The sequence below is a fragment of the Thalassospira lucentensis MCCC 1A00383 = DSM 14000 genome (genome assembly GCF_000421265.1).
Taxonomy (GTDB): domain Bacteria; phylum Pseudomonadota; class Alphaproteobacteria; order Rhodospirillales; family Thalassospiraceae; genus Thalassospira; species Thalassospira lucentensis.
This window is the reverse complement of sequence record NZ_ATWN01000011.1, coordinates 1-57,527: the sequence shown is the minus strand read 5'-3', so window position 1 is coordinate 57,527 and position 57,527 is coordinate 1. Positions and strand designations below refer to the sequence as shown.

The following is a 57,527-nucleotide window of genomic DNA, read 5'->3' as shown; positions in this document are numbered from 1 at the left end:
TAAAAGAACATTCCGACCGTCCCGTTCAAACAGTTTGTTATCGACCAGTTCTTCAAGCCGTTTCATCTGCATGGAAAAGGCCGATGGCGTGCGGCCAATCCGGTCAGCCGCCCGGTTAAAGCTGCCTGATTCGGCAAAGGCGACAAAGCTGCGCAGCAGGTCAGAATCCATAATGGCCTCTATGATCAGAATGATTGATCAATGAAATTGAACAGTTGCGTCAAAACTATTCGATTGTTTGCCAATCATCCAGCCGCAAATATCAAACCCGGCCGGCCAATGCTTTTCACGCATGTGCCACAAGGACATTTACAATGATTTTGAACGATTATTTGCTTTCGGGAAACGGCTACAAGGTTCGTTTGCTGCTGTCGATGATGGGAACGGCGTTTGACTATGTCGAACGCGACATCATGAAAGGGGAAACCCGGACACCAGAATACCTGGAAAAGATCAATCCAAACGGCAAGATCCCGGCGCTTGTTCTGGATGACGGTCGGGTTTTGGCTGAAAGCAACGCGATCCTCACCTATCTGGCCGAGGGAACGAACTTCGTGCCAGATGACCGTTTTGAGCGTGCGGAAATGATGGGATGGTTGTTCTTTGAACAGTACGACCATGAACCCAATATCGCGGTGCTGATTTCCTGGTATGAGATCAAGGGATTACCCGAAAATGCCGATATTCTGGCGCCAATGAAGCAGGCCGGGGCCAAACGTGCGCTTGATCTGATGGAAAAACGTCTTTCAAGCCATAACTGGCTGGTGGGAGATGCTCTGAGCATCGCTGATATCTCGCTCTATGCCTATACCCATCGCGCAGAGCTCGGAAAAGTCAGTCTTTCGGGGTGTCCGGGCATTCGGGCTTGGCTTGACCGCATAGAAGCTTTGCCGGGGTACGTCCCCATCACCTGGACGCCATAGGTCGCCGATAAAAAGCAGCCGCCACAGACCGCAGGGGCCAACATGCTTGGAGGATGTGTGTCTGCGGCGGCTGAAAAGCCCTTGTGCGATTAAGGGAGACACAAGGGCGGCGGTGAAAAAGGTTAGGCGGATTTCAAAATCTGATCGGGCAACAACGGGTCGGTTTGGGCGGCGGAGCTTCGGGCCTTGAAACGCGTAAAAGCGGCTTTCACATTCGGAGCGTTCGCAATCATCTCTGGTCCGCCGGGCATGGCATTGAGGTAATGGAGCATCGGCATGATCATCATGTCGGGGATGGTAAAGCGGTCGCCAAAAAGCCAGCCATCGACGTAAGCATCATCCAGAACCCCAAGGTCGTGGGCAATAAGATCGCCCATCTGGTTCATGCGCACGGCGAAGCCCGGATCGTGGCGCTGTTTGGTGTTGGCAAAAACCATTGGGATAACAAAATTCCGAATAATGTTTTGATCCAGCCGGGTCATGGCAAGGCTGATCCACTGGTTCATCAGGGCGATTTTTTCTGTATGAACCGGGCGTAAAAGTGGGCCTGAAAATGTGTCGTCTATATACCGGCAGATGGCCGCTGTTTCATACAAAACCAACTTTCCATGAACCAGAACAGGTACTTTGCCAAACGGATTACGATTGGAAACCTCCGGCGTTGCGCGCTGCCCGGGGAGCTGCACATTCCGAGTACTGAACTCAAACGGGATTTCTTTTTCGATACAGGCGATGCGGACCGTACGCGTCAAGCTGCTGCGGGGCATTCCGATGATCATCAATTCAGACATGCGGTCTTCCTTTGCTGCGAGGGTTCCCATTGCCGTTCGTGCAATGTCGGGTGAAGGGAACTTGCAGACAGGATTAACGAGGATATAATATGTTCAAGAACATATTATCAGGATGTGTCATTGTTTTTGGATCGGCCGCAAAACCACCTTCAAACGGATCTGACAAATGCCCTACAGTCCCGCCCACAAACCCAAAACCCGTATTCGCATCCTGAATGCGGCAACGGCCCTGTTTAAAAAGAACGGGTTTGAGAACGTGACAATTGATCAGGTCATGGCCGAGGCGGGGCTGACGCGCGGTGGGTTTTATGCGCATTTCAAAAACAAGGAAGACCTGTTTGTTGCCTGCGTTGAAAACGGCATGTCGCTTTTATCCTCTCCAATACTGGCAAAGCTGCGCAAAGCGGAACGGACCGGTGGGGATTGGGTGACATCCTTTGCCAAGTTGTATTTGTCGCGGGTACATATTGAAAATCCGGAACTGGGCTGTGCATTGCCAACCCTGTCAGCCGAAGTTTCCCGATCCGGGGTTCGTGCACAGGAAGCCTTTTCAAAACTGATCAATCAGGCGTCTGAAAAACTGGCATGGAAGTTGGCAAAAGAGGACGACGTGCCGGGCATTGATCGCCACATCAACCTCGAATCAGATCAGAAATTGCGCAATGTGCCAGTTCAATACGAACAGGATGCCATCGCGATGCTGGCGATGATGGTTGGGGCTGTTGTTCTCAGCCGTGCGGTCGATGATGAAACCGCTGACAAGGTTCTGGCCTCAGCACGCCATAGCGTCGCGCATTTTCATGCAAATCAATCGATCAGCGGAAAGAAAAAGCTCTCCAAAACTATTTGATCCTCGAGATTATCAAGACTTCATTGAGAATGGGGTGAGTTGCTTATTACGCTCGGCCATCATCTTTCTTTCTGCCAATGCGCCAGCCTCATCTGTCAGAAAGGTGAAAATTGCGAACCGCTTGCCCTTGGTCACCGGCACTGCCTCGTGCAGGAGTGAGCAGGAGAAAACAAGTGCGCCTCCCGGAGGCGGCGCATACAAAGTGCGACCATATTCCGGGAACCTCACCTGTCCGCCTTCGTAATCTATGGCATTGAGGTTAAGAGAGACTGCGAACCGCCGGTGGGCGGTAAACGTCGTGCGGTTATCACGATGACGTGCGAAATGCCCTTCTTCGGCGGCGTCATAGCAGCCTATCCGCAGCGCTTCCATACTGGCGGTTCTAAAGTGAAATGCCTTTATAAGCTCTGGCGCAAGCCGCGAAACGATGCGTGCTTTGACGCGGTTGAAGAGTGGTTCATCAAGCAAGACAACGTCGTTGCGTTTCTTTATCTCTTTCTTTGCTGTGCTGTTGCTTGATGATCCCAAAGAAACCCCATCAGCACGTTTTTCACCATCATCCCAATAACGAAGTAATTCTGCGCATAATTCAGGTTCAAGAACATCCTTCATGACCATCACGGGGGCTTGATGGTTTGCCGCCAGGGCTTCACTATCGTTGTGAATGGACTTACACGTATTGATGATTTGATTGACGTTGGACGAGGTATCTATTCCAGCAAGCCGATTGTTCGGGTCAATCACAATGATGGATGGTCCTGCAATGCCAAGCAGCTTGCGGACTGCATTTTCCTCATCATAAAGCTCAGTGACTTTCTTGTTTGAACTTCCAGCTTTCTTTGGGCTTTTCCTGCCGCAGACAATCAGAAATGTCAAAACTTCTGCAGATTGGGTTTCTTCAAGAAATGGGTCAATTTTCTGCCAATCGGTCTTGCCGGGCTTTTCATCGAGGAACCAAAGAACCAGAGTGTTGCCGGCAATCAGTTGGTCTGTCAGTTCGACAGATTTTCCTGTCTTGTCGGGCAAGGTGATTTTTGGAACAAAATCCCCAATTACGATTTCTGGAATGCGATTTCCTGAATTCTTTGTTCCGGTCATCCTGCAGATATCCTGTACGTACCCAGTGCGAGTTCAATGCGTATCTTCAACTGTGGTTAAAGTATCCCGACAAAACTTCGCTGTAAATCTTACTCAGGTTTTCAATATCCTCGACCATCGCATGCTCATCAACTTTGTGCATGCTTTGACCCACAAGGCCAAACTCCGCGACCTCGCAATACTTCTGAATGAAACGGGCGTCGGATGTACCGCCAGTGGTGCTCATCTCCGGGCGCTTGCCTGTTACTTTTTGCGCGGCATCGGCAATCAGGTTGGCGAGCTTGCCGGGGGTGGATAGGAATGCGTCGCCAGAGATTTTGACCCTTAGCTCATGCGCGCCAGCATGCTCGGCGCAGACATCCTTGATCCATTTTTCAAGATCGACACCGGTGTGCAGATCGTTGAAACGGATGTTAAAGGCTGCAGAAACTTTGGCCGGGACAACGTTGGTGGCACTGTTCCCGGCATCAACGGTGGTGACTTCAAGGTTGCTGGGCTGGAAATGGTCGGTGCCCTGATCAAGTTTACGTGAATTAAGAACATCAAGAACCTTGATCATGCGCGGTACGGGGTTGTCCGCCAGATGCGGATAAGCCACGTGACCCTGTGCGCCATAAATTGTCAGCCAGCCGGTAATCGATCCGCGACGGCCAATTTTCATCATTTCGCCGAGATATTTCGGGTTGGTCGGTTCCCCCACCAGACAGGTATCGAACTTTTCGCCCTGCTGGTCACACCATTCAATCAGCCTGACCGTTCCATTGAAAGCATCAGCTTCTTCGTCGCCGGTGATCAGGAAACTGATGGATTCGTCGAAATCCGGATGTGCGGCCAAAAACGCATCCACCCCGCCAACAAAACAGGCAATGCCGGTTTTCATGTCAACCGCACCACGCCCAAACAGACGGCCGTCTTGGACCTCGCCGCCAAACGGATCGACAGTCCATGCGTCACGATCGCCTGCTGGCACAACATCGGTGTGCCCGGCAAAACAGAAATTGCGGCCCTTGGTGCCCAGACGGGCATAGAGATTGTCAATCGCATCACTGCCATTGCCGTCAAACACCTTGCGTTTACAGTCAAACCCACGGGCTTCGAGCGCCTGTTGCAGAACGTCTAGCGCACCCGCATCAGCCGGGGTGACAGACGGGCAACGGATCAGGGACTGGGCAAGTTCAAGGGCGACGGACATATGGAATTCTCTTGGTTTTCGGTGAAACAGCTGGGGCTTCACAAGGAGCATTGGCGAACAAAAAGAGGCAGAACACAATGATTGTTCTGCCTCTTATAAATCATACGTTCTTACGGTGACAGAAATCAGTCACGCAGCAGTTCGTTGATCGAGGTTTTCGAACGGGTTTTTTCATCAACACGTTTGATGATCACCGCGCAATACAGGCTTGGACCCGGCGTGCCATCAGGAAGCGGTTTTCCGGCAATGCTGCCCGGAACCACAACTGAATAGGCAGGGACGCGACCGACAAAGGTTTCGCCAGTGGTGCGGTCGATGATTTTGGTCGAGGCGCCAATGAAGACACCCATCGAAATGACAGCACCTTCTTCGACGATAACACCTTCGACGATTTCCGAACGTGCGCCGATAAAGGCGTTGTCTTCGATGATGACCGGACCGGCCTGGAGCGGTTCAAGAACACCGCCGATGCCTGCACCACCCGAAAGGTGAACGTTTTTACCGATCTGTGCGCACGAACCAACGGTGGCCCAAGTATCAACCATAACACCGGTATCAACATAGGCACCAAGGTTCACAAAGCTTGGCATCAGAACGGTTCCCGGTGCGACATAGGCCGATCGGCGCACGATGCTGCCTGGAACGGCGCGGAACCCGGCTTCTTTAAATTCGGCTTCGCCCCAACCGTCAAATTTCGACGGGACTTTGTCCCACCAGTTGGTGTTTTCGCCCGGACCACCTGCGATGGTGGTCATGTCATTGAGACGGAAAGACAGCAGAACCGCCTTTTTCGCCCACTGATTGACGACCCATTTTCCGTCAACCTTTTCGGCAACACGCAGTTCACCGCGATCCATAGCACCCAGCGTCTGGTCAACGGCTTTGCGGATTTCGCCCTGTGTGGCGGAGCTGATTTCGTCGCGGTTTTCCCAAGCGACGTTAATCACGCCTTCAAGTTCAGTTCTTTTCATTTTTCGAAGGTCCTTGCGGTCAGCCTTAAATCTGTCGGGCGGAGAATGGTCAAAGCAGGCCTTGAAGTCAACTCCGCCAGTTTACGTAGAAGGGCCTGTTTCGGGCCGCGTTCCGATCCTGATCCGTATGGCAGAAAGCAATAAACGAAGACGGGGCGAATCTCAACGTTGTAACGGTTACAAATCATGCACTTTGTCGCACTTGTACTGTGTGCTGGAAAATGATGGGCGATTACGGTGGCGAAACGGGGGTTAGGACCCGTTGGCGAGGGTCCGCAAGAAACCAACAATGTCGTCGGTTTGGTGATCAATTCTTGGATCGTCACGGCCTGCCTGCGCCCATTCAAGGTCGGTATGAACCCAAACGGTTGTCATGCCCATTTCCTTGGCAGGCAGCAGATTTTTCGCCATGTCTTCAAAATAGACAGCCTTGCCCGGATCAATGCCATCGCGTGTGAGAAGCAGGTCATAGGGGGCCTGTTCCGGTTTGGGAATGTATTGCGCATCGACAATGTCAAAGATCGTTTCAAACCGGTCGGCAATGCCAAGGCGTTCCATCACCCGCTCGGCATGACCGCGCGATGCATTGGTGAAAATAAGTTTGCGTCCGGGTAAATCATCAAGTGCGGCCGCCAAATCAGGTGCGGGTGCGACCACCGAGACATCGATGTCATGAACTTTGCTTAGGTAATCCGCCGGATCAATTTCATGCTCCGTCATAAGTCCGCGCAATGTCGTGCCATAGCGATGGAAATAGTCTTTCTGTACCCGGTATGCTTCATCAGGTTCGAGTGACAGCGTGTCGCGGACATAATTCCCGATCAAGTTGGAAACCTGTGCAAACAGGTTGCAGGCCGCCGGATAAAGTGTGTTGTCGAGATCAAAGATCAAAACCGATCCCGCATCCATGCGTGGCAGGTCCGAGCGGGATTTAAGGGGCGACGTCATTATCAGAGGGCCTCATATCATATGGTGTGAGTGCAAATAGCGTATGGTTCCTTGTAAGCGATCAGCCCGATCTTGCAAACCTTCACACCATCGAATGCAATCAAGCATTGTGGGTATGCCAAATACGCAACCATTTATGGCTCGAATTAAAGGGCTTAGGGGTTTAAAACCCGCCACGAGAACAAAGATATATGGAATGTTTATCGCAAAGGTGCCGATGCGTTAACGGGCCTTTGTTTCTTGCTTGTGGGAAAATTCTACACTTATCCTCGTTAGAATGGGAAATCTCGCCGATGTAAAACCCTTGTTAACACCAATGGGAAGATCATCAGTGAAAGCCGTTTTGACGCGGGCGACGTTTTCGAATTCGGGGGATGGGAAATGTCGGTATTTCTGAGCAGCGTAAGAGGACGCTTTGGATAAGCTTATAAAGGCTCGTACCGCCGAACTTCGAAACGAACGCAATCGCTTTGCAGCACTTGCGTTCGTCTGGGGTGACATCCTTCTGGAACTGGATGGCGACTTTCGGATCGTTTTTGCATCCGGTGCTTCTGACGGCATTCTGGGGCGTCGGCCGCAACAATTGTCGGGCCATCTTTTCCACAGCCTGCTGGCCAAACAGTTTCAGCCGCTGGTGACTGAAATGCTTCAGGTTGCGCGCAGACGTGGGCGCATGGACAATATTCAGGTCCGGTTTGTGCATCCTGACGAACAACTCAGCCCCCCGGTTTCCATGAGTGGCTATTTCCTGCCCGATCTTGGGGATCATTTCTTTGTCGCACTTCGGGTTGCGATCAATGCATTGCCGGCCGATGTCGCCCGATCGATCAAACGTGACCATGCGACGGGCCTTTTGGACGAAGAAAGCTTGTCAAAAGTGGTGACCGAGCGCCTTGTCGCGCAACGCGAAACCGGGACCGAACATAAATTTACCCTGATGACCCTGAATGCGTTTGATCCGTTGTGCAAACGCATGGAACAGATTGAACGCGATGAACTTCTGGCAAGTGTAGGTGCGTTTTTGCGGGCTCATTCTGTCGCTGGTGATACCGCAGGCCGACTTGCCAGCAACCAGTTTGGCATGCTTCATCGTCCGGACGTGCGTATTGGCGAACTTGAGCAACGCATTGCCGACTGTGCGCGGGACGCCGACCCCAAAGGTGTCGGGATTGAAGTCAGCTCATCGGTGACAGATTTCACGGCTGAACTGATCCCGCCGGGCGATTTGGCGCGCGGCGTTTTGTATTCGATCCGACGGTTTTGTGACCGTCAGGAACACGGGTTTACGTTTTCGCGGCTCATGGGGCAGGCCAACAATCTGGTCAATGACACCTTTGCTGCGATGCATGACTTTGGCGCGCGCGTCGACCGATTGAAATTTGACGCGGCCTATCAGCCTATTGTGCGCTTGCCCTCGGCCGAAATTCATCATTTCGAAGTTCTGGTCCGGTTCTATGACGACGATGGGAAATTGATCCCGACCCAGCAACTGATTACGTTCGCCGAACAGGTTAATATGGTCCATCGTCTTGACTTGGCGATGATGCGTCGAACCATAAAATGGATCAGAACGCAGCTTGATCTCGGGTTAACCGTGCGGGTTGCGGTGAATGTTTCCGGCCATTCGTTGGAAAACCCGGATTTTTGCCGGTCGGCCATTGCGCTTTTTGAACGCAATCGCGATGCGCTTGGCCAGCTGATGATCGAGATTACCGAAACATCGGAAATCACCGACATTGATGGTGCTGCCAAATGGATCAGCCGATTCCGCGAATTCGGGATTGAAATTTGTCTGGATGATTTTGGGACCGGGGCGTCCAACTTCCGGTATCTCAGCGCGCTTGAGGTCGATTATGTCAAGATTGACGGTGAGTCTATTCGCCAATCGATGAAGTCGGGCAAGGGGCAGGCCTTTATGCGCTCATTGGTCAATTTGTGTCACTCAATCGATGTCGAAGTCGTGGGTGAGATGATTGAAACCGATGAGATGCGTGAATTGATCACCAAGGCTGGTTTTGATTTTGCACAAGGTTATTTGTTTGGCAAACCCGAAGCCGACATCAGCCTGTATTGGCGCGATGCCAAAACACCGCGGCAATAATATGGGACAGGCATGGTTTTCGCCCCTGAGATTGTCATGCCAGCGCTTCATCTTTGATGGCTATACAGGGCAATTGTTCGTCTGACAGCAAGTAACTTGCGGGCGGTCTGGTCGAAGGGTCAAATCACGCTTTACCGGTTAAATGTTGGCACATCCGGCTTCGCACCGGATGAAATCCCGTATTTCCCCAATATTTTATCATAAGTGCCGTTTTCTTGAATGATTTTCAGGCCAATGTTGAGCTGTTCAAGAAGCTCGTCGGCATTTTGGGTGTGGCGTGTGATGCAGGAATAGTACGGGCTTGTTGAAATGACTTTCGATTTGATGTCGACGGTTTCCGGGCGCCTTTTCTGCAACTCATGCATGGCGTATTCAACGGGTGGTTTGAAGGACAAGACCGCATCCAGTCGGCGCGAAAGCATCAGATTTAGCAGGGTTTCTTCGTCGTGGGCGGTAATAACATCCAAGTTTGCGTTGCGTGCAGTGACTTCCGTGCTGTACCCGCTGACCACGCCGATGGTCATGTTCCGGGCATCTTCAAGCGTTGTGATGGTGTCGAGAATTTCCGACCGGGTTGTAAAAAGCGCGATCTCTTCGTGGCCGAGTGGGTCGGAAAACAAAAAGTCGGTTTCGCGCTCTTTGAGGTAGCTACACGAACATAAACCATCGGCCAAACCAGCCTCAGCAAGGAAATAAGCCCGTTTCCAAGGATAAAACGGCGTTATCAGCGTCAAATTCCGGGTTGCGAATGCAGAACGCAGGATTTCAACGTCATAGCCGGGTCTGGCGGTGTCGTCGGCGATCTTCGCGGGAGGGAAATGGTTGCACGCCAGTGTGACCGTCGTTTGATCACCGGGGGGCGAGATGAGCGAGTTTTGCGCCGTTGCCGGTGTCAGGTGATGCAAGACAAGCAAACAGCCCAGAACACCAGTGCGAAAAGCCAAGCGCAAAATATGTGCAGGTAAATGAGCGGTCACAATATGCTCTGATCCTGATTTCGAGGGGCATTAAGTGTTGAGTGGAGATGCGATGGTAGCATGCCAATTGCCAAGACGAAGTGCTCCTATGGTCTAGGGGCAGAAGTTCTTCGTTAAACGTTTTCTGCTGCAGCCAGTTTATGCGGGAAATTGTTTGCGCGATCCTAAAAGTCGTTTGATTTTGGCTGTAACGTAGAATTTGTCAGAACGCCGTAACGTTCAAGAATGCTGTTGTAATGCCCTGTCGTTTTGATTTTTTCCAATCCGGAATTTAAAAGGTCCGCAATCATTGCTGCATTTCCAGCCTTTTTGGATAGACACGAGAAATACGGATATGCAGCTGTTTCGCGATAAAATGTTGTCAGGTTTTCGTTGGTTTCACGGTTATGGTTTTTGACCATTGTCGTCATCGTTTCATGGAACGCATATATTGCATCAATCCTGCCACCGCGGAGCAGGGCAAACAGTCCTTTTTCAGAGTTTGCGCTGATCGTATCAAGACCTGCTTCCCGGGCAAATTTTTCAAGATTGTAACCAGCAACGACACCGATGGTCAGCCCTAGAGCCTGATCAAGTGTTTCAATCCCTGAAATCACATGCGGGTCTAGGACAAAAAACCCGACATGCTGAAGTCCGATTGGCGCTGAAAATTCAAAAGTGGCTTCGCGTTCAGGAAGGTAGCTACACGAACAAAGTCCGTCGACTAATCCCTGTTCGGCCAAAAGGTGCGCACGTTTCCAAGGGTAAAAGGGGGTGTTCAGACGAACGCCACTGGCCGCGAAAGCAGCGCGCAGGATTTCGACGTCAAAACCGGGTTCACTTTTGCGGTTTGCGATTTTCGATGGTGGAAAAACATTGCAGGCAAGGGTGACTTCGCGGTCGAATTTATCCGTAACGTTGTCTGTGGCTAATGCCGGCACAGCAGCTGTCGCCAAGCCTGCGACGGATACCGCTATAAAGAGGCGGAACATACGACGGGCTGCGGTGTGTTGTGCTGTCTTCTGGTCCCTGACCACGGCAAGCTCATTCCAGAAATTGATTGGTACAAGCAGATGACCATTACATATCAGGTTCGCTTAGATGACAATCAATAGCCCAGCTTGATTGTTAGCGCGGGCAGAGCAAAAAAAAACCGGCACAAAATGTGCCGGTTTTTCTGTGTTGGTTCAAATCGTCTTATTCAGCGGCTTTGACTTCTGCGCTGTTGCGGATCGAAGCTTCGCGAACATCGTTGGTGACATGTTCTTCGAACTTGGTGAAGTTCTTTTCAAACAGGCTGGTTAGATTTGAAGCTGCCTTGTCATAGGCTGCCTTGTCTTTCCAGCTGTCACGCGGGTTAAGCACTTCTGCCGGGATATCACCGCAAGTGGTCGGATATGCCAGACCGAAATAGGGATCGGTTGCAAACTCGGCATTTTCCAGATCACCGTTGAGCGCCGCATTCAAAAGGCCACGGGTATAACCAATCTTCATGCGTGAACCAACGCCATAGGCGCCACCCGACCAACCGGTATTGACCAGCCAGCAGTTTGCACCATGTTTTTCCATCAGTTCACCAAGAAGCTTGGCATAGACCGACGGATGACGCGGCATGAACGGCGCACCAAAGCATGCAGAGAATGCAGCAGTCGGTTCCTTGACACCTTTTTCGGTGCCGGCAACCTTTGCAGTGTAGCCCGACAGGAAGTGATACATCGCCTGTGCGGAAGACAGTTTTGCAATCGGTGGCAGAACACCAAATGCATCACAGGTCAGCATGATGATGTTTTTGGGGTGACCACCACGACCATTTTCCGATGCATTCGGAATGAAGTCGATCGGATAGGAAGACCGGGTGTTTTCGGTGTGACGGGCGTCGTCGAGATCAAGCACGCGCGATTGCTTGTTCATCACAACGTTCTCAAGAACGGTCCCGAAACGCTCGGTGGTGGCATGGATTTCCGGTTCGGCTTCTTTGGAAAGCTTGATCACCTTGGCATAGCAGCCGCCTTCAAAGTTAAAGACGCCGTCATCGCCCCAGCCATGTTCATCGTCCCCGATCAGGGTGCGTGATGCATCGGCCGACAGGGTGGTTTTGCCGGTACCTGACAGGCCAAAGAAGATGGCGGTGTCGCCGTCCTTGCCCATGTTGGCCGAGCAATGCATCGGCAGGACGCCCTTGGCCGGAAGGATATGGTTGAGAACAGAGAAGATCGATTTCTTCATTTCGCCAGCATACCAAGTGCCGCCGATGATCACCATTTTGCGTTCAAAGCTGACCATGACGAAGACGTCGGAACGGGTTCCGTCGACTTCGGGGTCTGCTTGAAGGCCCGGTGCATGCAGAATGGTGAATTCGGGGGAGAAATCACGCAGTTCTTCTTTTTGCGGCTGGATAAACATGTTGCGTGCAAAAAGGTTGTGCCATGCATTTTCGTTGATCACACGTACCGGCAGGCGGAAACGTGGGTCTGATCCGGCAAAGCAGTCTTGTACGAAAAGTTCGGTGCCCTGGAAGTAGGCGCGCACTTTTTGATACAGGCGCTCGAATACTTCGGGGCTGACCGGGCGATTTACATCGCCCCAGTCAATGTCACTTTTGGTGCTTTCTTCTTCAACGACAAAGCGATCCAGCGGGGAACGGCCGGTATGTTCGCCGGTAAGTGCGACAAACGCGCCACCTTTGGCGATTTTGCCTTCGTTGCGACGGATCGCATGTTCGTAAAGGCCAGCAGCGTCAAGGTTCCAGTGAACGGCGCCAAGGTTCTTGAGGCCATGGGTTTCAAGGCCTACACGGCTGACAACGGGTCCTGATTGCAGCACGAATCTCTCCTGGTGGGAAATTGAATTTGGGGGTTAAATTTCAATTCTACACAAAGAATTGTGGGTAACTCTTTGCATCGAGACATATTGTTACAAAGGTGTCTTAAAAGCAACCGGTCCTTTTGCCCAATACCAAGGAAAACGTAGGTGTTTTTGCGTTTGTGAAAATTCTTTGTTCAGACCTGATAATTAAATCTTCACAAACCAAATCATGCCTTGAAGTCGCGCGATTTCTTGCACATTTCGACCAAAATCTCGCGCGCGTCACCGGGGTTTCGGATGGTTTTCGGGAACTCGATTCTGATATTAGAAGACTCGGGGTGTTCGACCGCTAAATTCATGCCGTCGCAGTCAATTGCAATCATCTTCCAGCCGAGGTCTTTGGGGTGATCGGTGTAATGGCCGACAATATCGCCAATGGCATCAAGGTGGTCGGCATTCATATGGTCGATAATGCTGTTATGACCGGTTAAGAGTGCAGGGCAGTCATCAACGATGAATTGCGCACCAGACAACCGACGCTGTTTGCCAAACCCACCCACCCAGTAGGCTGCTTCCACCGCGATCCGATAAAATCCGAAATCGCCAAAGTCGGCGTATTGCGCCGCATCCGGGTTGGCAAGAAGGTATCTTGCGCGCGTTGTCTCAGCGCTGTCTTGTACAGCGCGGCCAAACAAGGTCAGGCGGGGATTATCGGTTTCAGTCGCGATTGGACGGTCATCGGTGGCGGCAGAGCCCGTGAAAAGCAATGACAGTCTGTCATCTGTCTTCAAATGGCGGGTGTGATCAGCAAGATCTGAAATCAGCAAGATCGGGGTGCCATCAACATCAATTGCGGGCACCACCATCGATGCCACTGGCCAGCCATCACCTACTTGCTTATGGCCAGCGGCGGTGGTGGCAAGGACAGCCAGCCGGGAATATCGGCACATTCGGCGCAGGTCAGATGCCGATGCGATTATTTTATCGTGCTTATCAGCCATTTGTGGACCCTTGTTTTCGCCGCTGCGCAAGCGAGTTTTCCAAATTGAATGCACCGAGCAACGATATTGCAACATATTCGGTTGTGCGCCGTCATCTCGGTAAATTGATATGGCAAAAACTAATGTGCGAGTCGCTGATATCGAAGCCTTGAATTTCAATCATCGGATGAAAACATAACTTTATTACATTCGTTATCGTAGAGTACACTGTTTCAATCTTTGATTGAAAAAGTTACAGAATAAGACTCATCACACTCAAGTGCTGACCTTGGCAATATTACCAAATGATTGGTCCAAGAATGTAGTTTTACCAATCCAGATGCATAGTAAGTAACCTTAGAATATTGCAATAAATTCAAAGTTTTGTGGCTTTTAGCATCTTGTCTTTGCCAAAGCCCGAAACGACGAGGTCAAGAACTGACGAGAAGATCGGTCGAAACTTGACAGCCGATTGGGGAGTTGACTTGTAATGCAACAAAATGTCGAGAATGGTCGGCCATCAGATCGTGTAAGCGGTGTGGGTGCAACCAAGGCACCTGCTTCAACCGGTCGCCAGAGTGGTTCATCACCCGATACAGCTTGGAAAGTTCTGATTGTTGATGACGATATTGACGTTCATGAGGCCACCGAATTTAGTCTTTCGACGATCAGAATTCTTGGCCGTCCGTTGCAATTATTACATGCGACAAATGCTAAGGATGCGCTTGGATATCTAAAAACCATCCAGAACATTGCAGTGATTATGCTTGATGTTGTGATGGAAGAACCTGACACCGGTCTTCGTTTGGTGGGAAAGCTTCGTCAGCTCGGCTATACTGAGCCGCGCATCATTCTTCGTACCGGTTACCCGGGGCAGGCCCCCGAAGATCAGGTCATCAGCAATTACGATATCAATGATTATCGCACCAAGGACGAGATGACCCGGACGCGGCTGATTACGTCGCTGACGACGGCAATTCGATCATATGATTACATTCGCAGCCTGAGCGCGACGCGTGCCGGTCTTGAAATGGTGATCGAAGGCACGCAACGTCTTTATAGCAACAAGAACATTGATCTTTTTGCAGAAGGTGTCCTGACCCAGATTGCCGCAATTTTGCGCCTGCGCTCCGAAGGTGCCGTATGTGCGGTTGGAACGCCGACGGGGGATGATTCCAGCAGTATGATCGTCATGGCCGGGTTGGGGCGGTTTTCGGGAAAAGTGGGGTCTGAATTAGGTGATGTACCCGATGTTGATCTGAGCATGGTGCAGGATGTGGCGCCGGACAATGCCACACCTGAATTACGGGATAACAAAATTGCATTGCGGTTTCGCACGGAAACCGGTCGTGAACTGATCCTGTATTTTGAACATAACGGTGCACTACCAAGTTCCGATGTTGTTCTGTTGCAGGTTTTCGCCAGCAATCTTGCGATCTGTTTTGAAAACCTAGATTTGATAAATCATTTGGGGGAGCTTGCTTTTGTCGACCAGCGGTTGGGATTGCCCAATCACAATGCGTTTAGCCGCGAACTTGGCGGATTGGTTTCCGGCAAAACCGACAAAGCGACCGTTGCGCTCGTGGCGTTGGAAGATGCGCCGCAACTTGCTGTGGCATTCGGTTTGGCCTTTGCCGAAAATGTGATGTCTGTGGTTTATGATCGAATGCGCGATGCCCTTGGTGAGACGATCCTGATTGCCCGGCTTGGGGAATATATGTTGGGTGTCGTCGATAGCACAGGCACACTTGAGCAGTCGGCGCTTGAAGGCGTTTTTCACGAAACATTTTTGATGATGGGCAATCGCATTTCGGTTTCGGCATCAATCGGGATTGTTTCTGGTGATCCGACCAATCAGAAGGCATCGGATATTGACCGGGCCGCGCGTAGCACATTGTTGCGTGTGATACAGGATCGTCCAGGTACGACAATGCTGTTTACCCCGGAAATCGGTGACGAAGTTCAAAACACCATCCGGATGAAATCCGCCTTGCAGGAAGCCGTGCTGTCCAAGCAGTTCAGGTTCGTTTTCCAGCCTAAAATTAACACCAAGACAGGAGAGGTTGTCGGGGCTGAAATTCTGTGTCGCTGGATGATGGACGGCGAAAACATATCACCGTCGGTGTTTATCCCGATTGCGGAGCGCGCCGGGTTTAGTTCGGATATTGCGTTACAGAGTCTGGAGGCTGTTTCCGACTTTTGGCGTGACTTGCAAAACGCAGGATTGCTCAGGTTACCGGTTGCCATCAATCTAGCGGTGCCAGATATCTGCAATCCTGATTTTGTTGATGTATTGACCCGCCAATGCGAAGACAGTGACCTTTTGGCTGAACTGGTATCGTTTGAGATCACCGAAACACAGGCGATTTCGGTTGACGACGATGCAACCCGCGGGGTTAAGGCGCTAAAAGATCGGGGCTATAATCTTTGGCTTGATGACTTTGGGACGGGCTATTCGTCCTTGAGCCATCTTAATTCACTGCCGGTTGACGGGATCAAAATCGACAAGTCGTTCATTTCCGGCCTGACGTTTGAAAAGGCGCGGGGCAGTGTGGCGGCCACGGCAAAGGCGATGGCAGACAATCTTGGACTGCGTTCGATTGCAGAAGGTGTTGAAACCCGCGAACAGCATCAGATTGCCCGGCTTTTGGGCATTGAATGCGTACAGGGGTTTTATTATGCCCGACCGATGGCACCGGATGCGTTCATTGAATGGCTGAAAAACTGGGATCTTGACGCGCATGCCGGATCGTAAGGCATCGGCTAAACTGGCGGCGGCCAAGAGCCGTTCGCGGGCCTTTGAATTGATGTCACCTGCGGGACGTGTTTGGTACCAAAGCACCATGTTTTGGCGCACTGCAGTGATTGTTTTTATTGTTGGCGCCGCCGGTATGCTTGGCAGTTGGGGGATCTGGCAATTTTTCGAAGGAAAACGGCAGAACGACCTTACCGCCCGGCAGTTGCTCCTTGATACGGTGACGCACGACAATACGTTACACCGATGGTTTGAAGCGGCATCACAGATTTTGCGAATTGTCGCACAGAACAAATCCATTCGTGACTTTGATCAGCAACCAGATGCGGCGATTGAACAGTTGCGCGTGATCGCCAAAGAGGCAGGTCGGTTTAGCCAGTTGCGCATTCTGGCAAATGACGGGACTGAGCAGCTTCGCCTCGACAGTAAGTTCAATAACCTTGAAGTCGCCCCGGACGAGAGTTTGCAGGACAAGTCAGAGCGGTACTATTTCACCGCCACGACAAAACTTTCTTCTGGTAGCGTTTACATTAGCCCGATTGATCTGAATGTTGAACGCGGCGAGATCGAAACGCCATGGCGTCCAACGGCCCGGTTGGGGACGCCAATCACTGCGGTGGATGGACGTCGCCAGGGGTACCTTGTGTTCAACCTTGATATGGGGGTTCCGCTTTCGGAATTTGGGTTGGATGACAATCAGGTTACCCGAACCGAACTTTTGAATGCAGATGGCTATTGGTTGGCTGGGGTCACAGAAGATCGGCTTTGGGGGTTTATGACCGGCACGTCGGTGAATATGGCGCGCGAACAAAATGAACTGTGGCAAACAATAGTCGGTAGTACGGCCCAAGGACCAACCACATTTGTCCATAATCATCGTTTGTATCACGTAACCCCCCTGACCCGGTTTGAGCTTTCGGGATTAGGTGATCGCGAAAGTGCACAGGACGGGGGCGACAGGCTGTATATTCTTGCCAGTGCGCCGCAATATAACAGGATCGTATCGCCCCATCTGTCTGATATCGTCACTCTGTCTGTTGGTGGTGCGGTGATTGCGATTTTGTCGTTAATCATTGGGATGTTTAATCTGCATCGCCAACAGTCGCATTTGGCGCAACAACGGATTGCCGCCCAGCTTGTGTCGGAACGTCGGATGGCATCCCTTGGCCGGATTGTGGCCGGGGTGGCCCATGAAATGCGCACGCCGATTGGCAATGCGGTGACGGTTATTTCAACCTTGGGCGCGCATCTTGATGACCTTTCGGCAAAGCTTGGTCACAAAGAAATCGACCGGCAGGCCGTCGTTGATGATGTCGGTTACCTGCAAAAAGGGGTCAAGATCGTTCAGAAGAACCTTGACCGCACTGTCACGCTGGTCGGGCATTTTCACCAGACGGCTACCAATCAGTCAAACCACAACCGGCGCCGTTTCGATCTTGGCTCATTGCTTGATGACTTGGTTCAAACGATGCGTGAACAATACGCCAAAGCAGGAATTACGATCCGTTTTGAGGGACCTCAGACCGCGCCAGTTGAAAACTATTCAGATGCCATTGATCAGGTTGTTCTTAGTCTGGTGTCGAATGCAAAAAGCCATGCCTTTGCCAACAGAACCGATGCCCAGATCATCGTGCGTCTGATCGACCTTGACGAACAATTTTATCAGATCGAGGTCGAAGATAACGGAGTTGGTATTGATCCCGCACTCCACGAGCGGGTTTTTGAGCCGTTCTGGACAGAAAGTTCGACAAACCCCGGCAGCGGCCTTGGCATGGCGGTTGTCGGTAATGTTGTTGAAACCGTGATCGGTGGGAATGTGTATATGCGTTCTGTCGTCGATGAGGGGACGACATTTTCGCTGCTTATCCCCAAGCTGGCACCGAAGGGGGCCAGTGGCCAGAAAAGCGGCTTTAGCATCTAGGGCGCGGCGAAAGAGATGCCAAATTGGTTTACTGTGGTTGGGTAGTAACCGGGGGCTGTTTTTCGGACTGTTTTTGCTGGGCGCGGCGTTTATTGATTTGGGCAAGGATGCGTTTTTTGCCGCCGTCGCTTAATCCCATCCAGGATCCGATTTCGTCACCGGTGCGAAAACAGCCCGCACAATAACCGGTTTTGGTATCAAGCACACAGACACCGGTGCAGGGGGATTTGACGGGCATGGATTTCCTGATTGCTGCGGTCGATACTTAACGGACCGGCAATAAAAAACAGTTTCGCCCCCATCGATCAAGCATGAAGCGATCAATGGGGACGTTTTGGTCGGGTGGGGTTTCTGTCAGGACAGATATCACAGACGCGAGAACCAGTTGCTGACTTGGCGTTCTGCTTCTTCGCGTTCAACGCCGTATCTTTCCTGCACACGGCCGATCAATTTGTCCTGCTGACCATCGACCTGGTCAACATCGTCGTCGGTGAGGCGGCCCCATTCGCTTTTGACGTTGCCTTTGACTTGTTTCCAGCGTCCGGCGATTTGATCCCAATTCATTTGGTATCTCCTGCGTTGTTCGTGAGTTTGCCAGTGTTTAAGGCCTTCAAGTGCCTTTGGTGTTTTCACCTTCTACAAACTAAAACGGCTGGGCGGAGGACATGTTCCAGAAACCTTTGGGTATGACGCCCTGACAGATTGTCGTTTCCGGGCGGTTTACTTGCCTTATCGGGCACATAGGGGTATAGCCCGTTCCAATGTTTTCATTGGAGTTGTTCTCGCACAGGACCAATGTGCGGCACGGAGGAAGAAATGCGCGGCTATTTCGGGATTGGAATTGAAGGGGCAAGCAAGCCTTTGAATGTGGGCACCCTGTTTCGTTCCGCCCATGCCTTTGGTGCGAGCTTTGCCTTTACGGTGGATGCGGACTTTCGCAAGGAACGTTCAAATATTACCGATACGTCGAAGTCCGGCGAACAGATGCCGTATTATCATTTCCCCAATCACGATAACTTCTTCCTGCCGACCGGATGCCGGATGGTCGGGATCGAACTCACCCCTGATGCGATTGAACTGCCAAGTTTCAAGCATCCATCGCAGGCGGCCTATATCCTTGGTCCGGAACGCGGCAACCTGTCGCAGGGCATGCAGGATAGATGTGATTTCATCATCAAAATCCCGATGAGCTTTTGTGTGAATGTCGCGATTGCCGCCAACATCGTGATGTATGACCGTTTGATCAGCCTTGGCCGTTTTGCCCCGCGTCCGGTGCGTGCCGGTGCGCCGACTGAACCCAAGCCCGAAGGTCAATATGGTGGCTGGATTTCGCGCACGCGCGAAAAACGCAAAGGCAATCCTGAACAATTCCGCAAAGCCCCGCCGCCCGATTACAGTGTGATCGACGGGGAACTTGACGACGAAGACGACGCATAAGCCGGCCATTTCGGTTTTGACAAAAAAGCAACGGCCGTGAGGGAGGGGCACGGCCGTTGCTGTATCTGACCTGTGGTTTGATGCGTCATTTAGCAGGGGGGGCTTTGACGCCGCACAGGTCAGGTGCGTGGGTGTTGATGCATTTAGTATATTAGGCGGCCTTTACGTCTGATGTTTTCGGTGTGCTGTTGTCGTCGGCTTCGTCAATATTCTCGTCATCCTCGTTGGGCAAATGGCCCTGCGGATTGCGCAGAAGGTTGGCAATCATGCGCATCCCGACATCACCCTGCAGGGTCAGCAGGCTTTCGGGATGAAATTGCACTGCACTGATCGGCAGAACTTTATGGCGCACCCCCATGATGACGCCGTCGTCGCTTTGGGCGGTTACCCGAAGATCGCCGGGCAGTTCATCTGCATTGGCAAATAACGAGTGATATCGCCCGACCACGATGTCATCGGGAAGGCCTTCAAACAGCGGATCGGTTGTATCGAGTTTCACCTTTGACGGTTTGCCATGCATCGGTGTGACAAGTTGACCCAATGATCCGCCGAAAAATTCAACAATCCCCTGCAGACCAAGACAAACACCAAAAACGGGAAGCCCGGCGGCCAAAGCACGTTCAATGCTGTCACGCAGGTGATAATCATCGGGGCGGCCCGGGCCGGGCGACAGGAACACCAGATCAGGTTTGAAATCATCAAATGCTTCGTCTGGGAAGCCGGGGCGTAGGGTCAACGTCTCCGCCCCGGTGGCGCGGATATAGCTTGCAAGGTTTTGGACAAAGCTGTCTTCGTGATCAATCAAAAGCACACGTTTGCCAATGCCCGATACCGCCGGATCAATGGTGATCTCATCCTTGGCATCGCGGGTGACGGCATCAATCATCGCCGATGCCTTGAGCACGGTTTCGTCTTCTTCGGCTTCGGACACGCTGTCATAGAGTAATGTCGCGCCTGCACGGACTTCGGCGATGCCCTGCTTGAGGCGCACGGTGCGCAACGTCAGTCCGGTATTGAGGTCGCCATTACACAGAACCGCACCAATCGCCCCGCCATACCAAGCACGTGAACTGCGCTCGACGGCTTCGATATGTTTCATGGCGGCACGTTTGGGCGCCCCGGTCACAGTGACCGCCCAGCAATGGGTCAGAAACGCATCAAGGGCATCAAACCCGTCGCGCAGACGGCCTTCGACATGATCAACCGTGTGGATCAGGCGCGAATACATTTCGATTTGACGGCGGCCCAGAATGCGGATGCTGCCCGGTTTGCAGACACGGGCCTTATCATTGCGATCAACATCGGTGCACATGGTCAGTTCCGACTCATCCTTGGTCGAATTGAGCAAGGTGCGGATGTTTTCGGCATCCTCAATCGCATCACGACCGCGCGCGATCGTGCCCGATATCGGACAGGTTTCAATGCGTTGACCATTGACCCGGACATACATTTCAGGCGACGCACCAATCAGATGTTCGCCGTCGCCCAGATTGATCAAAAAACCATACGGCGCGGGATTGCGGCGTTTCAGACGGCGGAAGATTTCAGAGGGTGCGGTGGCACAAGAGGTTCTGAAAACGCGGCTTGGGACAACTTCAAACAGTTCACCGCGGGCAAAGCGTGGTTTTGTTTCATCAACAATGGCGGCGTATTCGCCGGGTTTCATGTCGTTTTCAACAACGGCATTGTTGCCGCGTGACGGCGGGTGAGCCTGTGAAGCGCGTTCCAGCCCAACCGTGCTGTGACCATCCGGAGTGATGAATTCATATTCGATTTTGGTGGCCACGCGCGATGCATGATCGACCGTAATCAGGCGATCGGGCAGGAACAGATGTATGTCCTTATGATCGGCGGGGCGGTCCTGGGCCAGATTGATCTGTTCGAAATGAAGCGCGATGTCATAACCAAATGCGCCGTATAGGCCAAGGCGTTCGTCCCCCTTATGGGCAAACAGATCACGCAGGGCACGTACCACGGAAAACAGACTTGGTTGTTGGCTGCGCTGTTCTTCGGGGAACCAGGATGCCGGGGTTTTGACGTAGCCATAAAGCCCGTCGTCACCGTCGGTCACACCTTCAATGTGCGGGTGATTGCCCAAGGTGTTGGAAATGATATCAAGGAGAATCCGGCCACGGTCATTGAGGGCCCGGATGGCAAAGCCGCGTTCGCGCCCGGTAATTTCAAGCGGCGGGGTATCAAACCCCATGTCCCAACGTGAATAGCGCCCCGGAAACTCATAGCTTGAAGACAGCAAAACGCCTTTGGTCTGATCAAGTGCGTCAATCAGGCCTTCGGTGGCGTTTTCATAGGTAATGGTGGTCATCCGACGAATGACAGAGATGCCGCCATCGGTGGTGTAGCGGTATTCGCTGCTGTTTTCTGTTTTCGGGGTCGGGGTGGTCACGTTGTTTACTCCTGTGTTGGCCTTCGCCGCAGGAGGATCGTGATCATCAGAAAAAGAAAAGAAGTCTGAAAACACAAAGCCGCCTGCAAGAATGAGGCGGCCGATTGTTTTAGGGCATGTTTTTTGGCCACCCGCTTATGCGAGCCACCACCAACGATTTGCAATAAGGATCGGGTTCATGCCGTGTGTCTTCATGCCACAAAACATGAGCGTAAAAAATTCCGGCGTCAAGCCTTTTACGCCGGAGGGTTTGTTTCCGCGTCTTTTAGTTCAAGTTGCAGGGGATGATGACAATGTGGACAGGTCAGAATTTCGTCGCTTTCGGTACGATGGACATCGCGAATGTCTTCGACAATTGATTGGGCCTGCTCATCGCTGATGCCAAGGTCTTCTTGATGGGATTTTAGCTTGTTGCGTACCCGGTCGGTCAGGCGTTTTCCCAGCAATTGACGGGTGGCCTGATGGCGATATGCGGTTTCACGGCGGCGCAATTCACTGTTAAAGGCCGATGCCAATATACCGGCCGGAACAGCAACAATACCGATCCCGGTCAGCGAAATGATACTGGCAAGGAATTTACCAAACGGCGTGATCGGAACGACGTCGCCATACCCGACAGTGGCAAGGGTAATCACGCTCCAGTACAGTGCATCAATCAGATTGCCGAACGCATCGGGCTGGGCCTGATGTTCGGCAATATAAATCGCCCCGGCACTGAACACCAGCATACAGGCAAGGGCGGCACTGGCGGCACCAAAGATACCAGCCTGCTGGCGAAATACCAGCAACATCAATTCCAGCCCGGTGGAATAACGGGTGAATTTCAACAGCCGCAACAATCGCACGATACGAACGAAGCGCAGATCAATCGATGTAAACACCCACAGGATAATCGGCAGAATGGCAATCAGGTCGATCAGCGCCATCGGTGTCAGCATGTATCGTAAACGCGCCCAAGCGCCTGAAAAGCGCGGGTCGTCGGGGGCAGACCAAACGCGCAAGGCGTATTCGATGGTAAAGATCAGGGTGCAGCCACACTCGATGATGGCAAACGCGATGAAATAGCGATCAGCAAACTCGTCGACCGAGTCAAAAATCACCGACACAACGTTGATGATGATCGCACTGGCCAGAACCAGATGGACAATCAAGGATAGACGGGACTTCCGGTCTACACCGTGAAGCAATGTCTGTACCTTTGATCGGAATGTCTTTTTCATCGGCGCGTATCCAACTGGCAACTCTTGATGATCGTGCCCGGTGATCTTCGCGCCAATCGTTTCAGAAAAGGTTAAGCATAGACCCCAAGGGGTTAGTAGCCCTTGGCCGCATGGATGAAGTCAGCAATCTTACGTGCATCCTTCACACCCTTTGTCTTTTCGACACCCGATGAAACATCCGCCCATGGTGCGCCGGAAATTTTGATGGCCTCGGCAACATTATCGGGGTTAAGGCCACCGGCCAGCATCCAGTCGCTTTTGAAATGGCGTCCGGTTAACAACGTCCAGTCAAAGGACACTGCATTTCCACCCGGAAGGACGCTGTCCTTGGGTGGTTTGGCATCAAACAACAGGAAATCGGCAATGCCGTCATAGTCAGACTGGGCTTTGTCGATGTCGTCTGCGGTGCTGACCGAGATTGCCTTCATGACTTTCAGGCCAAAGCGTAGCTTGACCTCGGTCACACGTTCGGGGCTTTCTTTGCCGTGCAGTTGAATGACGTCAAGGTTACCTGCCTCAATCGCGGTTTGCAGGGCTTCGTCGCCGGCTTCAACAAACAGGCCTACCTTGAGGATGCTGTTGGGGACCTGCTTGGTCAGGGTGGTGGCCCCTTTGAGCGATATATGTCGCGGGCTTGGTGGGAAAAAGACATAACCCAAGGCATCTGCCCCGGCACTCATGGCCGCAATCAGGGCGTCTTCACTGTTGATCCCGCAGATTTTTACCATGCAACTCATTGGGGCATCCTGTCTTGTCGTCACGCAATTCATAAGGGGGCATCTTAGCACCCATGCTTTCCATTAGCAGAAAGCACCGTAGTCCAACAGGATATTTACAATTTTACGTGGCTTTGCACTGGCAGGAATGCCTTTGCTGCGCTATTTTCCGCCCATGAGCAAGAATACAGACCCTGCCGCGGGCGAAAACGGCGAAAACACAACCCACTTTGGTTTCCGGGATGTCCCTGAAAACCAGAAGGCATCTATGGTGCGCGAGGTTTTCGACACTGTCGCGTCCAAATATGACTTGATGAACGATCTGATGAGCGGCGGCGTTCACCGGCTGTGGAAAGACTCGTTCATTAACGAGCTAAAGCCGCGCCCGGGCATGAAATTGCTCGACGTTGCCGGTGGGACGGGTGATATCGCGTTTCGGTTCCTCAAAAACGGCGGCGGGGCGGTTACGGTCTGTGATATCAACTATGAAATGTTGCATGTCGGGCGCGACCGTGCGGCGGATCACGGCATCTTGCAAAACATCAACTGGACCGTTGGTGACGCGCAGAAATTGCCGATCCCCGATCAGTCGGTTGATGCCTATACAATTGCCTTTGGCATTCGCAATGTGACCCGTATTACCGAAGCCCTTTCAGAAGCCTACCGGGTGTTACGTCCGGGTGGGAAGTTTCAGTGTCTTGAGTTTTCCAAGGTCGTCGTGCCGGGGTTTGATAAGCTTTATGATACCTATTCGTTCAAGCTTCTGCCGGAAATTGGTCGGATGATTGCGGGCAACCGCGAGGCGTATCAGTATCTTGCCGAAAGCATTCGCCAATTCCCCGATCAAGAAACTTTTGCGTCGATGATCCGTGATGCCGGGTTTGAACGGGTGAAATATCGCAATCTGTCGGGTGGAATTGCTGCAATCCATTCCGGCTGGCGGGTTTGAGGAACAGTAACGAATGATCCGGTTTGTTCGGAACAGTTTTCGCCTGCTTGGCATGGCACGGACCTTGGCGCGCCATGATGCGCTGTTTCCGTTGGCCCTTGTCCCGGGTGGCAAACTACTTGCCTTTTTTGCCCGCCTGACAGCACCCTTTTCACGCCGATCAGATTTGCCGCCGGGACGCCGTCTTGCGCGTGCACTTGAAGAACTTGGTCCGGCCTTTATCAAGCTTGGTCAAACACTTGCCACCAGATCCGATCTGATCGGGGATGATGTGGCTGCTGATTTGTCTTCCTTGCAGGACCGTCTGCCGCCATTTTCAGTAAAAATTGCCAAGCGCATCATCACCGAACAACTGGCCGAACCGTTCGATGTTTTGTTTGATCAGTTTGATGATGAGCCGGTTGCAGCGGCGTCAATTGCGCAGGTGCATTTTGCCACCACGCCCGATGGGCGCGAAGTGGCGGTTAAGGTTCTGCGCCCGGATATCAAGGTGCGCTTTGCCCGTGATCTTGATCTGTTTTACTGGGTTGCAGAGATTGTCGAGCTTACCCAGCCGCGTTTGCGTCGTCTCAAACCGATTGAAACAGTCAAGGCGCTGGAAGACAGCGTCCATCTTGAAATGGATCTGCGTTTTGAAGCGGCGGCTGCCTCGGAATTTCGTGATAATTTCGACAGTGATCCGACCTATTACATTCCCCAGATTGATTGGGAACGGACCGCCGAACATGTCATGACCATGGAGCGGGTCAAAGGGGTTCGGATCGATAATGTCGAAGCCCTTGACCGTATGGGTGTTGATCGTTCGGCCTTGTTGGCAAAGGCTGCAGGTGCCTTTTTCCAGCAAGTATTCCGTGACGGTTTTTTCCATGCCGACATGCATCCGGGCAATTTGTTTGTTGATGAAACCGGACAGGTTAGCGTCGTTGATTTCGGCATTATGGGCCGTGTTGATAAACAAACACGCCTGTATCTGGCCGAGATGCTTTTGGGCTTTTTGACCCGCGATTATCATCGTGTGGCAGAAGTGCATTTTGAAGCTGGCTACGTTCCGCGTAATCAGTCGCTTGAAAACTTCCAGCAGGCCTGCCGTTCGATTGGTGAGCCGATTTTGGGCAAGGAACTGGCCGATATTTCGGTTGGGCGTTTGCTGGGGCAACTGTTTCAGGTCACCGAACAATTTGGCATGGAAACCCAGCCACAGTTGTTGATGTTGCAGAAAACCATGATCGTTGCCGAGGGGCTTTCGCGCATTCTCAGCCCGAATGAGAATATGTGGGAATTGTCCCGGCCATTGATCGAGGAATGGATGCGCGAGAACCTTGGTCCGGAAGCCAAGATCAAGGAAGCGACCCTGCAGGCCGGTTCGATGTTGCGTCGGTTGCCGCGTGTGCTTGAGGCCGCTGAACAGGCGTCTTCGGTCTTTACCGATCAGGGACTTCGCCTGCATCCTGATACGATTGCCGCCATGCGTGGAAAAGCGTCAAATGGTCAGGGCAAAAGCAATGGGTTTTCGCGCCATACCTTAATTCTTTGGGTGGCGATTGCCGCATTGGGTGCGGCAGTTTTCCTAAAATAATATTTAAAACAGGACGTATCTGATGGCTGAGCAAGACAGCATGGTGGAAATCAGCACGGACCGTGTGCGTATTGACCATGCTTATTGCTATCACGTGATCGCCAATTCCTATTGGGGAGGTGGACGCACACGCGGCGAGTTTGATAAATCCGTTGAGATGTCGGTGCCGGTTGGGGCTTATTGCGACGGTAAACAGGTCGGGTTCGCCCGGGTGGTCAGTGATTTGATCGCGATTGCCTATGTCGCGGATGTTTTTGTTGATCCCGATTACCGTCGGCGGGGTATTGCGGCAAAGATGATCGATGCCTTGCATGCGCATTCCGATTTGGCGCGGGTAAAACGCTGGCTTCTGGCGACCCATGATATGCAGCCGTTGTATCGACAGCATGGGTATGAAGACCTTGATGACCTTATGATGATGCGGGTTGATGAGGGGGCTAAAGCCCGAAAACCCCTGCGATAGCAGCGGGGTTCAAGAACGGCTTGGCTGGAATGTCATCAGCCCCAAGAATACGCAGGACACAAAAGAAAACGCCACCACGGACAAGCCGGGCGGCGGTTTCTTTTTAATGCAGATATTTGGTTAGCTTTCGCGAACCTCGGCAAGGAAGTTGCCAACTTCGTCGCGCAGCGTACCCGATTGGGTGTTGAGCTTATCAGAGGCGCCAAGCACCTGATGTGCTGCCTCCCCGGTTTGACGGGCGGCAGCTTGCATCTCGTGGATATGGTTGGTGACTTCCTGCGTGCTTTGAACAGCCTGCTGAACCGAGTTTGAAATCTCGGTGGTTGCCTGACCTTGTTCTTGCACAGCCGCCGCAACTTCGGTTGCGATTTCATTTAAGTTGGAAATGATGCTGGTGATGCCATCAATGGCACCGACAGCGTCCTGTGTTGATCCCTGAATGCCGGAAATCTGTGCCGAGATATCCTCGGTCGCGCGCGCAGTCTGGTTGGCAAGGTTTTTGACCTCGTTCGCGACCACGGCAAAGCCCTTGCCAGCATCACCGGCACGCGCGGCTTCGATCGTCGCATTCAGGGCCAGAAGGTTGGTTTGTTCGGCGATGGCCTGAATGATTTGGACGACTTCACCGACTTTCTGTGCCGAAACATCAAGCCCCTGCACCATTTGGTTCACGCGGTTGGCTTCGGTACTGGCGTTTGCCGTGATGTTGGATGTTTCATTTACCCGTGCGCTGATGTCGCGAATGGACATCGCAAGTTGTTCGGCCGCACTGGCGACAGTTTCAACGCTGTGATTGGCTTGCTCAACCGCAGCAACAACGGCCTGTGATCCGGCTTCGTTTTGTTGAACGGCCGCGACCATGGTTTGGGCAACTTGTTGCATTTCACCCGAAGCACCCGAAACACCGTCAACAACCCCCATGACGGTTTGTTCGAACCGTCCGGCAAGGCCTGCCATGGCGTCCCGACGGTTGGCTTCTGATTTTGCACGTTCTTCTTCGCGCTCATGATCAAGCTGGGCAACGCGTTTGGCATTTTCCTTAAAGATTTCGACCGATGACGCCATCTGACCGATTTCATCGTTGCGGCGACTACCCGGAACATTGATATCAAGGTTGCCGTCGGCAAGGGCCGCCATCGCGCCATTGATCTTCACCATCGGGATCAAAATCTGTTGGCGCAAAACGAACCATGTGACGCCCAGAAGGACAATCAGGATGGCGGTGGCAAGGGCCAGTTGGACAATGACGGCCTGTTTGACCTCGGCATTAACGCGATCAAGGTTCCAGGCCGTGACCAGCATGCCACGATACATGTCAGCGTCGCGACGTTTGGAATATTTTGTGATCGGGGATGCGACGATAACAGCATCGTCAGAAATAAAGCTGATGACTTCCTTATTCTCGATTTTCTCAAGATAAGGTTCGATCAACACAGTCAAGTCATGTTTGGGAAGGGTTTCGGACTGGTAGCTACCGATTGCATCGCCATTGGGATTGATCGCAGACAGTGTTGCCAGCTGTGAACCTTCCTTATCGGTGATCTTGCGAAATTCTTTTTCGACGGATGCCCCATCCATCGCGATAAATCCGGGCTGAACGGCGGTCGACAGCATTTCGGTTTTTTCGACCGATTCATTGTACATGATCTCAATCATAGCATTGCGCTGTGACACGGTCTGAATGGTCATCATTGCGCCAAATCCGACGACCAGCAATGCAACAATAACGAGAATAACTTTACGTCCGACAGATGTGCCGGATCTTTTTAGTTCGGCCATTTAAGGTCTCCCGTCCTTTGAAGCCATTTACACCCAGTTTCCCCAAATACCCGGTCAGCTGTGTCGTTTCCGGTGACGACTGTTCTTGCTGATCGGTTTTGTGGCCAATTGTTGTTCAGGCTTGCACCCACTGAACCAATCGACTTTTTTGTTGCCTGCCGTGGGGCAGGAAGGCGTCACACGTTCTCGTGCAACGGTTGTTCTTAATCAAAAAGCTACTCTAAAGGATCACATTATCGAAACAATAATCGATGGTTTTGGCGATAATTCGGTTTGGGGGAATTCAATTGGATAAATCCACTCAATCAGGCGGTATTTTTTGGTAAAATATACTAGGGTGCTCATATGTACGGGGCTGTCGACTCGGTTTGATGTGAATTGGCGGCACCTTAAGCGAGGCTTGCTTGTGCAAAAGCAATGGGTCCAGATTGGTCATGATCTGGGGCGGGGGAACGTAGATGGCTAAAACCAGTACAACAAAGAAACGGGCGACTAAAAAAACGTCGAAAAGCCCGGCCAGTCGGAAACCGGCACAACCGAAAAAAACAGTATCAGAAGAAACAGCGGTGGTTCAGACCACGCTGTCACCGGTCCCCGATGTTCAGACCGTGCAAAAGGCGGTGCAAGATGGCAAGAAAACTGACCCTGAAACGGCGTTAGTGCAAAAGCGTCGTGTTGTGAATGATCTGTTCCAACGTGGGCTTGCGGCCCATCAGGCTGGTCAAATTGATGATGCCATCCGTCTTTACAGTGCAGCCTTGCGTCAGAACCCCGACCAGCCAGACGTTTGGAATAACCTTGGTGTGGCGCTGCGACGGAGCAAACGGTTTGCAGCGGCCCTGATTGCTTATCGCCGGGCGGCGGACCTGCGCCCGGAAAATGCCGGGCTATGGTCGAATATGGGCAACTGCCTGCGTGAAATGATGCGCTTTGACGAAGCACTCGCCGCCCATAAAAAGGCGATTGAGCTTGATGATACAATCAAGTCGCATACGTTTAATACTGGTCTTGTATATCGTGATTTGAACAAGTTTTCAGAAGCACTTGGCTACTTCAACCGTGCATTGGCGATGGACCCGGAGTATGTCGATGCCAATTGGGACAGTGCGCTCGCACATCTGGCGTTGGGGGATTACGCCAAGGGATGGGCGGGGTATGAAACCCGCCGCCAACTGGCCGACAATCCTATCCGTCCTCTCGACAGTGCGCCAGAATGGGATGGCAAAAGCGATTTGCGAGGTAAGCGGTTGTTACTGCGGGCCGAGCAGGGGTTTGGTGACATGATCCAGTTTGCCCGGTTCATTCCGTTGGTTGCCAAACGGGCGGCGCATATCATTGTCGAGTGCCGTAAGGAACTGATGCCGATCATGCGCACGGTATCAGGGGTTGGAGCCGTGGTTGAAAAGGGGCGTGCGTTACCGGAGTTTGATCTGCATGTGCCGCTGCTGAGCCTGCCACATGTTTTGGGCATTGGCGAAGCCGACCTGAAAAAGATTTCCGCTGATCCGTATCTGTCTCCGCCCAAAGGAAAGCAAGTGCGTTTGGCCCCCCCGACGGGCACGGTGCTTAAGGTCGGGTTGATTTGGGCGGGTAAGCTTAATCCGCGTGACCGTTCCTGCCCGCTTGATACGCTGCTTCCGATCCTGTCGGCCAAAGGTGCCGCGTTTTACAGTTTTCAAGTCGATGATCGCCGCGCGGATATTGAAAAAATCGGCGTCACGGCCTTTGTCACTGACCTTGGCGATCACATCCATGATTTCGGCGACAGTGCTGCCTTGATGCAGGCGATGGACCTGATCATCAGTATCGACAGTGCACCGGCCCACTTGGCGGGCGCAATGGGAATTCCGGTCTGGATGCTGCAACTTTACACAACGGATTGGCGTTGGTTGGTTGATCGCGCTGATAGCCCTTGGTACCCGTCCATGCGCATTTACCGCCAACAAAAGCCCGCAGATTGGTCTACGCCAGTTGAAAAGCTGTCAGCAGATTTTTCCACGTTATTGCAGGCGAGAAAGAATGCCCCCGGCGCAAATTAATTGCGACAATGCATGTTTGTTGGCCTTGTGCCGGATGAAGCAAACAGCGAAAACTTGCCATAGACGCAGACTAGGCGTAGGTAAGCGCCTTAATTTTGTAGATAGCAGACCTTAATGGTGTGTCATCGATTACGATCTGAATAAACCCGTTTTGGCCAACAGATCTGGCGCAGGAGAATTCTTGTGAGCGAAGCTTATAACAAAGGTTTCCCGGTTTCCTGGGAACAGATGCATAGAGACGCACGTGCCTTGGCGTGGCGTCTTTTGGAACAGGGCCCGTACAAGGGCATTATTGCGATTACTCGTGGTGGTCTGGTGCCCGCTGCAATCATTGCACGCGAACTTGATATTCGCTTGATTGATACCGTTTGTATTCGCAGTTACTCTGACAAGAGCCGCGGTGATCTGGAATGGCTTAAGGGCATCGACGGTGACGGTACCGATATGCTGATCATTGATGATCTTGTCGATACCGGCAAAACCGCCAAAGCTGTTCGCGAAAAACTGCCCAAAGCGCATTTCGCAACTGTTTATGCCAAGCCGCTTGGCCGTGAAGTCGTCGACAGCTTTGTGACGGAAGTATCCCAGGATACGTGGATTTACTTCCCGTGGGATATGGAATTGTCGGTTAACGCCCCGATTTCCGAACGCGCCCGCTAATCGGCTTTTGAAAGGTATCCGTATTACCTTGTAGCTGGTTGGCCCAGACAAGGAGAATACAGGATGCGCACAGAATTACGCCCGGTCTTCCATCGTCATGCCCGTCTTGCGGCCCGGTGGGCCGGGCGTTTGTGTTTTGGCGTTCTGGTCTTCGGTATCGCGGGACTTACAACCATCGGATCATCCGCACAGCAGGTATCGGAACGGGTTACCCGGACACAGTCACTTTTGTCCGGTGAGGCCGGATATCGATTGTCGGTGTTTGCCGAAGTACGTAACGCGCGCACAATGGCCGTGGCACCGGAACTGGGGGGTGTTTTTGTCGGCACCCGTGGTTCCAACCTGTATTTCGTGCGCGATGCAGATGAGGATGGGATTGGTGAAGAGGTCAATCTGATTGCGGATGATTTCAAACAGGCCAACGGCATTGCCTATCGGCCAGGTACCCTGTTTGTAGCCGATCAGCACCGGATTGTGTCTTATGACCTCAGTGGGTTTGATGGCACAAAGCTTAGTCGTCCGCGTCTTTTATTTACCAATCTTCCGGATAAAAGCCATCACGGTTGGCGTTATGCCGCACTGTCACCTGATGGGGATCGTTTGTTTGTTGCAGTTGGCGCGCCGTGTAATATCTGCAAGGTCAGTGGCCTTGAAGGCACAATTATTTCCATTCCGGTGAATGGTGGTGCACCGCAAGTTTATGCAAGCGGCATTCGAAATTCGGTTGGTTTGACGTTCCATCCCGATACAGGTGACCTTTGGTTCACCGATAATGGTGGGGATCGGCTAGGGGACGACATCCCGCGAGAAGAGCTTAATCATGCTACAGGGCCAGGGGAGTTCTTTGGATATCCATGGTATGCGGGCAGTGACACAAGAAGCCCGCAATTTGACGATGAGGCGGTGCCGCACGAGGTTACCTTCCCGGCATTTACCTTTAACGCCCATAACGCGCCACTTGGTTTTGCGTTTGACGATGGAGATGCGCTTGTGGCGCTGCATGGTTCGTGGAACCGGACCATTCCAGATGGGTATAAGGTCGTTCGGGTTGAGTTTCGCAATGGCAAACCAAGCGTCGAGAATCCGTTCTTAAGTGGGTTCTTACGCAGCAACGGTGAAGTTGTCGGCCGTCCGGTGGATGTGAAGCATTATGTGGATGGATCGATCCTGATCTCGGACGATCATACAGGTGCGATCTGGCGAATGATGCCTGAAGGGTAATCATGGCGCCAAGCCCCGTAAATTAATTGATTGGGCGGGGGGCGATGTTCTTGCATCGCCCGACAAAGACGGCTATAAAACGCCCCGCTCAAGCGGGTGTAGTTCAATGGTAGAACGGCAGCTTCCCAAGCTGCATACGAGGGTTCGATTCCCTTCACCCGCTCCAAGCTTTCCACCGTCACTTTCTGTATTAGTTTGTCGCGCAGGTCGTATTGCTTTGGCATGTGTTGCCACAGCCATCTGACGTGCCATCGGGACAGCATGCTATCAGACGGTTTCGCAAACGTTTGCGGGCACGTTGAACGCGTGACTTAACCGTAGGCAATCTGATTGCATGACGTGCGGAAAACTCTGTTTGACGGGTTCGTTTCAGGTCAATCTCGGTCAGAATATTTTGGTCGTCATCGTCCATGCCCGAAATAATATCTGACAGGCATGCGCTTAGATCGGCTTCATCAGGCTGTGTATCGACCGGGATCATTTCAGCGTGTCCATACCATGTTGGATCACTTTGAAGATTGTTGGTTGTGGAGCGTTTGCGACTTTGTCGGCGATAAAAATCAACGATTTTACTGCGCGCGACAGCGTAGACCCAAGCTGACGGATTACTTGCAGTACTAAGCGTTGACTGGGTGCGGATGATCGCTTCTAGGATGTCGGAAACGACATCCTCTACCTCATTGACAGGGACACGGGTTTGGACAAACCGGTGCAGGCCCTTTTGAAGGGCCTGCCAGTCAGCGGAACTATGGTGTGAGGATGCGAATTTCATTGGTCTTTACGCACAACATACCTGATTGGGGTTTGACGCCTTCTTTGGTTGTTGGTCACAACAACCGACCATCGACGAATTTGTATTCTGTGTTCCGTCTTTGGGATCATCATCAAGGATACGATACCATTCCCATGACAGTCCGTCTGGTTCCGTCGTCCAGAACTTGTCTTGTTTGGCGTGGCAACACCCGGTTTGAGTAACCTCACTTGTTGCAAGATCACTGTTGGTGAGACGCGTTGCGGTTTGAGAAAATTCGTCGACAGTTTCGCATTCAACCCCAATGTGGTTGAGGTTCTCTGGTGCGTTGGCGTTTTCAAACAAAACAAGTTTTAGCGGCGGATGAGTAATTTCAAAATTAGCATAGCCGTCACGTTGTTTGTGGACCGAGGTTGCGAACATATCGCTATAAAACGCAATTGCGCGATCAAGGTTTTGAACGTTCAGGGCAAGTTGCAGGCGCATTGTGTGTCTCCTGTGACATCGATGTAATATCTAGGAAGACGCAAGCCCCAGCAGAAGGATGCAGAGGGATTCAAATTTCCGGAAAAATTTGAAAGAGTACACTTGAAGACTGTGCACTGGTATTGGCCCGTCAGGACAAGATGCGGCTTATGGTGCAGGTGCCAGATAGACGAGGTTTTTGTCGCGCGCTTCTTCATCGCTGCAAATCTTGATGCTGTCTTCTTTGGCGGTGCTATCGGCGAAACGGGGATCAAGGGGCCCGATATAATTGTTTGCCCCCTCAGTCCGATAAAGGCAGTGGCCATTTTCACCATCAAGGCGTTTGCCGTCCCGCCAGTCTATCGGGGCGATCATATCGTCGCCATGGAGGCCGATTTTGGCATTGTCGGCTTCGGTCGATAGGCTGTCATAGCGGTGTGAATAGCCCGGTATTGGCAAGGCTTCGCCGTCGGTAATCATGGCCGCAGCCACGTCCCGTTCGCCAATGCCACATTCAACAATCGGGAAGTCGCCTTCTTTTTCTGAACGTTCCGGGTCACCGGGCCAGCATTGGACGGTGAAGGGGGCCATGGCGAAATATTTGCGCAATTGCATGGCCGATGACATACCACAATCCTGGAAGGTGCCATTATGACGGCACTGTTGGCCGAGTTCAGGAGCATCCATTCCTGCGATGTCGACAACCTTGCCATTGATCATGATCGTATCGCCATCAATCACCTGTATGTCCCGGCCTTCGGCCTTTAGTGCCATCTCGCCGGTCTTTGCAATTTTGTCCCCGGCAGCGTTAACCGGTTTATCCTGCAGGTAAACTGCAAGTGCAAATAATGCGGGTACGGCAATCAAGACAATCAGGTGGGAAAAGCGTTTCAAGCAAACCTCGGTATGTTGGCAGTTGGGTCAGACCCCAAGTATCGCAAGGATGGCACATCAGACAGACCAACAGAACATCTAAAAACAACGGCGAAATAATGACCTTGATGGACTGAGGGGATGTCATTCCGTCAGGGCTTATCCAATAACCGGATGCATTTACGGACGTTTGGCGCTACAAGCGGATTTTGGTCCAGCTGTCAGGGAAGCGGCTTTGTTTCGTCTGCAACCTATCTTTTTCGTCGTCGGGGTCATGGTCATTATCATCGGTGTTTCGATGCTGGTGCCGGCGGCCGTGGATTTGTATTACGGAAATCCCGACTGGAGAATTTTTGCGCAAGCCTCGATGACCACCATCGGCTTGGGCGGAATGGCGTGCCTTGCCTGTCGATCCGATATCGGGCCACGCGTGACATCACGCCAGGGCTATGTCCTGACTGTCGTGTCATGGATTGCGGTCAGCCTGACCGGGGCATTGCCACTGTGGTATTCATCGCTTGATATCAGCTTTTGTGACGCGGTGTTTGAAACGGTTTCCGGTCTGACAACAACCGGATCGACGGTTCTGTCTGGCCTTGATCAAATGCCGCCGGGTTTGCTGGTGTGGCGTTCGATCATGCAATGGCTTGGCGGGATCGGGATCATTGTTACCGCATTAGCGCTTTTGCCGATGATGCGTGTTGGCGGGATGCAGCTTTTCCAGATGGAAAGTTCGGACCGTTCAGAAAAACTCAGCCCGCGCATACGCGACATGTGCATGCAGATTGTGCTGATTTATGTCTCGTTGAGCGTCATCTGCATGTTGCTTTACCGGTTCTTTGGCATGACATGGTTCGATGCCATCAACCACGGCATGACGACCCTTGCGACGGGGGGCTATTCGACGTCGGATATGTCTTTTGCAAAGTTCGATTCCAACCTGGCCCTGCATTGGGTCGGGGTTGTTTTCATGTGTGCGGGGGCCTTGCCCTTTACCGCCTATGCGGTTTTGATCCGTAAACGCAAAATAGGCGCAATCATTGGCAATCAGCAGATTAAGCTGTTCGGCCTGATCATCACGGTTTTTACCCTGCTTTTGACGTTCCGACTGGCGCAGATTTCAGATGACAGCATTTTCCGGTCACTGACCATGGCGGCCTTTAACCTTGTGTCGGTGATTACAACGACGGGGTTTGCGTCGGGTGATTATCTGTTGTGGGGGCCGGCAGCGGTGATGCTGTTTTTCTTTGCAACTTTTATTGGCGGGTGTTCGGGGTCGACAGCGGGCGGGTTCAAGATGTTCCGTCTGTATGTGATTTTCACCGGGCTTCAGGCGCATTTCATGCGGTTGCGCAGCCCGTCAGCAGTCGTGGTCAGTCGTATTGATCGCCACGAGATCACCTCGGATATTTTCAATGCCGTGACGGTCTATGTCTGTCTTTTGGCGTTGAGCTATATGGTGGTAACGGTCGCACTTGGGTTAACCGGACTTGATCTGATCACGTCGATGAGTGCGGCGGCAACAGCACTTGCCAACGTTGGCCCGGGACTTGGCAATATTATCGGACCGGCTGGTAACTTCCAGGCACTGCCCGATTCGGCTAAATGGATTCTTGATGTTGCGATGATCCTTGGTCGGCTGGAATTTGAAACCCTGCTGGTGCTCTTGATGCCGTCCTTCTGGCGCGACTAGGTTTTAACCGGCGGTTTTCGCCGTCTGACCTTAAATATGTCGTGGAACAATCCGATCAGCATCACGTTCTATACCAGACATCCCCGCAGCATATGTGCGATGCGGCAAGGTAGATTTGCCTTCGCTTGATAAATCCCTATAATGCGCGGCCCGCGATGGATCGCGGTGGTCGAATATGACAGCAATTTTTATACGAGGTTAGACAATTATTATGAGTGCCGAAAATCTCCATGTCGGTGTAATCGGCGCAACCGGTGCGGTTGGCGTCGAGCTGATCAACGTTATGTTTGATCGTAACTTCCCTGTAGGTGAACTCACCCTGTTCGCGTCCGAGCGTTCCGCAGGCAAGACCGTGGAGACTAAGTTCGGCACTAAAACCGTCGCGCTGTTTTCTGTCGAAGAAGCCAAACAGTGTGACATTGTCTTCCTCGCTGTGTCGGGTGATTTTGCCAAGGAATATGGGCCGAAGATTGCCGAAGGTGCGTTGGTAATTGATAACTCCTCGGCATTCCGTTTGAATGACGATGTTCCGCTGATCGTGCCTGAAATCAATGGCCATCTGGCCAAAACCGCAAAGCTGATTGCGAACCCAAATTGCACCACGGCGATTGCTGCCGTGGCGCTTTGGCCGCTGCATCAGGCGTTTGGCTTGAAGAAAGTCATCGTTTCAACCTATCAGGCCGCTTCGGGGTCCGGGCAACCGGGTATGAACGAGCTGCGTGAAGGGCTTGCTGCCGGTTTGGCAGGTAAGCCGATCCCCGCTGAGGTGTTTTCTTCGCCGCTGGCGTTCAACGTCATTCCGCACATCGATACCTTCCAGGAAAATGGCTACACCCGTGAAGAAATGAAGGTAACCTGGGAAACCCGGAAAATCTTTGGCACACCTGATCTGCCGATTTCATGCACGGCGGTGCGTATCCCGACCGAGCGTACCCATTCCGAGTCCATCGTGATTGAAACCGAAAAGGTTGTCACCCCGGATGCGGCGCGTGAAGTGCTGGCGAAAGCCAAGGGTGTGAAGCTTGTTGATGATCCGGCCAACAACAAATACCCGATGCCGTTGACCGCGACAGAACAGTATGACGTCGAGGTGGGTCGTATCCGTACGAACCTGATCTTTGGCGATCATGGTCTGGAACTTTTTGTTGCCGGTGATCAGTTGCTCAAAGGTGCGGCTTTGAACGCAGTTCAGATCGCAGAAGCATCGATCGCGGACTAAGCCAACTGGTTTGGACGAGAATGCAAAACGGCCCCGAAATATCGGGGCCGTTTTTTTGTATCGATTTCGATAATCGGGCGGACCGGTCAAATCATGCCAGTGAAATATGATCCGGGCCAGTCGCCTTGGCCGTGTAAAGCGCATTGTCGACCCGCATCATCAAGGTATCGATGTCTTCGCCGTCACGATATTCGGTGACACCGGCACTGATGGTTATGGTGATTTCTTCACGACCAAACCGTATGGGTGAATTGCGGACGTGATCGGCCAGATCGCGTGCCTTAGTCAGCGCGTCCTGTCGATCCATCTCCGGGAACAAAATAACAAACTCGTCACCACCCCAGCGACAAACAATATCAGACTCCCGCACGGCGGTCCGGATATTGGTCAGGACCTCACGCAGGACCGCATCCCCGCCCGGATGGCCATAAGCATCATTGATGCCCTTGAAGTCATCAAGATCGAAAGTCATCACCGACAGCGGTTTTGTCTGGCGTTTGCAGTTTTTCCGGGTGGTGTCAAAAAGCATGTCAAACACTTGCCGGTTATAACTGCCTGTCAGTTTGTCGCGTGATGCCAGTTCTTCGAGGCGGTTCTGATAATTTCGAATTGTCAGATAGGCGGCGAGTCCGACGATAACTGTAATTAGAAGTGAAATGGCAATATTGATCAGCAGCGTGTTCTGGATACGCTCATTCGCGACAAAATCGGTTTGTTCAACGATCAGAAGCCAGCCAAATTCAGGGACCAGGCGGCTGTTGACAAAGTAAGTTGCGCCGTCTTCCTCATATGAAATCGACGACCCGGGTGCGGTCAAGATTTGGGTCGCGTGATAGCGCATGCCGCGACGTTCATGGAGTGAATTCGCAGTTCCAAAACCACTTCCGTTAAGGGTCACTTTGCCTTCGCGGTCGACGAAATAGATCGTGCGACCATATCGCTTTTGATAGGTTTCAATCAGGTTTGTGACCGCTGTCAGCGACAATCCGACGCCAGTGACGCCGATGACATTCCCATCGTAATCACGTACCTGATAGTTGACGAAAATGGTCAAGCGGGACCGGTCGACGGTATCGCTGTCGATATTGACTTCATAGGGTTTGATGTCGTCGCGCGCCTGAAAATACCAAACGTCAGCTGGGTCTTCTTCACTGATTTTTTTGATGACCCCGCTCGGGTGGTAATAATTGCGGGTTTTTTCGGAGATGAAATACGACGTAATCGTATCGTAGCGGTTTTGGATTTCACCCAGATACTTGATGATCTTATCGCTATCCTGTTCACCAGCCAACGCCCAGTCGCGGACAAATGTGTCATGCGCCATCAGCGATGAAATGAAAATCGGCTGCAGAAGATCGCGCTGTATTTCGGAATAAATGTTGTCGCTGGTAAGGGGCAATGTGGTTTCGGAAATCTGTTCTTCAACAGATTCTCGCGCAACATGGAAACTGACAAAACTTGTCGTCAGAAAACCGGTCGCCAGCAGGAGACACAGGACAATTGCGAAGTATAATTTCTTTCCCAAAATGGAAAGCCCCCAAAGAAAGCAATGGCTTGTGCCGCCGTTAATTTGTTCTCTGCGGCAAATTTGACGTTTGTAATGTAGGGCAAATTAAACACGATTGCATCGTCCGAATTTGTTTGGCTTCTCGATTGTCGTTGGGGTGGAACATGGGGATGCGAAAAACTACCCAGTCAGTCAATTGGGCTCAGATCCTCTTGATTTTAAATGATATGCGTCTAATGCGATCAGTATCGGAAAATAATGGCTTTGCTGTCATGATGCGGACAATAGTCTTCGCCTGCCGGATGCCTGATCGGGCAATCGTCAGTACAACGGTGATCAGACGTGAAGCCAAACCAGAAACGGCTGTTTTCCACGCATGGTCGTGCTGCCAGACCCAAAAGACATGACTGAAAAGGTCTGGACTTTCTTCCCGCATGTGCCAAGAATTCCGCAGCATGTGACGAAGAGGGTACATCACAGCCGCAATTTCGGGTATGCAGTGCTCTGGCAAGATACAACAGCAAAGACATCAGGCTGTCCTGCCCATGCGGTAGAACAGCGCGGTAAACATGCCAAGAGGCGTTTCATTGATCGATTTCCGTCCCATTCTTTTCATCATCGGCATTCTGCTTTGTACGCTGGCAGTGGGCATGTTCGTTCCGGCACTGGTTGACCTTTATTATGGTCAGTCGGACTGGCTCGTGTTTTCGGCAGCATCCTTTGTATCGCTGTTTGTGGGCGGCGCGCTGATCATGATGAACCGGATGGAGAACCTTAAAATCAACTCGCGTCAGGCCTTTATCCTGACGACGTTAAGTTGGCTGGTTCTCACGGCGGCATCGGCCTTGCCGTTTGCCTTTTCTGATCTTGATATGTCCTACACCGATGCATTTTTTGAAGCGATGTCAGGCATTTCAACCACGGGATCGACGGTGATTGTCGGTCTTGATACTGCCCCGCAGGGGATTTTATTGTGGCGTGCGCTTTTGCAATGGCTTGGCGGGATCGGGATCATTGTGATGGCGATTGCCGTTATGCCGATGCTGCGTGTTGGTGGTATGCAGCTTTTCCGCATGGAAAACTCCGACAAATCCGATAAGGCCTTTCCGCGTGCAACCCAGATTGCCATGGGTATTGCGGTTCTATACCTTAGCTTTACCGCGCTTTGGGCCATCATGCTTTGGTGGGCGGGGATGTCGCAATTTGATGCGATTGCCCATGCGATGACGACGATTGCCACTGGCGGGTTTTCGACCAAGGATGCATCGGTTGGGCATTTCGATAGTGCCGCGATTGATGTCATCATCACCCTTGGCATGGCGACGGGGGCGTTGCCATTCATTTTGTATCTTCAGATGTTGCGCGGCCGCGGCAGAGCGCTGTTTCGTGATAGTCAGGTACGCTGGTTCATCACCATCGCGTCTTCGATCATTCTCGGTCTAGCCTTTTGGCATTCGGAAACCAATGCCGTGCCATTCCTGACCGCGTTGCGCTATACGTCGTTCAACATTGTGTCAGTCATGACCGGAACGGGCTATGCGACGACCGATTACGGACTTTGGGGCCCGTTTGCTGTCACGGTATTTTTCTTTGTGATGTTTATCGGTGGCTGTGCCGGATCGACCACATGCGGGGTGAAGATTTTCCGCCTGCAGGTTTTGTATGAAATCGCAAAAATTCAGCTGTCACACATGCTACGTCCGCATGGCGTTTTCATTGCCTATTATAACCGTAAACCGCTGTCCGAAGACGTTACTGAATCTGTCCTGAGCTTCTTCTTTCTGTTTGTTTTCTGCTTTATCGTGTTGGCAGCGGGCCTTGGTGCAATGGGGCTTGATTTCATCACGGCTGTTTCCAGTGCCGGGACCGCGATTGCCAATGTGGGGCCGGGGCTTGGTCCGATTGTTGGGCCGTCAGGAAACTTCGCGACATTGCCCGATGGTGCGAAATGGTTGATGTCGATCGGGATGCTGATCGGGCGATTGGAAGTCTTTACCGTTCTCGTGCTGCTGTTCCCGGCTTTCTGGCGGGATTAGGACCGTTTCAGCTTAAAATATCATGTCTTTATTAATCAAAAGCCTCGTCAGATAGTTTACCTGACGAGGCTTTCATTATGTGGAATTGACAAATTAGGACATTTGACCTAATTTTGCGTTTAGGGCGATTGTCCTAGGCGGGTAATGCTGGTGACTGTGAGTTAAGGGCATCAGGCACTCATTGCAGGTATGAGTTGGTTAGGAATTTTCGAATGGCTATCGCGACCCGGGACCGGATCATCGAAACAGCGGATATTCTGTTTTATCAACAGGGGTTTGAGGCGACTTCGTTTGCCGATATTGCATTGGCTGTCGGTATCTCGCGGGGAAATTTTTACCACCATTTCAAAACCAAGGACGACATCCTTGATGGCGTTATCAACCATCGTTTGGCCAATACCGAACAGATGCTTGATCGTTGGGAGATTGAGGGTGGTGACCCGGCGGACCGCATCCGTAGTTTCATCCACATCCTGATCGTCAACGGCGAGAAAATCCGAAAATTCGGGTGTCCGGTTGGAACGCTGTCATCAGAGCTGGCGAAACTGAACCATGCTGCACAAAGCGATGCCGCATCGCTCTTTACCCTGTTTCGAAGCTGGCTCAGTCGGCAATTCGAGCGGCTGGGATTTGCTGGAAGGTCAGATTTTCTTGCGATGCACATTCTTGGTCGCAGTCAGGGTGTGGCAACCCTCGCCAATGCCTTTAACGATGATGCCTTCTTGCGCAGCGAAGTGGAGCTGATGTGTCTCTGGCTTGATGAACAGATAGCGTCGATTGGAAAGTACTGACCTAACTGTACACCACACCCTCATTCCGTTGATATTAATGATTAAAACAGGGAGAAAACCATGTTCACTGTCTTTTTGAGGTTTGCGGAGCACCGTGCAAGGGCGCCCGAATTCATGGATGGGCATAAGGCCTGGATCAAGCAGGGGTTTGATGACGGGGTGTTTCTTATGGTGGGAAGTTTGCAGCCCAATATGGGCGGTGCGATCCTTGCACATGCTATAGCGCGCGATGCGCTTGAAGCCCGCGTCAAGAATGATCCGTTTGTTGTTGAAGGGATTGTAACGGCGGAAATTCTTGAGATCACACCGGCGCGGGCAGATGAACGCCTTAACTTTCTGATGGGGTGAGTCATGAGCAAAACAACAATCGGTGCGGACGGAAAGTGCCGTTGTGCATGGTGCGATTCTGCGCCGGAATTCAACGCTTATCACGACACGGAATGGGGCTTTCCGGTAACCGATGACCGGCGGCTGTTTGAGAAAATCTGTCTGGAAGGATTTCAGTCGGGATTAAGCTGGCGCACGATCCTGACCAAACGTGAGAACTTTCGCGCGGCGTTTGAGGGTTTTGATTTTCACAAGCTTGCAGCGTTTGATGACAAAGATGTCGAACGATTGTTGCAAGATGCAGGTATCATTCGACATCGCGGCAAGATCGAAGCGGCCATCAATAATGCCAAACGCGCCTGTGAAATGATCGAACGCGAAGGATCACTGGCAGCCTATTTCTGGCGATTTGAACCAGACGCTGATGAGGTTGCCATTCCACAAACGATGTCGACGTCCCCAACATCCATTGCCTTGTCCAAGGATTTAAAAAAGCGCGGATGGAAATTTGTTGGTCCAACCACCGTCTTTGCCTTCATGCAAGCCATGGGACTGATCAATGATCATGCGGATGGGTGTTTTTTACGACCCGTAATCGACGATATTCGACGTTCGTTTGTGCGTCCGGTCTGATGGCGTGCGGGGATGATTTCGTTGGGTGGTATGGCTGAGGGAAAGTAAGTCAGGCGATACCGGACCTCGGGTCAGGAGCGGATCGGGGATCGGGATTTTGGCCCGGCATCGCCTTAAAACCAAGGTGCCAAATCAGTCACAAAAGGTAAAATCGAATATTATTTAAATTATGATAGTTTAAAGCTATTAATCCTGTGTGGTACGATTGGCTGCACCACAAAAATCAGGAAGAAACCGGCAGTTTCACACAGAATATCGCGCCATCTGGTCCTGTTGCCGCAAGACGAAGATCGCCGTTGTGAACAGCGATCAATTCCCGTGCGATGGCAAGACCAAGTCCAGTGCCCCCTTGGCGACCGCTGGCTGCAAACGGGATGAACAGGTTCTTGATCGCCTTCTCGGCCAATCCAGGTCCGTTATCAGAGATCAAAACCTCAATGAAATGGCCGTCTTGGATGGATTGACTGTTACCGTGTACCTTTTGGACCGACACCCATACAGTGTTGGCTCCAGCTTCTAGCGGGTTGCGCATCAGATTGCTAAAGGCGCGAAACAGCATGTCATAATCTGCTTCAAGCATGACATCATTGGGCAGATCAATTTCGATCTGTGCCGTGCACGGCAGCGACAGTTTCGTTTCACTCTCGGCTGCGCCGTCCAAAAGTGGGTCGGATTTTTGCAGCAAAATCTGATCGCGGATTTCTTCGATCAGTTCGACAAGTGTGAATTTCACCAAATCACGCGGTGGCGGAGTTTCACGCGCAAAGGACAATGTCTGTTCGCTGATGTAGACCGCCCTTTCCATCGATGACAACAAGCGTGGCACAACCGCGCGGACTTCGTCATCCTGACTTTTGGCGAGCTGTTCGGTCATCAACATGGATGTGGCCAATGCGTTACGCAGATCATGGCTGATCTTTGTGGCCGCCGTGCCGAGTGCTGCGAGTCTTCTTCGTTGATTAAGCATGGCTTGCAGGTCTTGCTGCATACTTGCCAGTTCCTGACGGGCGACACCGATTTCGTCATCCCGATGACCCGGATCGATAACAGCATTTTTGTCCTGCGGCGTTTCACGAAAACGGATCATGTCGCGGGTTAATGTTCGCATTGGCAGGACCATCATGCGATTAAGCGCAAAATAAACCAGCCCGGCGGTAAAGAACGAAATCATCAAAGACAATCCCATGACCCGCCAGCCAAAATCGCGCATTGCCTCAGTCAGGGTTTTCTCATGAACCAGGATCTCGATTTCGAAAGTCGGGGCCATGGACGGCATGCCGATAACACGCAGCATCCGGTTACCGGTTTGGGTCAGGGTGGAAAACCCTTCGAGCAAGGCCATCGGAATGGAAAAGCTGGTCAAATCGACATCCTTGTCGATCTTTGCGGGCATGTCGTCACGCTGCAGCAGCAATTTACGATCTTCGCGCCGCAGGATGACGGCTTCGATCCCGGCATTGGACAGCAGTTCTTTTTCCAGATCATCGGGGATCATTTGATCGGGGGTTGCCTCCAGCGCAAGGGCGGCCAGATACGCGGAATCAAGATGGGCTTCTAGCCAGTCGATGCGAAAACGTGCAACCGACGGGGCAAAAACGAAGACTTCTGCGAGCATCACAAAACTGACCGTCAGCACGAGCAAGCGTGCCGACAGCGATTTGGCCCATGGGGGCAGTTTAAGATGCGGTCTTTCCATAGGGAATGTTAGCCAGAGACGATCAAAAATGTACAGAGATACAGAAACCTGGAGACAAACAGTGCTTTATCCAAGCTTCAACAGGAGCCGAACAATCTTGCGCGTTCTGTCGCTAAACAGGCTGGGCGTATACCAAGCACCGGCAACACGTTTTGAAAGCTCGCCAAGGGTTGGGTAAGGGGCAATAACGCCAGCCATTGCACCTATTTTCATTTTTTGTGAAATCGCCAACGTCCAGATGCCAATCAATTCCCCGGCCTGACGCCCGACAATGCCAGCCCCAAGAATGCGACCCTTCGGGGTGGTGATGACTTTGATAAAGCCGATTGTCGCATCTTCGGCCCGCGCGCGGTCATTTTCTGCGTAGTCCCAAGTTACAACCCGAATGTTATCGCCAAATTTTTCACGTGCAGCTGTTTCATTCAGACCCACTTGGGCAAGTTCCGGGCTGGTATAAGTCACCCACGGCACCGCACTGTGGTTAACCTTTGCGGGTAAACGGAAGAGGGCATTGCGAATGACAATGCCAGCGTCATATCCCGCCATATGGGTAAATTGCAGTCCGCCTGTAACATCGCCGATAGCAAATATTTTCCGGTTTGTTGTGCGTAAGCGCGCATCAACCTCAATACCCCGTTGGTCAAAAGCAACGCCGGCATCATCAAGGCCAAGGTTCTCAACGTTTGGCGCACGTCCTGTTGCCAGTAACAGGTGGCTGCCTTCGATGGTGATATTGGCACCGTTTTGTTCGATCACGACACGGATTTGATCGCCGTTCAATTCGACCTGCCGGGTTTTGGCGTTTTCGTAAAGGCTGATCCCCGATGCTTCAATCTCGGTACGGACCACATCAACCATATCATGATCGTCTTTGGGCAGGATCGTCATCATCTCAATGATGGTGACCTTTGCGCCCAGTTGCCGATGGGCCTGCGCCATTTCAAGACCGATGGGGCCACCACCGATGATGATCAAATGATCCGGGCATGTTTTGGTCTCAAAGATGGTTTCATTGGTAAGGTAGGAAACGTTTTCCAATCCGTCGATTGGCGGAATGGCCGCACGTGATCCTGTGGCAATGACAAATCGCTTGGCTTGAATGGTTTTGCCATCGGCAACGAGTTCACGTGGGGAGGTGAATTTTGCTTCGCCCTGAATGACGGTGCATCCAAGTTCTTCGAACCGTGCAACCGAATCATGCGGAGCAATTCCGGCGATCACGCTGTGCACATGATCCATTGCCCTGGCGAAATCAACGTCGACTGGTCCGGTCGAAACGCCAAATCGCGATGCGGTTCTGACATTATGTGCAGCGTGACCGGCTGCCAGCAGCGCCTTTGACGGAATACACCCGGTATTGAGGCAATCGCCGCCCATTTTGCTCTTTTCAATAAGGACGACACCTGCTCCCATTTGCACGGCACCGGCGGCAACTGAAAGCCCGCCAGACCCTGCCCCAATGACACAGATATCGGTTTTGATGACATCACTCATTGGATGGGACCCTGTTCTTGTTTTTTCGGAGTTTTTTATAGGCAACGGGCAACATTGCCAAAACGGCAAGGCCAATGATTGGGGTTAGAATTCGGGGTTCGAAGATAACACCCAGATCGGGTGTTTTGCCCTGATCAAACAGTGCACCCAACCCATCACCGATTGACACATAAACAAATGTGCCGGGAATGATGCCAACGATCGTACCGAGCACAAAGGATCGTATTTTGACGCCCAAAAGGGCCGGAACGAGGTTCACCAGCCAGAACGGGAAGATCGGGATTAGACGCAGGACCATAAGATAGCTTAAGGCATCTTCGGCAAAGCCCTTTTCCATCTTGCGGATGGCGTTGCCTGCCTTGGCATGCATCAGATCATAAAGCGCATAGCGTGCCGCAAGATAAACAATGACCGCGCCAAGGGTTGCTGCGATCACGACATAGGCGGTGCCAAGCCAGACACCAAACATAAAGCCGCCCGCAATCGTCAAAAGAGATCCGATTGGCAAGGAAAGTGCGACCGAAACAGCATAAATAGCCATAAACGTTATGACGCTTGAAACTGGATTACTGGTGACAAAGTCACGCAAAATATCGCGGTTTTCGCGCAGAGTATCAAATGACAGAAAATCAAGAACCCCAGCAGACCAGGCAAAGACCAATCCTGCAAGCAAGACCGCAACAGGCCATAGTTTGCGCCAAATTGGTTTTGCACCAGATTGGGGGGCTGGGGTTTGGGTGGATTTTTTATCGGTCAAATCAGACGCCATTGAGCTGGTCTTGGTCATTCGTTTCACGCATTTGCATAAACTGGGGCGCAAAACCTCAAATACAGGATTGCATTAATTTCCAGCAGATTAGAACGAAATCTTGTCCGTGGCTTCTGAACTGCTTTCACCATTGCGTGAACCGTTTGTTAGCCGGTTACTTTGCTATCTGACATGCCTCTGCGCAAAATTGAGCAGTCAGAGGTTCTTGACCTTACGAAAGTCTGGTCGTATCGTCTGCGCACTTCGTGGGATTTGTCGACCGGCTTGCGACCACGTAAAAAATCGCTAAAGAGGGGATACATGGCTTCGGCCCTGACCCATTCATGCCGGTCAGGGTTTTTTTGTGTCCGGATCATACCAATATGACCGGGCATGTAGGAGCAAGACGATGACGACCGAAAAAAAGGCTTCAGATAACTGGCGCGCAGCTACCCGTTCTGTCCGGGGTGGAACCGAACGAAGTGGTTTCTGCGAGACCTCTGAGGCCATCTTCATGAATTCCGGATATGTTTATGAAAGTGCTGCCGAGGCTGAGGCCTCCTTTGATGGCAGTGGACCGGAACGGTTTGTGTATTCACGTTTCGCCAATCCGACCGTCGGGATGTTCGAAGAACGCCTTGCTCTGATTGAGGGGGCAAAATATTGCCGCGCAACTGCATCGGGCATGTCGGCGGTTTGGAATGCGTTGATCGCATGCACCAAGGCCGGTGGCCGCGTGGTTGGTTCGCGCGCACTGTTTGGGTCGTGCGAGTTCATTTTGACAACGCTTTTGCCGCGATTTGGTGTTGAAACCGAACTGGTTGATGGCACTGACCATGCCGCTTGGGAAAAGGCATTGTCCAAGCCAGCAGATGCCGTGTTCCTTGAAACACCATCCAATCCGACACTTGAAGTCATTGATATCGCCTTCGTTGCCGATCTGGCGCATAAGGCTGGGGCAAAGGTTGTTGTCGACAACGTTTTTGCTACCCCGGTCCTGCAAAAGCCGATGGAACTTGGTGCTGATATTGTTGTGTATTCAGCAACGAAACACATTGATGGTCAGGGACGGTGTCTTGGCGGTGCCATTCTGTTTAACGACAAAGAATGGCATGATGATCATTTGACAACATTCCTGCGCCACACCGGTCCAAGCATGAGCCCGTTCAATGCGTGGGTTCTGCTTAAGGGGCTTGAAACGCTGAGCCTGCGTGTCGATCAACATATTCGCAATGCAACCGCATTGGCCGAATTCCTGTCGGAACAGCCGAGTGTGTCGCGCGTTATATATCCAGCACTCAAAAGCCATCCACAGCATGAGCTGGCGATGAAACAAATGTCAGGTCGCGGTGGCGGGCTTATTGCGGTCGAACTTGCAGGGGGCAAGGCGGCGGCGTTTTCGCTGCTTGATAACCTCAAGCTGATTGATATCTCCAACAACCTCGGAGACGCTAAAAGTCTTGCGACCCATCCTTGGACGACAACGCATCAGCGCGTCCCGGCCGAGGACAAGGTGGTCATGGGCATTACCGAAGGCATGCTGCGCCTTTCGGTCGGCCTAGAAGATGTCGACGACCTTAAAGAAGACTTGCTTGCCGCTTTGGCCGTTTAGGGGCGGGCAGTATGTGTTGAACTTTTCGGAATTCGGCCCGTACAAAACAGTGCGGGCCGTTTCGTTTCGGGCCATTATTTTGGTCTGTGTACGAAACAGGTAAGCAAATTATGTCAGGTATCTGGCACTGTGGCTCTGAACTGTCTACATATGCGTCATCAACAGTGATCTTGGCTGAGGAAGATGGACTGGAATAAATTGGCCTGGAGAATTGCATGTATTCAACCGTGACCAACGAAATCAAGGTTTCGGTACAGCCGGTATTCCTTGAAGACCAGTCCGATCCGGACACCCATCGTTATATCTGGGCCTATCGGATTGAGATTGAAAATCTGGGATCAAAAACCGTGCAGTTGCTGAACCGCTACTGGCGTATCACTGACTCACGCGGGGAGACTCAGGAAGTCAAAGGCCCCGGCGTCATCGGGGAGCAACCGGTGTTGGCCGAGGGCGAGAGCTTTAATTACACAAGTGGCGCGCCATTGGCCACGCCGAGCGGCTTTATGGTCGGGACTTACGAGATGACAGATATGGACGGGAATCATTTTGATATTCAGATTCCGGCCTTTTCACTTGATAGTCCCCATGGGCAACATACGGTAAATTGATATAAATGCGGGTCAGGAGCCCCACCAAAAAGATAAAAGGATTTAGTATGTGCAGCGAACACAGTTCGGTAAAACGTCCGACACGCGAAGAAGCAGAAGACGCCGTTCGCACCCTTCTTCGTTGGGCAGGTGATGATCCCGAGCGCGAAGGTCTGCTTGGAACACCTGATCGTGTGGCGCGCTCCTATGGCGAGTTTTTTGCCGGTTATCAGCAGGACCCGGCGGAAATCTTGCGCCGTACCTTTGAAGAAACCGATGGCTACGACGAAATGGTCGTGCTGCGCGATATCCGTGTCGAATCCTATTGTGAACACCACATGGTTCCGATCATTGGAGTTGCCCATGTTGCGTATTTGCCGCGCAAACGGGTTGTAGGAATCTCAAAACTTGCCCGCGTGGTCGAAGTGTATTCCAAGCGCCTGCAGATTCAGGAAAAGATGACCGCACAGGTTGCCAACACCATTCAGGAAGAACTGGACCCGCTTGGTGTGGCTGTTGTGATTGATGCCAACCATCAATGCATGAGCACACGCGGTGTCCATCAAACCGGTGTGTCCATGGTGACCAGCCGTATGCTTGGCGCATTTCGCGATGATCCAATCACACGCCGTGAATTCTTTGCGATGATCGGTCGATAATCGGTTGATCAGATCGATGTGAATGACAAAGGCCGCAGCATCATGCTGCGGCCTTTAATTTTGCAAGATCGATTAGATAACCCGCTATTTATAGGGCTGCCTGACTTATTCGCGGAAATTGCTATGACAGGATTTGCATGTCTTAAGCACGTTGCCCAACGCACCTTTGAAGTCTTCTTCCGAGCCATTATTCGCGGCAACGGTTTTGAGTGCCGCGGCGTTGCTTTCAAGTTGCGAAGCCAAACCTGTGAATTTTGACCAGTCATCCCAGATTTCAGGCAGAGCTTCGGATGGATGTTTGTCACTTCCTTCGGGGAAAAGTTTGGTAAAGGTTTCACCCGCATGGGATTCGATGATGCTTGCCGATTCCGCGACAGTCGACGGGTCATAGGGTAAGGCACCTTTCATCATTGGCACCATGATCTTGACCTGCTGACCAATTGCCTTCATGCCGTCCATGCGTTCCTTGACCACGCCCGTCGCACCTTCATGGGCAATGGCGGTGATGCTTGCTGTCATTGTAAGGGCTACGACCGCCCCGATAAAAATTCTCAACTCTCTTGTCCCTGCTTCTTTTGTCATTGTGTGTGTTTAATAAGGATTTTGGCAGCTTATACCCCAAATCGCGAAAGAGTTTGGTCAACGGAATCGACATAAGATCCACCAAATAAACGAACATGAACCAATAATGGATAGAGATTATACAAATCCCGGCGTTCTTCGAAGAAGCCCGGTTCAATCTTGCTCACCTCATCGTACTGTTTGAAAAATTCCGGCGTCAGATCCCCGAACAATGTGCCAAAGGCAAGTTCGATTTCACGGTCGCCATAATAGATCGCCGGATCAATAAGTCCTGCGATCTTTCCGTCTTGACACAGGATGTTTCCACCCCACAGGTCACCATGCAGCAAGGATGCTGCTGGTTTATCCGCGATCAGATCGCCAAGTTTTACAATCAGCTTATCAATCCGGTTTACCAAACGTGTGGGCAAAATGCCTTCCTGATGGGCAGCCGTTGCCATATATCGAAGTCGATGTTCGCCAAAAAACGTGATCCAGCTTTTGCTCTGGGTGCTTGGCTGATGCAGTCCGCTAATCAATGTGTCAAAAGACAATCCATATTGATCGGCTGTGACAGCATGTTGTTTGGCAAGCTGTCTGGCCAAATCACGTTGTACTGATCCAGACATCTGACCATCGTTGGCAATAAAACCCATCACCAGACAACTGGAATCGCCATACAACACATTCGGGCATGGAATGGGGGAATGGTCTGTCAGATACCGCAGCATTGCGGCTTCTATATCCAGATTGGCGTCGGCACCCGCCTTAATAACCAGTGACTGTCCGTTATCCAGATCAACCCGCATGACGGTGGCAACACCTCCGCCCGACAGGTGTGATCGGGCAATGATTTTCGCCCCGGTCAAATCTGTGATCCGTTGAGACAAGATCGGATCAGTCATGGATCAAATACCGTGTTGATCGCGGATATGGGCCAACAGGCGACGGGATGTTTCTTCGATCATATCAAACACATCAGTGAAGCCGTTCGGGCCACCGTAATAGGGGTCGGGAACACTTTGACCGGATAATTTCGGATGGTAATCCAAAAAGAGTTTTAGTTTCTGCTGACTTGCCGAAGGGGCCTGACGGCGCATATTGCGCAGGTGCCCATCATCCATGGCCAGAATATAGTCAAACTCTGTGTAGTCGCCGGGTTTGATTTTGCGCGACCGTATATGGCCAAGATCGTATCCCCGGCTTTGAGCCATTTGGTGTGATCGTGTATCGGGCAATTCGCCAACGTGATAGGCCGAAAGCCCGCAGCTATCGACAGTAACCTGCTCAGACAGACCGGCCGCTGCAACCATGTCCGTAAACACGCCATCTGCGGTGGGCGAACGGCAGATGTTGCCAGTACATACAAAAAGAACCTTGATCACGTGCTATCCAGCAATTTTGATTGGGAAAGCGCAAGACTGACATGCCCCGGAATGTGTGGCAATGGCTGCTTGGGTTGGTGAAAACCATAACGCTGATTTCGCAATCGCAGCAATCATGCAATGTAACAGCTTCGTGACATTTCCAATCTGACCCTGACAGCCATATGATTAGTTTGTATGATCACGCCACATTTTGAATTTTGGTACTGTTTTATGCAGGAATTTGTTTCATTCGGGTTGCACGTTGCGTTGATCCGCCAGTTGGCGTGGTTGCCGCGCGGTTATGACCTTGTGCCGGCAGGGACGGTAGTTACGTCTGCCAAATTGCGCAGTATCATGCTGTCACTCGAAGAGGCAAATGGTCCGGCCGTGCTTGTGCGTCTTGGGCGGCATCTTGCAGCCAAGGAACAGGCGCCGATCCTGACCATGCTGCGCCATGTTGCAACACCGGGCATGATTGCAGATCGCTGGCGCCGGCTCGAAGGATATTCCCACGCGCGCGCGCGAAGCGACTATCAGGTCACGGGGAAGTCCATGACCTTTCATCGCGGTGTCGTGCGTGGTCAGCCTCCGGCGCGGGTTGAAAACCTGTTGTTGCACGGGTTCTTGATTGGGTTGCTTGAGGCCGTCGGGGCCGATTTCATTGATAGTACGATTTTGCCAAGTCACGGGCCTGCTGTGTCGGTCATGCGCAACGGACGTCTGAGTGAGAAATTTAAGTTCAATGGGCGCGGTTTGCGGTTTCGCATTACTTGGAAAAGTTTCGAACCGGTTTCCTCCTCTTATCCGTTTATGGCCAATATGCCCGGAACGGCGCCTTCTATTTCTGCACAGCGACCCATTGTTCAACAGCTCTGTACCATTCTTGAGCAGGACATCGGGCGAAGCTGGACGATTGACGATGTGGCGGCTGCCCTTGATACGTCTGGTCGGACGCTGCAGCGTCGCCTGCAATATGCCAACAGTCGTTTTTCCGATTTGCTGCGTCTTGTTCGGGTGCGCGAAGCATGTCGTCTTCTGTGCGGGACGACATTATCCGTTGGTGAAATCGGCTTTTGGTGCGGATTCACCGACAATGCGCATTTTTCACGTGATTTCAGAAGGTTGGCCAGCATGCCGCCGTCGGTCTATCGCGAAGCAAGCTATGGGCATGCAGGACTGACACGGGCGTAACCATCGTTGGACGTGGATGACCAATGAACGGGCAATGATTGACCCCTTTGGCATCCTTGTTTATCAGCAGATCGCACATGCCACACAATCCTGTGCCCGGCGCGGATGATCTTTCCAGTTTGCGAGGCTGCCATGACCAACGCATCCAAAAACGACGGCCAATATGCCGGTTTCTTGCCGCCTCGTTTTTACGATCGGCCAGATGCTGAAGATGTCATGATCAAAACGTGGGCTGTCGGGGATGGTTTGGTTGATCATTCGGTTCCGGAAATTCCTGCCCCGCTTTCGCTGTTTTTTGATCTGGTGGTACCGGCTGCTCAGCGTGCGGGCGCCACGGGATTTGCGATGCTTTGGCTTGATCGTCATCCGCATGAAGAACCAGGTTGGCGCCTGTCGCTTGGCCAGGTTGGAGCGATCGATGACCTTGAATTGGCGGTGGCCAAGCCACTTGCACGGCTTGTCGGTACAGCAAAACTGGCTGAATTTGAAACAGAAAACTGGCATGTGACCCGCCCATTGTGGCGCAAGCGCGCCGAACCGGTAAAGCTTGTCTTCTGGGGTAATTTTGCCAGTCATGCTCGCGCCATTCTGGGACATGGCGATGGATCAGGATTTTATCAGCCACTTGGTGCGGGGATTCGATCTGATCACGTCGCAGCCTCTTTGCCACTGCTTGAAGATATGCTCGGCGAGCCGTTCCTCTTAAACGGTATGGGGTTTGAAGATGCCCTGCGGTTGGGGATCGCACTTGGCCGTGCGCATCTGATTGAAAGCTGGATTGAGGCCGGTGGGACGGAAAAGGAGCCCTATTTCCGCCCGATGCGCATTTGGCATCAGGCTTGGCTGTCCAATGCGCTGATTGATCCTGCTGTGGCAAGTCTTGCCATGTCGGGTCAACCACCAATGCCTGCGCTGGATTTTTCCGGCACTGCCACACCTGATGCCCGCCGTAAGGCCCTTGATGATGTCTCGGCGTGGCTAACGACTGTCTTCTTTAATGATGAACATCCCGCATTGCGAAATGCCTTTGTTGCCGGGGTGCAAAATGCCGTTTGGCTCGACAGTGACCTTCAGCAATATGTTCAGCCACAGCAACGCGCAGAAATCTTGCAGGGTCTGATGCCCTATTGTCGCTGGTTTTTGGCGATGGCGCTTTATAACCATCTGGGCAATCTCGCTTCTGGGACGGCGCGCGAAGATCAATCGGAATTTTATGCGGCATTGGTTGATACCCTGCCCGAACTGGCCCCGCTTAGTGATCTTGCCACCCAGCGCGATATCGAACAGCACATCATTCGCGTCGATGCCGCCCGGGCGGCATCTGCGTTCGACACACTTGTCTTGCCATTTTGTGATCTGCTGATGCCGCGTCGTTCATTCGATGCGGCACGTGCCTGATCGCACAGAATAGGTCTCACACGCAAAAAGGTCCGCCAGTATCGTGCTGGTGGACCTTTTGTTGTTTTTGGGCTGATTAATGCGTGTGGGCGGCAATCGGTCGGCTTGATACAATCTTGAACCGGATCGCAAGGCCGCTTACAGCGACAAGGCTTGCAATCACAATGCCCCAAAACAGGCCAGGCACACCCATGCCTTGCGTGAATGTCAGGTAATATCCCACCGGGATCATGATACACAGATAAGATACCAGATGCAGTATGGTCGGTGCCCATGTGTCCCCGGCACCGCGCAATGCATTGATCGCCGCATTTTGCCCGCCGTCGGTTGGGAAGATAATCGGCATCAGAACGAGTACCGAAACGGTCGTCACGATTACCGCACCATCTTTGGTAAACAGATGGGCAACTGCATCAGGAAATAGATAAAGCGGCGCGCTTAGGACAAACATCACCACCATCGTGGTCAAAAGTCCGACCCAGCCAGCAAGTGCCATATCAGGTCTGTCGCGTCGGCCATAGGCAATGCCCACCCGAACAGAGGTTGCCGATGCCAGTCCAAGGGCAACCATGAACATCAAAGCCAGCATCGTCATGGCAATGCCATAGCTTGCGGCCGCAACAACACCCAACCTTCCGGCAAAAAGCTGCATGGCGGCAAACGCACTTGTTTCCATGCCCTGGCTGGCACCGGCGGCATACCCAAGATGGCGTGCCTTGTACGATGCCCGCCACCAGCCGGAAAACCCATTGCGAATGCCATAAAGACTATGGCTCTTCATCAACAGAATATAACCCAGTAAACTGAATGCCATGAACCAGCGGATAACGGTTGATGTCCATGCAGCACCTTCAGCACCCAGTTCCGGTAGGCCAAATGCCCCGTAAACCAAGCCGTAATCCAAAACCAGATTTATCGCATTTGCACCAATCATCATCATCATGCCAGGTAACGGGCGCTGCAAGCCTTCAAGGAAAAACGCGCAGGTAATATAAATCATGGCCGCGGGCATTCCGATCGACAGGATCATTGCCAACTCGCCTGCATTCTGTGCGATGTCATCAGGCTGACCGGTCGCGATAAACAGCCACTGCGATTGCCACGTCAGGATCGTAAACAGAATACCGATCAGCACGGCATAAGGCATGGCACTTCGCCAGACCAGACCGGCTTCGATCATGTTGTCGCGCCCGACCGCATGTGACGTCAGGATCATCACCCCTGTCAGGAGCCCGATCCCGGTCACCATCAAGGTCGTGAACGGCGCATGGGCGACATTAAGATAGGCCAGTCCCGCGCTGTCGTAATTACCAACCACGATGGTGTCGACAACCGACATGATCAGCATGCCAAGCCGTGCAATGGTGACGGGCAGGGCAAGCCGGAACAGTTCGCTTAGGTGACGCCGTACCCGGTTATTTGGATAAAGCGGTGTCGGGGATGCTTTTGGCTCAATAGGTGGTGGTGCCGGTGTCCCGTCCTGTGGGGCGATGGTCATCGGAACGTTTCCTTATCATTTTATATCCGCAAAGCCGTGCATCAAAATCTGGTGTGGTGGCGAGATGCCGGTTCGTGGTTGATCATGTCCTTTGGGACATGACTTTTTAAGTGTCGATGTTATCGTGTTGATGGCAATGGTCGATGGGGTATGGCCGTGATCAGTTTTGCCGGATCATCGGTGATTACGGATGTAACGCCCCATGCGAACAGTTCACGCGCACGATCAACATCATTAATTGTATAACAAACAAGCGGCACTCCGGCTTTGACAATCTGGGCGGCACTTACCGGTGTCAGCGCGGCGTGGTCTATATGAATGGCGGATGCACCAAGGCGATCATATTCTGCTTTCCAGTTATCAGGCAGCGTTTCAATCAACCAGCCACATGGAATGTTAGGTGCATGTTTGCGCATTTCGGCAACAGCGATATCGTCGAAACTTGAAATCAGGATTGGAAGATCCTTGGCGCGGTTTAACTCGGCAATGACTTCATGACATAGACGTACCGGATCGCAGCCCGATGGCTTGATTTCAAGGTTCGCACCCATTTCCATAAAATACAGCGTTTCAAGTGTATCGGTCAGGGTCGGAATACGTTCACCCTTATATATGTCTGAAAACCAGGCACCGGCATCGAGCCCGCGCAAAGTGGCAAGATCGCTTTGGTGAATTGGCCCCGTGCCGTTTGTTGTGCGTTCAAGTGTCTCATCATGGATCAGGACACATTTATTATCGGCACTCAGTGTCACATCGCACTCGACCCATTTGGCATTGCGGGCACCGGCGACGCGGAATGCGGCAATGGTATTTTCCGGGGCCTCAATCGAAGCTCCGCGATGGGCGATGATGTGGGGAATCTTGAACACGGGCTTTGCCTTTTGTGATGTTGCGGCAAAACACTGGCAATTGGTGTTGCACTGCCCGGTGCGCCGCTTGAACTTGCTACGAGTCTCTTACGCCAGTTGTTTTCTGTTAAAAAGCGAAAATCTTGTGTCGTTTTGAACGCAGCTATGTGCGCATTGGCCGCGAAGTCATTGGACTCCATATTGTAATTGGTCGGTCAAAGTTGAAAATCTCCGGGGTTTGGGGCGGTATGCGCACATGTGGTGCATGCCATGCATTTGGCTGAACCCTTGGCCAAACCACCCAAACACAAGGGTTTGCGCCGCCCCTTTTGCAGACACCAAAAACAATCGGGCAAAATCTCCAGAAAACTTGAAAAAAGGTGTTTACAGGTTTGTTACTGGGGCCTATAACCCGCCTCCACCGACGAGGCGCGGCGCTGACGAGATTGGCGACGCGGGTTAGGCGGTTTAGGGTTTCGGCCTTTGAGTTCTTTGACATTGTTGATCAGTAGGAAGGGATGCGCGGGCAGCGTTATGGCGCAAAAGTCTGTGCATCCTGGAGACGACGGATCGGTTTGATTAAGACTTCGGTTTTGATTTGATTGATTTGTGGTAACCACCAAATGAATGTGCAGACGTTAATTTTTAGAGTTTGTCTATGAGACAAGCTTGGATTGAACATGAGAGTTTGATCCTGGCTCAGAACGAACGCTGGCGGCAGGCCTAACACATGCAAGTCGTACGAGAAGGTTCTTTCGGGAACTGGAGAGTGGCGCACGGGTGAGTAACGCGTGGGGACCTACCTCTTAGTGGGGGAT

52 protein-coding genes, 1 tRNA gene, 1 rRNA gene and 1 riboswitch (1 of these 55 running past the window's edge) are annotated in these 57,527 nt (G+C 52.1%); of the genes, 25 read left to right on the top strand and 29 right to left on the bottom strand.

From position 1 onward, the window contains the following. Window positions 1–171: the start of a LysR substrate-binding domain-containing protein gene (locus tag K355_RS24520; RefSeq protein ID WP_022733871.1), read on the bottom strand. Its footprint begins 708 nt before the window's first position; 171 of the gene's 879 nt are visible here — the first part of the coding sequence; its start codon is at window positions 169–171; its stop codon lies off the left edge, out of view. A 143-nt stretch (window positions 172–314) separates the two neighbouring features. Between K355_RS24520 and K355_RS0119630 the strand changes: the two genes are divergently transcribed. Further along, window positions 315–923 (top strand): glutathione S-transferase family protein, encoded by a 609-nt coding sequence (locus tag K355_RS0119630; protein WP_028791779.1) that lies wholly within the window; start codon window positions 315–317, stop codon window positions 921–923. A 122-nt stretch (window positions 924–1,045) separates the two neighbouring features. Here K355_RS0119630 and K355_RS0119625 read toward each other — a convergent pair whose 3' ends face one another. Then, window positions 1,046–1,714, bottom strand: a complete 669-nt coding sequence (locus K355_RS0119625; protein ID WP_022733869.1) for a glutathione S-transferase family protein — start codon at window positions 1,712–1,714, stop codon at window positions 1,046–1,048. Window positions 1,715–1,880: 166 nt separating this feature from the next. On the opposite strand from K355_RS0119625, the gene K355_RS24515 reads away from it, so the two are divergent. Then, window positions 1,881–2,564, top strand: a complete 684-nt coding sequence (locus K355_RS24515) for a TetR/AcrR family transcriptional regulator (protein WP_022733868.1) — start codon at window positions 1,881–1,883, stop codon at window positions 2,562–2,564. A 12-nt stretch (window positions 2,565–2,576) separates the two neighbouring features. On the opposite strand, the gene K355_RS0119615 is transcribed toward K355_RS24515, so the two are convergent. From K355_RS0119615 to K355_RS0119600, 4 genes are all read right to left on the bottom strand, one after another. Continuing rightward, window positions 2,577–3,662, bottom strand: a complete 1,086-nt coding sequence (locus tag K355_RS0119615) for a 2OG-Fe(II) oxygenase (RefSeq protein WP_022733867.1) — start codon at window positions 3,660–3,662, stop codon at window positions 2,577–2,579. Between the two features lie 46 nt (window positions 3,663–3,708). Beyond that, complete coding sequence (gene dapE / locus K355_RS0119610; protein ID WP_022733866.1) at window positions 3,709–4,854, bottom strand: succinyl-diaminopimelate desuccinylase; 1,146 nt, start codon at window positions 4,852–4,854, stop codon at window positions 3,709–3,711. Window positions 4,855–4,979: 125 nt separating this feature from the next. Continuing rightward, the gene (gene dapD, locus K355_RS0119605; RefSeq protein ID WP_022733865.1) at window positions 4,980–5,825 is read right to left on the bottom strand and encodes a 2,3,4,5-tetrahydropyridine-2,6-dicarboxylate N-succinyltransferase; all 846 of its coding nucleotides are present in this window, start codon (window positions 5,823–5,825) and stop codon (window positions 4,980–4,982) included. Between the two features lie 252 nt (window positions 5,826–6,077). Beyond that, entirely contained in the window at window positions 6,078–6,773 is a 696-nt protein-coding gene (locus K355_RS0119600; protein ID WP_022733864.1) for a pyrimidine 5'-nucleotidase, read from the bottom strand. A 415-nt stretch (window positions 6,774–7,188) separates the two neighbouring features. Between K355_RS0119600 and K355_RS0119595 the strand changes: the two genes are divergently transcribed. Next, on the top strand, window positions 7,189–8,874 hold the full coding sequence (locus K355_RS0119595) for an EAL domain-containing protein (protein ID WP_022733863.1): 1,686 nt from the start codon (window positions 7,189–7,191) through the stop codon (window positions 8,872–8,874). Window positions 8,875–9,005: 131 nt separating this feature from the next. Here the strand turns inward: K355_RS0119595 and K355_RS0119590 are convergent, their stop codons facing one another. From K355_RS0119590 to K355_RS0119575, 4 genes are all read right to left on the bottom strand, one after another. Beyond that, window positions 9,006–9,851, bottom strand: coding sequence for a substrate-binding periplasmic protein (locus K355_RS0119590; RefSeq protein WP_022733862.1), 846 nt, complete (start codon window positions 9,849–9,851; stop codon window positions 9,006–9,008). 164 nt (window positions 9,852–10,015) lie between these two features. Next, window positions 10,016–10,822: a substrate-binding periplasmic protein gene (locus K355_RS0119585; RefSeq protein ID WP_022733861.1), complete on the bottom strand. Its 807-nt coding sequence runs from the start codon at window positions 10,820–10,822 to the stop codon at window positions 10,016–10,018. Between the two features lie 205 nt (window positions 10,823–11,027). Further along, window positions 11,028–12,653 (bottom strand): phosphoenolpyruvate carboxykinase, encoded by a 1,626-nt coding sequence (locus K355_RS0119580; protein WP_022733860.1) that lies wholly within the window; start codon window positions 12,651–12,653, stop codon window positions 11,028–11,030. 209 nt (window positions 12,654–12,862) lie between these two features. Beyond that, window positions 12,863–13,636 (bottom strand): HugZ family pyridoxamine 5'-phosphate oxidase, encoded by a 774-nt coding sequence (locus tag K355_RS0119575; protein ID WP_028791777.1) that lies wholly within the window; start codon window positions 13,634–13,636, stop codon window positions 12,863–12,865. A gap of 469 nt (window positions 13,637–14,105) precedes the next feature. On the opposite strand from K355_RS0119575, the gene K355_RS0119570 reads away from it, so the two are divergent. Both K355_RS0119570 and K355_RS0119565 read left to right on the top strand, forming a co-directional pair. Continuing rightward, window positions 14,106–16,370, top strand: coding sequence for an EAL domain-containing protein (locus K355_RS0119570; RefSeq protein WP_022733858.1), 2,265 nt, complete (start codon window positions 14,106–14,108; stop codon window positions 16,368–16,370). Further along, a complete protein-coding gene (locus K355_RS0119565; protein ID WP_022733857.1) occupies window positions 16,357–18,291 on the top strand; it encodes a sensor histidine kinase in 1,935 nt (644 codons plus the stop codon). Before K355_RS0119570 ends, K355_RS0119565 begins: the two co-directional genes overlap by 14 nt. A gap of 28 nt (window positions 18,292–18,319) precedes the next feature. Here K355_RS0119565 and K355_RS24510 read toward each other — a convergent pair whose 3' ends face one another. After that, on the bottom strand, window positions 18,320–18,529 hold the full coding sequence (locus K355_RS24510) for a DUF1289 domain-containing protein (protein WP_022733856.1): 210 nt from the start codon (window positions 18,527–18,529) through the stop codon (window positions 18,320–18,322). Window positions 18,530–18,657: 128 nt separating this feature from the next. Continuing rightward, on the bottom strand, window positions 18,658–18,855 hold the full coding sequence (locus K355_RS0119555) for a CsbD family protein (RefSeq protein WP_022733855.1): 198 nt from the start codon (window positions 18,853–18,855) through the stop codon (window positions 18,658–18,660). A 252-nt stretch (window positions 18,856–19,107) separates the two neighbouring features. Between K355_RS0119555 and K355_RS0119550 the strand changes: the two genes are divergently transcribed. After that, a complete protein-coding gene (locus K355_RS0119550; RefSeq protein WP_022733854.1) occupies window positions 19,108–19,728 on the top strand; it encodes an RNA methyltransferase in 621 nt (206 codons plus the stop codon). A 151-nt stretch (window positions 19,729–19,879) separates the two neighbouring features. On the opposite strand, the gene K355_RS0119545 is transcribed toward K355_RS0119550, so the two are convergent. From K355_RS0119545 to K355_RS0119535, 3 genes are all read right to left on the bottom strand, one after another. After that, the gene (locus K355_RS0119545) at window positions 19,880–22,132 is read right to left on the bottom strand and encodes an anthranilate synthase component I (protein WP_022733853.1); all 2,253 of its coding nucleotides are present in this window, start codon (window positions 22,130–22,132) and stop codon (window positions 19,880–19,882) included. A gap of 236 nt (window positions 22,133–22,368) precedes the next feature. Then, window positions 22,369–23,352, bottom strand: a complete 984-nt coding sequence (locus tag K355_RS0119540; RefSeq protein ID WP_022733852.1) for an ion transporter — start codon at window positions 23,350–23,352, stop codon at window positions 22,369–22,371. 92 nt (window positions 23,353–23,444) lie between these two features. Continuing rightward, window positions 23,445–24,089, bottom strand: a complete 645-nt coding sequence (locus K355_RS0119535) for a phosphoribosylanthranilate isomerase (protein WP_022733851.1) — start codon at window positions 24,087–24,089, stop codon at window positions 23,445–23,447. A gap of 154 nt (window positions 24,090–24,243) precedes the next feature. Between K355_RS0119535 and ubiE the strand changes: the two genes are divergently transcribed. The 3 genes from ubiE to K355_RS0119520 are packed head-to-tail and all read left to right on the top strand — an operon-like array spanning window position 24,244 to window position 27,056. Further along, complete coding sequence (gene ubiE, locus K355_RS0119530) at window positions 24,244–25,017, top strand: bifunctional demethylmenaquinone methyltransferase/2-methoxy-6-polyprenyl-1,4-benzoquinol methylase UbiE (RefSeq protein ID WP_028791776.1); 774 nt, start codon at window positions 24,244–24,246, stop codon at window positions 25,015–25,017. 13 nt (window positions 25,018–25,030) lie between these two features. Next, the gene (gene ubiB / locus K355_RS0119525; protein WP_022733849.1) at window positions 25,031–26,593 is read left to right on the top strand and encodes a 2-polyprenylphenol 6-hydroxylase; all 1,563 of its coding nucleotides are present in this window, start codon (window positions 25,031–25,033) and stop codon (window positions 26,591–26,593) included. A gap of 22 nt (window positions 26,594–26,615) precedes the next feature. Beyond that, the gene (locus tag K355_RS0119520) at window positions 26,616–27,056 is read left to right on the top strand and encodes a GNAT family N-acetyltransferase (protein ID WP_022733848.1); all 441 of its coding nucleotides are present in this window, start codon (window positions 26,616–26,618) and stop codon (window positions 27,054–27,056) included. A 120-nt stretch (window positions 27,057–27,176) separates the two neighbouring features. Here the strand turns inward: K355_RS0119520 and K355_RS0119515 are convergent, their stop codons facing one another. Continuing rightward, window positions 27,177–28,835, bottom strand: a complete 1,659-nt coding sequence (locus K355_RS0119515) for a methyl-accepting chemotaxis protein (protein WP_022733847.1) — start codon at window positions 28,833–28,835, stop codon at window positions 27,177–27,179. Window positions 28,836–29,293: 458 nt separating this feature from the next. On the opposite strand from K355_RS0119515, the gene K355_RS0119510 reads away from it, so the two are divergent. The 4 genes from K355_RS0119510 to K355_RS0119495 all read left to right on the top strand — a co-directional run bounded on the left by K355_RS0119510 (window position 29,294) and on the right by K355_RS0119495 (window position 32,921). Next, window positions 29,294–30,874, top strand: a complete 1,581-nt coding sequence (locus tag K355_RS0119510; RefSeq protein ID WP_022733846.1) for a tetratricopeptide repeat protein — start codon at window positions 29,294–29,296, stop codon at window positions 30,872–30,874. Window positions 30,875–31,057: 183 nt separating this feature from the next. Further along, complete coding sequence (gene gpt, locus K355_RS0119505; RefSeq protein ID WP_022733845.1) at window positions 31,058–31,534, top strand: xanthine phosphoribosyltransferase; 477 nt, start codon at window positions 31,058–31,060, stop codon at window positions 31,532–31,534. A gap of 63 nt (window positions 31,535–31,597) precedes the next feature. Next, window positions 31,598–32,755 (top strand): PQQ-dependent sugar dehydrogenase, encoded by a 1,158-nt coding sequence (locus K355_RS0119500; RefSeq protein ID WP_022733844.1) that lies wholly within the window; start codon window positions 31,598–31,600, stop codon window positions 32,753–32,755. Window positions 32,756–32,847: 92 nt separating this feature from the next. Further along, window positions 32,848–32,921 (top strand) — tRNA-Gly (locus K355_RS0119495). Between the two features lie 24 nt (window positions 32,922–32,945). Here K355_RS0119495 and K355_RS0119490 read toward each other — a convergent pair. The 3 genes from K355_RS0119490 to K355_RS24505 all read right to left on the bottom strand — a co-directional run bounded on the left by K355_RS0119490 (window position 32,946) and on the right by K355_RS24505 (window position 34,865). After that, a complete protein-coding gene (locus tag K355_RS0119490; protein WP_022733843.1) occupies window positions 32,946–33,527 on the bottom strand; it encodes a sigma-70 family RNA polymerase sigma factor in 582 nt (193 codons plus the stop codon). 6 nt (window positions 33,528–33,533) lie between these two features. Next, the gene (locus K355_RS0119485) at window positions 33,534–33,992 is read right to left on the bottom strand and encodes an ArsI/CadI family heavy metal resistance metalloenzyme (RefSeq protein ID WP_022733842.1); all 459 of its coding nucleotides are present in this window, start codon (window positions 33,990–33,992) and stop codon (window positions 33,534–33,536) included. Window positions 33,993–34,139: 147 nt separating this feature from the next. After that, a complete protein-coding gene (locus K355_RS24505; RefSeq protein ID WP_022733841.1) occupies window positions 34,140–34,865 on the bottom strand; it encodes a thermonuclease family protein in 726 nt (241 codons plus the stop codon). Between the two features lie 214 nt (window positions 34,866–35,079). Between K355_RS24505 and K355_RS0119475 the strand changes: the two genes are divergently transcribed. Then, entirely contained in the window at window positions 35,080–36,537 is a 1,458-nt protein-coding gene (locus tag K355_RS0119475) for a TrkH family potassium uptake protein (RefSeq protein ID WP_022733840.1), read from the top strand. 211 nt (window positions 36,538–36,748) lie between these two features. After that, window positions 36,749–37,756, top strand: a complete 1,008-nt coding sequence (locus tag K355_RS0119470; RefSeq protein ID WP_022733839.1) for an aspartate-semialdehyde dehydrogenase — start codon at window positions 36,749–36,751, stop codon at window positions 37,754–37,756. A gap of 91 nt (window positions 37,757–37,847) precedes the next feature. Here K355_RS0119470 and K355_RS0119465 read toward each other — a convergent pair whose 3' ends face one another. Together K355_RS0119465 and K355_RS0119460 are read right to left on the bottom strand one after the other, a co-directional pair. Further along, window positions 37,848–39,281 (bottom strand): sensor domain-containing diguanylate cyclase, encoded by a 1,434-nt coding sequence (locus tag K355_RS0119465; RefSeq protein ID WP_022733838.1) that lies wholly within the window; start codon window positions 39,279–39,281, stop codon window positions 37,848–37,850. A 184-nt stretch (window positions 39,282–39,465) separates the two neighbouring features. Next, on the bottom strand, window positions 39,466–39,699 hold the full coding sequence (locus tag K355_RS0119460; RefSeq protein ID WP_022733837.1) for a hypothetical protein: 234 nt from the start codon (window positions 39,697–39,699) through the stop codon (window positions 39,466–39,468). A 151-nt stretch (window positions 39,700–39,850) separates the two neighbouring features. On the opposite strand from K355_RS0119460, the gene K355_RS0119455 reads away from it, so the two are divergent. The 4 genes from K355_RS0119455 (at window position 39,851) to K355_RS0119440 (ending at window position 43,050) form a co-directional block, all read left to right on the top strand. Further along, the gene (locus K355_RS0119455; RefSeq protein ID WP_022733836.1) at window positions 39,851–41,299 is read left to right on the top strand and encodes a TrkH family potassium uptake protein; all 1,449 of its coding nucleotides are present in this window, start codon (window positions 39,851–39,853) and stop codon (window positions 41,297–41,299) included. Window positions 41,300–41,511: 212 nt separating this feature from the next. Beyond that, window positions 41,512–42,090, top strand: coding sequence for a TetR/AcrR family transcriptional regulator (locus K355_RS0119450; protein ID WP_022733835.1), 579 nt, complete (start codon window positions 41,512–41,514; stop codon window positions 42,088–42,090). 60 nt (window positions 42,091–42,150) lie between these two features. Further along, window positions 42,151–42,438, top strand: a complete 288-nt coding sequence (locus tag K355_RS0119445; RefSeq protein ID WP_022733834.1) for a YciI family protein — start codon at window positions 42,151–42,153, stop codon at window positions 42,436–42,438. Between the two features lie 3 nt (window positions 42,439–42,441). Beyond that, a complete protein-coding gene (locus K355_RS0119440) occupies window positions 42,442–43,050 on the top strand; it encodes a DNA-3-methyladenine glycosylase I (RefSeq protein ID WP_022733833.1) in 609 nt (202 codons plus the stop codon). 223 nt (window positions 43,051–43,273) lie between these two features. Here the strand turns inward: K355_RS0119440 and K355_RS0119435 are convergent, their stop codons facing one another. From K355_RS0119435 to K355_RS0119425, 3 genes are all read right to left on the bottom strand, one after another. Then, window positions 43,274–44,746 (bottom strand): sensor histidine kinase, encoded by a 1,473-nt coding sequence (locus K355_RS0119435; RefSeq protein WP_022733832.1) that lies wholly within the window; start codon window positions 44,744–44,746, stop codon window positions 43,274–43,276. Between the two features lie 66 nt (window positions 44,747–44,812). Next, window positions 44,813–46,240 carry a dihydrolipoyl dehydrogenase family protein gene (locus tag K355_RS0119430; RefSeq protein ID WP_022733831.1) on the bottom strand — a complete coding sequence of 476 codons (1,428 nt, stop codon included), beginning with the start codon at window positions 46,238–46,240 and terminating at the stop codon, window positions 44,813–44,815. Then, window positions 46,233–47,027: a TVP38/TMEM64 family protein gene (locus K355_RS0119425; RefSeq protein WP_022733830.1), complete on the bottom strand. Its 795-nt coding sequence runs from the start codon at window positions 47,025–47,027 to the stop codon at window positions 46,233–46,235. The genes K355_RS0119430 and K355_RS0119425 overlap by 8 nt, the downstream gene beginning before the upstream one ends. A 217-nt stretch (window positions 47,028–47,244) precedes the next feature. Then, window positions 47,245–47,319: riboswitch (SAM riboswitch) on the top strand. A gap of 78 nt (window positions 47,320–47,397) precedes the next feature. On the opposite strand from K355_RS0119425, the gene metZ reads away from it, so the two are divergent. The 3 genes from metZ to folE all read left to right on the top strand — a co-directional run bounded on the left by metZ (window position 47,398) and on the right by folE (window position 49,846). Further along, window positions 47,398–48,600 (top strand): O-succinylhomoserine sulfhydrylase, encoded by a 1,203-nt coding sequence (metZ, locus tag K355_RS0119420; protein WP_022733829.1) that lies wholly within the window; start codon window positions 47,398–47,400, stop codon window positions 48,598–48,600. 215 nt (window positions 48,601–48,815) lie between these two features. Beyond that, window positions 48,816–49,208: a Co2+/Mg2+ efflux protein ApaG gene (apaG, locus tag K355_RS0119415; RefSeq protein WP_022733828.1), complete on the top strand. Its 393-nt coding sequence runs from the start codon at window positions 48,816–48,818 to the stop codon at window positions 49,206–49,208. 47 nt (window positions 49,209–49,255) lie between these two features. Then, window positions 49,256–49,846, top strand: a complete 591-nt coding sequence (gene folE / locus K355_RS0119410; RefSeq protein WP_022733827.1) for a GTP cyclohydrolase I FolE — start codon at window positions 49,256–49,258, stop codon at window positions 49,844–49,846. Between the two features lie 105 nt (window positions 49,847–49,951). Here folE and K355_RS24500 read toward each other — a convergent pair whose 3' ends face one another. Genes K355_RS24500 through K355_RS0119395 form a run of 3 tightly spaced genes read right to left on the bottom strand, consistent with a single transcriptional unit; the run spans window position 49,952 to window position 51,792 of the window. Then, window positions 49,952–50,401 (bottom strand): c-type cytochrome, encoded by a 450-nt coding sequence (locus K355_RS24500; protein ID WP_022733826.1) that lies wholly within the window; start codon window positions 50,399–50,401, stop codon window positions 49,952–49,954. A 56-nt stretch (window positions 50,402–50,457) separates the two neighbouring features. Beyond that, window positions 50,458–51,312: a fructosamine kinase family protein gene (locus tag K355_RS0119400; protein WP_022733825.1), complete on the bottom strand. Its 855-nt coding sequence runs from the start codon at window positions 51,310–51,312 to the stop codon at window positions 50,458–50,460. 3 nt (window positions 51,313–51,315) lie between these two features. Next, a complete protein-coding gene (locus K355_RS0119395; protein ID WP_022733824.1) occupies window positions 51,316–51,792 on the bottom strand; it encodes a low molecular weight protein-tyrosine-phosphatase in 477 nt (158 codons plus the stop codon). A 213-nt stretch (window positions 51,793–52,005) separates the two neighbouring features. On the opposite strand from K355_RS0119395, the gene K355_RS0119390 reads away from it, so the two are divergent. Next, window positions 52,006–52,965: a helix-turn-helix transcriptional regulator gene (locus K355_RS0119390; protein WP_028791773.1), complete on the top strand. Its 960-nt coding sequence runs from the start codon at window positions 52,006–52,008 to the stop codon at window positions 52,963–52,965. A gap of 132 nt (window positions 52,966–53,097) precedes the next feature. Beyond that, on the top strand, window positions 53,098–54,363 hold the full coding sequence (locus K355_RS0119380; RefSeq protein ID WP_028791772.1) for a hypothetical protein: 1,266 nt from the start codon (window positions 53,098–53,100) through the stop codon (window positions 54,361–54,363). A gap of 76 nt (window positions 54,364–54,439) precedes the next feature. On the opposite strand, the gene K355_RS0119375 is transcribed toward K355_RS0119380, so the two are convergent. Both K355_RS0119375 and K355_RS0119370 read right to left on the bottom strand, forming a co-directional pair. Next, a complete protein-coding gene (locus tag K355_RS0119375; RefSeq protein WP_022733820.1) occupies window positions 54,440–55,861 on the bottom strand; it encodes an MATE family efflux transporter in 1,422 nt (473 codons plus the stop codon). Window positions 55,862–55,980: 119 nt separating this feature from the next. Beyond that, window positions 55,981–56,730 (bottom strand): glycerophosphodiester phosphodiesterase family protein, encoded by a 750-nt coding sequence (locus tag K355_RS0119370; protein ID WP_022733819.1) that lies wholly within the window; start codon window positions 56,728–56,730, stop codon window positions 55,981–55,983. 655 nt (window positions 56,731–57,385) lie between these two features. Here K355_RS0119370 and K355_RS0119365 point away from each other — a divergent pair. Further along, a 16S ribosomal RNA gene (locus K355_RS0119365) occupies window positions 57,386–57,527 on the top strand; the annotation flags it as partial.

What these genes read in the sequence shown, in the direction of transcription:
- K355_RS0119630 (WP_028791779.1), top strand. Translation starts at nt 315, where the DNA reads ATGATTTTGAACGATTATTTGCTTTCGGGAAACGGCTACAAGGTTCGT.
- K355_RS0119625 (WP_022733869.1), bottom strand. Translation starts at nt 1,714, where the DNA reads ATGTCTGAATTGATGATCATCGGAATGCCCCGCAGCAGCTTGACGCGT.
- K355_RS24515 (WP_022733868.1), top strand. Translation starts at nt 1,881, where the DNA reads ATGCCCTACAGTCCCGCCCACAAACCCAAAACCCGTATTCGCATCCTG.
- K355_RS0119615 (WP_022733867.1), bottom strand. Translation starts at nt 3,662, where the DNA reads ATGACCGGAACAAAGAATTCAGGAAATCGCATTCCAGAAATCGTAATT.
- dapE (WP_022733866.1), bottom strand. Translation starts at nt 4,854, where the DNA reads ATGTCCGTCGCCCTTGAACTTGCCCAGTCCCTGATCCGTTGCCCGTCT.
- dapD (WP_022733865.1), bottom strand. Translation starts at nt 5,825, where the DNA reads ATGAAAAGAACTGAACTTGAAGGCGTGATTAACGTCGCTTGGGAAAAC.
- K355_RS0119600 (WP_022733864.1), bottom strand. Translation starts at nt 6,773, where the DNA reads ATGACGTCGCCCCTTAAATCCCGCTCGGACCTGCCACGCATGGATGCG.
- K355_RS0119585 (WP_022733861.1), bottom strand. Translation starts at nt 10,822, where the DNA reads ATGTTCCGCCTCTTTATAGCGGTATCCGTCGCAGGCTTGGCGACAGCT.
- K355_RS0119575 (WP_028791777.1), bottom strand. Translation starts at nt 13,636, where the DNA reads ATGGCTGATAAGCACGATAAAATAATCGCATCGGCATCTGACCTGCGC.
- K355_RS0119570 (WP_022733858.1), top strand. Translation starts at nt 14,106, where the DNA reads ATGCAACAAAATGTCGAGAATGGTCGGCCATCAGATCGTGTAAGCGGT.
- K355_RS0119565 (WP_022733857.1), top strand. Translation starts at nt 16,357, where the DNA reads ATGCCGGATCGTAAGGCATCGGCTAAACTGGCGGCGGCCAAGAGCCGT.
- K355_RS24510 (WP_022733856.1), bottom strand. Translation starts at nt 18,529, where the DNA reads ATGCCCGTCAAATCCCCCTGCACCGGTGTCTGTGTGCTTGATACCAAA.
- K355_RS0119555 (WP_022733855.1), bottom strand. Translation starts at nt 18,855, where the DNA reads ATGAATTGGGATCAAATCGCCGGACGCTGGAAACAAGTCAAAGGCAAC.
- K355_RS0119550 (WP_022733854.1), top strand. Translation starts at nt 19,108, where the DNA reads ATGCGCGGCTATTTCGGGATTGGAATTGAAGGGGCAAGCAAGCCTTTG.
- K355_RS0119540 (WP_022733852.1), bottom strand. Translation starts at nt 23,352, where the DNA reads ATGAAAAAGACATTCCGATCAAAGGTACAGACATTGCTTCACGGTGTA.
- K355_RS0119535 (WP_022733851.1), bottom strand. Translation starts at nt 24,089, where the DNA reads ATGAGTTGCATGGTAAAAATCTGCGGGATCAACAGTGAAGACGCCCTG.
- ubiE (WP_028791776.1), top strand. Translation starts at nt 24,244, where the DNA reads ATGAGCAAGAATACAGACCCTGCCGCGGGCGAAAACGGCGAAAACACA.
- ubiB (WP_022733849.1), top strand. Translation starts at nt 25,031, where the DNA reads ATGATCCGGTTTGTTCGGAACAGTTTTCGCCTGCTTGGCATGGCACGG.
- K355_RS0119520 (WP_022733848.1), top strand. Translation starts at nt 26,616, where the DNA reads ATGGCTGAGCAAGACAGCATGGTGGAAATCAGCACGGACCGTGTGCGT.
- K355_RS0119515 (WP_022733847.1), bottom strand. Translation starts at nt 28,835, where the DNA reads ATGGCCGAACTAAAAAGATCCGGCACATCTGTCGGACGTAAAGTTATT.
- K355_RS0119510 (WP_022733846.1), top strand. Translation starts at nt 29,294, where the DNA reads ATGGCTAAAACCAGTACAACAAAGAAACGGGCGACTAAAAAAACGTCG.
- K355_RS0119500 (WP_022733844.1), top strand. Translation starts at nt 31,598, where the DNA reads ATGCGCACAGAATTACGCCCGGTCTTCCATCGTCATGCCCGTCTTGCG.
- K355_RS0119490 (WP_022733843.1), bottom strand. Translation starts at nt 33,527, where the DNA reads ATGAAATTCGCATCCTCACACCATAGTTCCGCTGACTGGCAGGCCCTT.
- K355_RS0119485 (WP_022733842.1), bottom strand. Translation starts at nt 33,992, where the DNA reads ATGCGCCTGCAACTTGCCCTGAACGTTCAAAACCTTGATCGCGCAATT.
- K355_RS0119470 (WP_022733839.1), top strand. Translation starts at nt 36,749, where the DNA reads ATGAGTGCCGAAAATCTCCATGTCGGTGTAATCGGCGCAACCGGTGCG.
- K355_RS0119460 (WP_022733837.1), bottom strand. Translation starts at nt 39,699, where the DNA reads ATGCGGGAAGAAAGTCCAGACCTTTTCAGTCATGTCTTTTGGGTCTGG.
- K355_RS0119450 (WP_022733835.1), top strand. Translation starts at nt 41,512, where the DNA reads ATGGCTATCGCGACCCGGGACCGGATCATCGAAACAGCGGATATTCTG.
- K355_RS0119445 (WP_022733834.1), top strand. Translation starts at nt 42,151, where the DNA reads ATGTTCACTGTCTTTTTGAGGTTTGCGGAGCACCGTGCAAGGGCGCCC.
- K355_RS0119440 (WP_022733833.1), top strand. Translation starts at nt 42,442, where the DNA reads ATGAGCAAAACAACAATCGGTGCGGACGGAAAGTGCCGTTGTGCATGG.
- K355_RS0119435 (WP_022733832.1), bottom strand. Translation starts at nt 44,746, where the DNA reads ATGGAAAGACCGCATCTTAAACTGCCCCCATGGGCCAAATCGCTGTCG.
- K355_RS0119430 (WP_022733831.1), bottom strand. Translation starts at nt 46,240, where the DNA reads ATGAGTGATGTCATCAAAACCGATATCTGTGTCATTGGGGCAGGGTCT.
- K355_RS0119425 (WP_022733830.1), bottom strand. Translation starts at nt 47,027, where the DNA reads ATGACCAAGACCAGCTCAATGGCGTCTGATTTGACCGATAAAAAATCC.
- metZ (WP_022733829.1), top strand. Translation starts at nt 47,398, where the DNA reads ATGACGACCGAAAAAAAGGCTTCAGATAACTGGCGCGCAGCTACCCGT.
- apaG (WP_022733828.1), top strand. Translation starts at nt 48,816, where the DNA reads ATGTATTCAACCGTGACCAACGAAATCAAGGTTTCGGTACAGCCGGTA.
- folE (WP_022733827.1), top strand. Translation starts at nt 49,256, where the DNA reads ATGTGCAGCGAACACAGTTCGGTAAAACGTCCGACACGCGAAGAAGCA.
- K355_RS0119400 (WP_022733825.1), bottom strand. Translation starts at nt 51,312, where the DNA reads ATGACTGATCCGATCTTGTCTCAACGGATCACAGATTTGACCGGGGCG.
- K355_RS0119390 (WP_028791773.1), top strand. Translation starts at nt 52,006, where the DNA reads ATGCAGGAATTTGTTTCATTCGGGTTGCACGTTGCGTTGATCCGCCAG.
- K355_RS0119380 (WP_028791772.1), top strand. Translation starts at nt 53,098, where the DNA reads ATGACCAACGCATCCAAAAACGACGGCCAATATGCCGGTTTCTTGCCG.
- K355_RS0119375 (WP_022733820.1), bottom strand. Translation starts at nt 55,861, where the DNA reads ATGACCATCGCCCCACAGGACGGGACACCGGCACCACCACCTATTGAG.